We start from the raw sequence: 56,320 nt of genomic DNA, 5'->3' as shown, positions 1-56,320 counted from the left end.
GCCTTTATGCCGCAGGCCACAGAGAGGTGCGTTTTCCGTAACTTCCAGCTTCGCGCGCTTTGACCAGACACGAAGAGCCGCTTCCGCCGAACAACTGATATCACATGCTCCGCCGCGACGAGGCATTCGTTATTTTTAATATTTGATTCCCTCTCGCCCAGAATAATCCGGACCAAACCGATGGCCTGTGGATTGACGCGATAAATGGGTGAGTTACCTTCACGTCCATCTACCTGGGGGGGGGTGATCTCATGAAACGTCGCACGCTGTTGCCGATAGCTGTCCTGGCGATCTCCATGACTGCGCAGGCCTCGATCGTCGTCAACCCCGTACCCGATCCGATCATGCCCGGTATCAAAGTCGGGCTCGGCGCTTTCACGCAGGCGCAGGCGACCGGAGATTCGGCGGTGGACGGTTTTCGGACGCGGATCCAATCGCTGCAACCGGTGAGCGATGGCTCGGGCCGACTGTTCATCGACGATACGCGCGGCACCATCAGCGTGACGACGACCGCGGGCGGAACACCTTCGACATGGTTCGATATTCGCAGCGCCGTTCCGAGCTTTAGCAACGCCTTCGATGGCGCGCAGACGGGGCTGATGAGCTTCGCCTTCCACCCCAATTTCAATGGCGATCCCACGAAACCCGGATACGGCGTGTTTTATACGATCGATACCAGCAAGACGACCGGCACCGAGCCGCTCCAGGGAAAAGGCCCGAGCTTCAACCACGACGACGTGGTCCACGAATTCAAAGTGGCGGATCCTACGGCCGCGACCGCCACGATCATCTCGCAGCGCGAAGTGATGCGCGTCGCGCAGCCGTTGGCCGATCACGGTCCCGGCACGATCGCGTTCAATCCAACCGCCGCACCTGGATCGGCCGATTATGGCAAGCTCTATATCGGTTTGGGTGATGGCGGCGGTGTCGGCGATCCTTTTGCCAACGCCCAGGATCTCTCAAGCCCATTCGGCAAGATCCTGCGGATCGATCCGACACCGGGGTCGGGAGGCCAGCCTTACACGATACCGAGCGATAATCCTTTTGCCGGGCAAAGCGGCAAGCTCGGCGAGGTCTACGCGTCGGGCCTCCGTAATCCACAGCAGTTCAGCTGGGACAAGAGCACGGGAGAATTGCTCGCGGGCGACATCGGCCAGGAGCAACTCGACGAGGTCGACATCATTCGACCCGGTGGCAATTATGGCTGGCCGGTACGCGAAGGAACGTTTGCTCGTGGCGCCTCAAGTGACCCGAACGTTTACGACACTCCCACAAATGATGGCACCTATATCGATCCTGTCGCCCAGTTCGATCATGAGTAAATTTTCCGCAGCGGCCAATATTCGCTCGCCGCGATAGCAGGTGCGTTTGCGTATGACGGCGCCGACGTGCCCGAACTGGACGGGATGGTGATCGTACCCGAGCTCGTTTCCGGTCGCATCTTTTATTACGACCCGAGCATGGTGCTGGGGGGACAGGCAGTGCTCCAGGAGTTGGAGCTCAGCTATAATGGCGCAGACACCACCCTCAGCGCGCTTGAGGGCAACCCGTATGCCGGTGGACGCGTCGATCTTCGCATGGGCCAGGATGCTGATGGTGAGCTTTATCTGCTCAGCAAGACATATGGCGACATTTACCGCCTCCTGTCGCTGTCGCCCGTGCCAGAACCGGCGAGCTGGGCGATGATGGCGCTCGGCCTCGGTCTGGTCGGGTCAGCGATGCGGCGACGCCCTCGTATGTCCGGGTTTCGGCCTTCCGCCGCCGGCTGAAGCGAGCAAGCCGCACCGCCCGATAGCGTTCGTGTCTAAAGAGCCGCCTTTGGACAGCAGGCGTCGGCCGCGAAGAACCGGGCTTCGCGGATAGGCGGAGCCGCACCGGAAATGCGCGCGGCCGCGATTATCGGAAATGGGAATGAACTTCCGCTTAGTCCTCATGATTTCAAGATAACCGACAAAAAATCGCAAATCTACCGGCGCCGAACACGCCACGTACTGGCAGGATATATTGAAGTTCCTCCTATACGGAACTTTTATATCGCAGATTAGCCAAGCACGTCGCAAGCTCGTCCCTTCGGAAAGGCTTGGTCAGCCGTGGAATATCGGCATCGATACCGTCCGCCTCGGCATAACCGGACACGATCAACACCGGCATCTCCGGACAGACGGCGTTGAGTGAGCGCGTCAGTTCGGAGCCGCTCATGCCGGGCATGAGGTGATCCGTCACCAGCAGGTCCGGGCACAGCCCTTCTTCGACCAGACGAATGGCTTCCTCCGCCGAATCAGCCTCGACAACGTCGTAGCCAAGGGTCGCCAGCATGTCGGCGGTCGTCGCTCGGACCAGTTCCTCGTCCTCGACCAGAAGCGCGATGCCGGCGGCCCTGGAATGCGAGGAGACTTCGACCGGCAGTTCGTCCGACGTCACGATGTCGGTGTCGCTGATCGGCAGCCACAGATCGATGCTGGTGCCGAGCCCCGGCGTGCTCTCGATCGTCAGGCCACCGCCGAGCTGTGCCATCAACCCATGCACCATCGACAAGCCCAGCCCGGTCCCCTTGCCGACGCCCTTGGTGGAGAAGAATGGCTCGATCGCCCGTTGCCGGGTCGCTTCGTCCATCCCGATTCCGGTGTCGCCGACACCAAGAACGACATAATCCCCGCATGCCAGACCGGATGTCTCACCGTCGCGCACTGCCGCACGGATCGCCCTGATCGTCAGTTCGCCGCCATTGGGCATCGCATCGCGGGCGTTTACCGCGAGGTTGAGGAGCGCCATCTCCAGTTGGTTCGCATCGGTTCTGACCGGCGGCAGATCGGGCACCACCTCGAGCTTCACCTCGATCGTGGGACCAAGGGTCGAGCCGATCAGCACAACCATGGTCTCGACAAGCTTTTCCAAATCGACGGCGGTCGCCTGGAGCGGCTGCCGGCGTGCGAAGGCGAGCAGGCGCTGGACGAGCGTCTTGGCGCGCTCGGCGGACTGAAGCGCCCCGCCTATCAAGCGTCGCTCGCGCTCGCTCCCGATCTCCCTGCGCACCATCATGTCGAGCGATCCCAGGATGGGCGTCAGGAGGTTGTTGAAGTCGTGCGCCACGCCGCCCGTGAGCGCGCCCATCGCTTCCATCTTCTGGCTCTGGCGCAGCGCCTCCTGCGTCGTCTCCAGATCAGCCTGCGCGGCCAGCCGATCGGATATGTCGTTCGCATGGTGGAAGGCGCCGACGACCTGCCCGTTGCCATCGCGAAGAGGTGTGTAGCTGATCTCCCAGCAGGGCGTGCCAAGTTCGGGCCGCCCAAATACCTCTACGACGGTAAATCTCTCTCCAGCGAGGGCCCGCGACATCAGGCTACGCATGGCGGCCCCCTGCTCCGGAATGAAAAGGTCGGGGAAGATGTCGCCGATCCTGGTGTCGAAGCCGTTGACCCGCCGAAATTCGTCATTGTGAGCCTGGTTGAAAGCGATCAACCTAAACTCGGTGTCGAACGCGCATATTGGTGCGACCGTGGCCTCGACGATATTGTGGTAGCGCCGTAATTCGGTAGTGCGTTCGACCACCTGCTGTTCGAGCGTCTCGTTCAGCTCGCGCAGCTTCACCTCGGCGTGAGCGCGCTCAATCGCCGGCTTGATGCGTTCGCCGACTTCCTGGACGAGCCTCTGCTCCGCCGGGGTCCAGATCCGGGGCGTCGCGCTTTGCACCGCGAGCAACCCGACCCACGCCTCCTCTTCGAACAGGACGACATCGACGAAGGCACCGACATGCCGCGACTGAAGGCCCGTCCGAGCGCCCTCGCTGAGCCGCTCGTCGGTTCCGACATCCTGCACCACCACCGGCTCGCCAGCCCGGTAGGCAGCAAGAAGATCAGGCCCGAAGGATTCGAGCGAGTGTCGGCCAACGATGGATGGCACGCCGCGGGCATGATCGCTCTCGACGGTCATCAGGCTGCCGGCGATCTCGGCATAGAATACGCGGCTTGCTTCGAGACATTCACCCAAGCGGGTCGCGGCCAGCCGCATGATCTCGGCTGGCGTCGTCAAGGGACGCAGGGCATCGGACAGAGCAAGCAGAAAGGCGGTGCGACGTTCGGACGCGACACGCTCCGTGGTGTCCGAGAGAAAGCATATGACGCCCGCCGGCTCGCCGTCTTCGCCAAGGACGGGCGAATAGTCGAGGTCCATCCAGACCTGCTCCGGCCTGCCGTGGCGACGGAGCGTCAGTTCCTGATCCCGATAATGCAGGGTCTCACCCGCAAGCCCGACTTTCATGACGTTGTCGTTGAAGTCGGCGACCTCGGGCCAACCCTCGCGGACGTTGGAACCAAGGAGCTCGGGATGACGGCCGCCCGCGAACTTCGAATAAGCGTCATTGTAGAGCATGACACCGTCATCCCCCCACAGCATGACGATCGGCACGGGAGAGCGGAGCAGAATGGCGGTGGCGGTCATCAGGCTCTGAGGCCAGGCGTCGATCGGCCCCAGCGGCGTCGCCGCCCAATCCTTCGCCAGGATCAGATCGGCGCACTCGCCCCCGCCGATCAGGAACGCTGGTCCTCTAGAGGGATAGCCTGGAGCAAACGATGTGCCAGACATATTTGCATGATAGGCACGGGCACGCCCATGGGGTTGGTCGATGTCCGAAATCCGACTGCTAGCCATGACCACCAACCTACCCGATCGGCACCATCCCTGATACCGTCATTCAACGCCCCTGGGCTGGCGCAGGACGGCGGCGGTCCGCGTCCAGCGGCGCACGACGAGCCATGCCAATGGTCGCATCGGAGCGTTTCACAACGGGATCTATCGGCAATCGCGTGGATCGCAGGTCGCGAAGGATCAGTGGAAGGCGGAACGGTACGGGTCGGGCTCTAACGCCTGGGGCGAACGCGCAGCTCTATCCCGCGGCGGAGACGGCCGATGTTTTCGTTTGGATGGGTGCAGTCTTGGTCAGAAGCGCAGCGAGCCCGGATGCAAGGTCAGCCTGCCTGAACGGCTTTTCAAGGCGCGGAAGTTCGGCGTCTATGCCGATCGCATCCGAGTAGCCGGACACGACGAGCACCGGCATCTGCGGCCAGTCGACTGCAACGGCCTTGGCGAGTTCCACTCCGGTCATCTTCGGCATCAGGTGGTCGGTGATCAGCACGTCCGCTCCGCCACGTTCGCGCAGGCGCTGGAGGGCCTCCGGTCCTGACCCGGCTTCGATCACCTCGAAGCCCATGTCGATCAGCATGTCGGCCGTGCTCGCCCGCACCAGATCCTCGTCGTCGACCAGCAGCGCGACGCCCGCGACGGGCGATTCCTGTAGCGCGAAAGAGATTGCGCGTACCGCCGTGTCGGCGCTGATCGGGAGCCAGAGGCTGATCGTCGAGCCGCTGCCGAGACTACTCTCGATCGTGAGCGCACCGCCAAGCTGCGAGGCCAATCCGTGCGCCATGGAAAGGCCCAGACCTGTGCCTTGGCCAACGCCTTTCGTGGAGTAGAAGGGTTCGACAGCTCGACGGCGTGTTTCGTCGTCCATGCCGGTGCCGGTGTCAGCCACGGAAATGACGACGTAGCTTCCTTCGGCGACATCGGGGTGATCGCGCCCCGGGTTCCGTCGGCGTGCGGATACGACCAGGCAGCCCCCGTCCGGCATCGCGTCGCGCGCGTTCACCGACAGGTTGAGGATCGCCATCTCGATCTGATGAGGATCAGCGATCGCCAGCGGCAGCCCTTCCGCCAGATCCAGCTCCAGCGTGACCAGCGGTCCAAGGGTCGTCTCGACGAGACTGCTCATCCCGGTGACCAGGGCATAAGCGTCGATCGGTTCGGGCTTGAGAGGCTGTCTCCGGGCGAAGGCGAGCAGGCGCTGCACCAAGGTCCGCGCTCGGTCCGCCGATTGAAGCGCGCCATCGATCATGCGTTGTTCCCGCTCTCCACCGACCTTGCGGCGCTGGAGAAGGTCGAGGCTGCCGATGATCGGGGTGAGCAGATTGTTGAAGTCGTGGGCGACGCCACCGGTCAGCTGACCCATCGCCTCAAGCTTCTGGGCCTGGCGCAACGCTTCCTGCGCCGCGATCAGCTCGCGCGTCCGTTCCTCGACCAGATGCTCGAGCGTTGCCGCCGAGCTCTGGAGCGCCTCCTCCATTCTCTTTCGGTCGGTGATGTCGATCGAGAGCCCCGCCAGCGAAACCGGCGCGCCATCGGCGGTGTAGGACGGCTTGGCCCGGATGCCGATCCAGCGCGTCTCGCCATCCGGCGTAATGAGCCGGTATTCGATGTCGTATGCGCAGCCTGTCCGGATGCTGGTTTCGATCGCCGCTTCGACGCGCGCCTTGTCGTCATCGTGTATGGCGGCGCGCAGATCGCCGTAGCTGAACGGAAGCGTGGGATCGCGGCCGAAATTCAACCGGCACTTATCCGAGGTTTCGAGTTCGCCGCTCGCGATGGCGAAGGACCACATTCCCATGCGGCCGGCCTCGACCATGAGCTCTCGCTGACGTCCGTTCTCTTCGGCAAGCCGAAGAAGTCGCCCATTCTCGATGGCGATGGTCGCAAATCGAGCCAGGCTCTCCAGGCGACGGATCGTTTCGAGGTCATGCTCGCGGACGTCGGACCAGTAGGCGCCGAGCGCGGCTACGGCAGTCGGCCGTCCGATCGGTGCCATCAACAGGCTCCGGACGAAGGTGGGGGCATAGGCCTGCTGGGGAACGCGCTCGTCGTTTCGCACGTCGCGGATGGCGACGGTCTCAAGATGCTGCATGGCCCAGCCCGAGATGCAGCTATTCTCGTCGAACCGGCTTCCCGCCCATAACGGGGCGACCGCATCCTCGGCGGCGTAGAAGCACTTACCCTCGTCGCGAATGACCACCGCGATGCCCTCGGCCCCGACGGCGTCCCGCGCGGTGCGACGCAGGACCTCGACGACTTCGTCCATGGATCGGGCGGCGGCGAGACGCTCGCTCGAATCGATCAGGAAGGCCGAGGCGTCCTTGTTTCCGCCGGCCGTCCGGTGGTTGTCGATTCCCAAGGCGATCTCCTATCGGGCCGTGTTACCACGGTTTTTCCCGATGCCGTCATCCAATCGACCGCCACCGCCCCGAGAGGGAGATCCGCCTGGCAGGGGCGGGCCGATGTCGCCGTTTGTCCCCAAGCCCGAGCCACACGAGCGTGTGATCGCTCAACTTCCATCTCCCCATGCGCGACGAACGCCCAGTTCGAATGTTGGTCGTTCGGTCTGCGCGGGTTCGGGTTCGGCACTTTTCGAGCGCTGCGCCGTATTTTTCCGTAGCCAACAGCCTCGCGCTCCAGAGACCTTCGCAGCACGGCCAAGCCGATCAGGAAATCGGCGTGGAAGGTAATGCAACGGCAAATCTGCGAATAGCCGCTCGCCGGCTCTCAGGAGCGCTGCCTGCGCGCCTGATCACCTGCTGCGCACCGCAATCTCGCCGCTCGCGTCGTCGAACTCAAACGTTCGCTCAGGCGACGTCAAAAAGACGCACTTGAGGCAATGAGGATGCCCAGCGATCGCGGGCACCCTCATTCCTGCAAGCGAGCCGCTCAGGCGAGGACGAGCATTGCCTTCTTGCGACGTAGAGCGCCGCCGATCAGGCCGAAGCCACCGACGAACATCGCCCACGCCGCCGGCTCGGGCGCCGGCGATGGGGCTGAAACGATGATGTCGTCAGGAATGCTGAACGACAAAGCTGCACCCGTTTGCTGCCGATCGGCGTAGAACAGCTTGAAGCTGTGGGTGCCGGCACCGAGGCTGACGGTCGAGGAAACCGTGGACGCGCTATGGACGCCGCCGATTTGAAGGGCGGATATGCCATCCACGAAGAGCAGGGCGTCGTCATCCGCACTGAAGGTGAAGGTGAAATCCTGTGCCGTACCGAACGTGAAACTTCCGGTGAAAATGGCGGCCTGGAACCCGGCGCTGTCGCTGCCGCCCGCGCCATTCGACGGGAACATCGCGCCATTCGAATAACTATTGCCGGAGATCGTAACGCTGCTGGTGAAATCGACCAAAGGCGCGGTCGCGCTTGCCGTCGCATTCGGCGTGAACCAGGTCAGTTCGCCGTTCGACGCGTGATCCTGGAGAATATGACCAGAGCTGGTGGTCGAGCCTGGATTGTAGACCGGCAGCCCGTCCGGCCCCAGCGAACTCATCACCTCGTCGCTCGATACGAAACAACAGATCGTCGGGCCGAAGTCCCGTCCGTCGCCTTGAACCGTGTAGAAACTTGCCTGAAAATCGGCCCTCGCAGGAGATCCGGCAAATACAGCAAACGATAAGGCCGCTGACATTACGGCGTTAAGTTTAGGACGCATTACCCTACTCCACGCTGGTGTGATCGAACACGACGTCAAATCGAAAAGGGATATCCGTACCGTTTCTTGCCGCGGCGGCGCATGGCGCTGCCGATCGTGCCAAAGCCGGCCACCATCAATGCCCAGCTTGCCGGTTCGGGAACGGCAGCGGTGTGCACGGCAATGCTCAGATTATCGAAGTCGGAGATGACCGTGATGGCGCTGCCGGCGCTCAGCGGGCTGGCAGCCAAGACCTGGCCGATACCGAAGGTGATGGCGCTGCCGGCGAAATCGGGGTGCGCGGTCCCGACCAGGCCGGTCGTGACGTCGAACTGGCTGAAGTCCGCGGCGGTGAGCGCGGAGAGAGCGATGACCTCGAAGCCGGACGATGCCGTCGTCCCGCCAGCCGGCACGGTGACGGATGTACCGAACTTCACGGCGGTGTAGAAGTTTCCACCCTGCTCGATGACCGGTCGGAACGTGTTGCCATAGCCGAACAATGGCGGTGCCACGGCGGTGAAATTCTTGTCGACCGACGCATCGATCGTCGTGATCGCGCCCTGCGTGAAGGGATCGTAGGTGAAACTGCTGTTGATGATCGCCGCGCCGAGATTGCTGCCGTCCGAATCCGAGATCGTCAGCCGAAGCGCAGTACCGGAGTCGCCGCAGGACGTGCATGCGGCCGCCGTGAGGCTCGCGCCTCCCGTCGAACTCGCAAATGCGACCTGATAGTCTGACGCGACAAAGTTGCTGTCCGAAAATATAACGTCGGCCCGTGCGCTGGCGGTCGCAACCGTCATCCCCACAATGATCAGGCCCATGAAGGCGCGAGGCTTTATCGACATGCTGGCAATCCCGTGCTTACGTGGATCGGATTGCGACGCGAAAAACCCCGTCTTTCACGCCGCCTTCGAACCTTAGCGGGGTGTTAACTGATCAGTAATTGACCAGAGGGCCTAGGCCTATTTCGGTGGACCTAGGACCACGCAATAGTCGGCTGACGGCAGGCAAATCCGACGATACGCTGCGTGCCATGAACATTCTGATCGTCGACGATCATGCTGTGGTGCGCGAGGGATTGGCGGCAATCCTGCGTCATGCGGCCACGAGCTCGACGATCCTGCACGCGGGCGATATCGGTTCAGCGATCTATGCCGCCGAGAGCGCCGACATCGATGTCGTATTCCTCGATCTGGTGATGCCCGGCGCAACCGGCATGGACGCGCTGACGGACTTCGGCTCCCGCTTTCCGAGCGTGCCGATCATCGTCTTCTCCGCCTCGGAATCGGTAGCCGACGTTCATGGCGCCTTGGCGGCGGGTGCGCTTGGCTATCTTCCGAAATCGGCCAGTCCGACAACGATATCCGCTGCGCTGGATCTCGTTCTGGCCGGCGAAATCTATGTGCCGCCGCTGGTCGTTCGGGCTGCAGGCAATCCGGCGCCCGCGGCAGCAGGCGGCGCGCAGGCTCTCACGGTCAGGCAGCGCGCCGTCCTCGATTTGATCGGCGCCGGCCTTTCAAACAAGGAGATAGCCCGGCGATTGGGGCTCTCCGAAAAGACGGTGAAGGCACATAGCAGCGCGATCTTCCGCACGCTCAATGTCAGCGGTCGCGCGATGGCAGCTCGCATCGCACGCGGCGATTAACGGGCATCGGCCCGCAGCAGGTTGCCGATCGCCGCGCGAAGGCGACCATGCTGGACGGGCTTGTGGAGAAGCACCAAGCCGCTTGCCATGGCTTCGGCGATGCGATCGGGGGCGGTGTCTCCCGTAACGAGGAGCGCGGGTATGTCCCGGCCGAGATACGACCGTATTTTCATCACGGCTTCCGCCCCGGTCGCCCCCGCGCGCAGACGGTAATCGCAGACAAGGAGCGCGGGCCGAGCGTGATCTGAAGCGAGCAACGCCAGCATCTCGTCGGCCGAACCGGCGACCAACGTGCGGTAGCCCCAGCTTGCGAGCACGGTCGCCATTGCCTGGCGGATCGCAGCTTCATCGTCGATGATGAGGATGGTCTCTTGGTGGGAATCCGCTTGGGGCGCCGGCGGATCGTCGGGCGGGGCGATGTTCGGACGATTGGTGCGAGGCAGCACCAGTCGGAAAACCGTCCCTCGGTGCGGCTGCGAGCGCATGCTCAGGCGACAGTCGAGCAAGTCCGTCAGTCGCCGCACGATGGCCAAGCCGAGCCCGAGCCCCCTCGAGCGATCGCGCTCCGGATTGTCGATCTGATAGAATTCCTCGAAGATCCGCGCCTGCTGGTCTTCTGCAATCCCGCGACCGGTATCCCATATCTCGACGGTGATCTGATCACCGACCGCGCGACACCCCATCAGCACACCGCCCCGATCGGTGTAGCGCACCGCATTGGAGAGGATGTTGCGGACGATACGCTCGAGCAGGACGGGATCGCTCCGAACCCAGAACCCGCCCGTCCGCAATCGAAGCCCGATCCGCTTCTCCGCCGCCTCGCCGCGATAATCTTGGGCGATGCGTTCGAGCAGTTGGGCCAACGGGACGGCTTGGAAGGCCGGCGTGACGGCGGCAGCATCCAACTTCGAGATGTCGAGGAGCGCCAGAAACAGATCGTCCATGGCGGCGACGGCGCCCTCGATCCGCGCGACGATCCCGCGAGCTTCGGCATCCATCGTGCAGTTCTCGAGCGCCCCGACGAACAGGCCGAGCGCGTGGATCGGCTGGCGAAGATCATGGCTCGCCGCGGCCAGAAAGCTGGATTTGGCGACATTCGCATGCTCGGCATCCGCCTTGGCAATCCTCAAACCTTCGACCAGATCGACATTCTCGAACCGAAGCTGAAGACCCTCGATGAATTGCGCATTGGTATGTCGGGCGATCAACGTCATCGCGACGATATAAGCCACCAGCAAGACCGCCAATACATTCCAATATTCGTATTGATAGATAAGCGAAAATCCGAGATGCGGCATAATCACGGGATAGAAGAAAGCCGAAAACGGCGCGAGATGGGTTCCGAACGTCGGCAACGAGCCAGACGCTATGGCGGAGTATACGAGGAGAACCATCAACTCCTGCAGAAGATCGTTCGGCGACGTCAGCCAGTTTGCGCCAACGAACCAAGTCGCGCCTTCGCAAGCTGCAATCAACGTGAACAGCCGAAGCCAGATCCTCCAGGCGCCATCGGCGGGTCGCGCGCGTCGGTAGGCGACGCACAAAGCAAGGTGGCTGAGCACGCATCCGATCATCAACGCGGCCCAAAGCCAGGCGCGATCCGGACGGACCCGTCCGCTGAGATCAAACGCGATCGCGAGGATGATCGCGCCCGTTCCCGCGCCCATGACCGCGACGGGGCAATTCCTCATCAGGGTGCGGACCTGCTCGGCACCGATCCGGTCGTCGTTTCGCGAGGGCGTACGCACCGGCTCAGGAACCGGGCTCTCTCCATGTAGCGCTGGTGAGAGCATGACACTGATCCATTAGCTCATGCGTCCGTCCGAAGCCAGCACAGCGGCGATACCCTCCTTGAAACCGGTCGCCCGTCCGACAACGAACTGGGCGGCTCGATCAACGGATGGTGCCGAGATCACGGTGTCGCTTGCTCACCGAAAAATGACGGACTACCGGCCCGTATCGGTCGCCCTCATCGACCGCCGAGCTGACTTGAGCCAAGGATCAGCCAGCGCAATGCCGACAGGTGGTGACTGCAGTGAATAAAGGGCTGAACACCCATTATGGCGATCTCGTGCTTGACCAAGAGTGCTTGTTCGCAATTAGAGCCGGAATAAAGGTTCACTTCACCAGAAACGAGCGCGCCATTCTGCGGGCGTTGTCGCGAAAGCCGAACCAGCTCATGCGGCGGAGCCGATTGCTGGACGAGATCGCAGCGGACGAGGACCGGTCGGATCGTTATATCGACTTCCTCGTCAACCGGATCCGATCCAAGCTGGGCGACGATCCCAAGTCGCCGAAGTTCATCCATACCCGCTATGGCGAGGGGTACGTCTGGGCCGCGACGTCGACCGCCGCTGCGCCGGTCGATGCGTTGCTGGTCATCGCGACGAAGTTTGCTCCCGCGGCCCGTCAAATAAGCCAGGGCGCATCCGCCCTCGTCGAAAGACTTCACAGCGCGATCGGTGCAGGCGTCAGCCCTGACAAGACGATTGTCGTGGCCGAGGACTGGCGGCCCGGCGCCGACGACAAGCTGCGCCATCTTCTTCATCTCAATTTTCAGACGAGCGACGATGCTTTTGCCTGCGTGGTCACGCTGCGGGAGATGCCGTCGCGGCGGATCACCGAGTCCTTCGCCTTGGATCTCCATCAGCAAAATTATCCGAATTTCACGGCAGAAGCAGACACGATTTCACGTGCCGTCCTCGCCGCTGTTCAAGGCAGTCTCGGCAATGCTTCGACGGGCCTTGGCCTGGCACCGGGCGACCCGATCGAGACCCGCCGGCATGAGGCCTCGATCGTCCTGCTTGGGGCGAACCCGCGATGGGCGAGCGGGACGCAACTGGCCAAGAAACGCGCACAGGCCCCCGGCAACGCCGATCTCGCGTTTCAATGGTGCCTGCATCTCTTCTCTCGCCTTACCGTGGCGAGCCCGTTCGAATCCGTCGGCTTGGTGGAGCGCCAACGCGTGGAACGTGAGATCGAGGTGACGGCTCTGGAACACCTTCCTGCCGCGGAAGACAATCCGCTGCTCATGTTCGCAGCCGCCAAGTTGCTGTATTTCGTTGATCGTGGACATCTCGAGCTCGCGGAAGATCTGGCCGAGCGTGCGCTCGCTCGAACCGGCGACTCCACTGCCTCCTTCGCCCTCATGGGTCAGCTTCGCTGCGCGCGCGGCCGCTTCGACGAGGCGGTACGGTTCTTCGATCGGGGCGCCGAGCGGGGGGACTTGGGGCCCGACTTCCAACTGCATATCAGGGCGATGAAGTGCATCGCCCTGCTCGCGACGGGGAAGCGCGCCGCGCTCGATGCCACGGTGGCGGCGATCGATACGGCGCCGCCCTGCCCCCCTTATATCGCCTCCATGCTGGACTGGACGTTTTCGCCCCATGAACGACCTCTGTCGGCCGCGTCGGCAAAGGCACTCGCGGCGATCGGGCCGACGGCCGCTTCGAACGCGATCGAATATGCCTATTTCACGTCTGCGCGACAGCTCGTTTCCGAACAGGCCCGTGCGAACTTGATGCGCGGGCTGATTGCCCAGGTCGTGCGCATATATGGCGCCCAGGCCGTCCCGGCCGTCGTCGGCCGGGCGATCGGATCGAACGCCGTCGCATAGGCCGTCCGCGATCATCGTCCGTCGACGATTAATTTCTTACTCAAACATTAAGCAAACAATTCGGAGCTAATCCGTCCGGGCCTGTCCGGGCCTGTCCGGGCTTGGCCTGGTGAGCGCCACGACGCGGGTGCGAGGGGCCAATCGGCCAGCTTTGGCAACACCGATCTGTTTAAGGGGTAGCTTATGAAATTCCGGACGAAACTGGCCATCGGCGCGGCGGCCACTCTGGGCCTGAACGGCGCCGCCGATGCGACGCTGACCTACACGTTCTCGACCTGCTCTTCCTTCACCTGCACCAAGCCTATCGCCACGATCGTCAGCTTCACCACCGATGCGATCATCACGGCGCCGCCCGCTCCTGCCGAGAACATATCGTCATCCCCTTATGTGCCGGTCGCCTACACCTCGGTGCTGGCCGGCTCGTTCACGGGCATCTCCATCTCCACCGGTAGATATGACCCGTCGATCGGGGCCTATTTCAATTTCTCCGGCTTTGTCCCCGCGAACGGCGCGACGAATTATACGGTGAACGGATTTGACGCCCAGTTCGGAGGAGCGGTGCAGGGCACCGATCTTCCGCTCGTGCTCGGCGCCGGTATCTATAATGGCATCGGCGTGTTCGCGTGCCGGGATGCCCCGTGCGACACGACTTCGGGATATCGTTCGCAGGTCCTGCTGACGGTAACCGGATCGCCGAGCAGCCCCGCGCCCGAGCCCGCCACCTGGGCCATGTTCCTCGGAGGCTTCGGTCTGCTCGGCGCCGCCACGCGCCGCCGCCAGCGGGTGAACGTCCGCTTCGCCTGATCCGTCCGCTGATTGGAACGGGGCTGTTCGGTCTAGATCGTACCGCCCCGTTTCGTTCGGCGCCTGACTATCGATGAGACGGCGGTAAAATCGCGTTTCACGACGATTGCGCGAGAATTTGCGACTGCTAATTCCCGCTAACTCCGAACTCGCCCCTCAGATCGAGTTGATCGATTTCCAAGACGGCATCCGAAATTGCCGAGATGTGCACGGTCCGGGCGGCTCACCCTATCTCACTCGTAGCAAAGTTCAGGTAGATGCCGTTTAAATTGGTGAGTGGGACGACGATTGAGGTGTCATGCGCAACGATGGTCGCTCGCACACCAGTGATAGCTGCGGCTCGGCCCTGCCAGCCCGGCGCCAGTGCCGATGCGGCCCAATCCGGCGATCACACTGCCCAACCGCCTGGCTCATGCACTCCCGTCATCATAGCGCCGCCTGAGGCGCCTTCAGAGCGCAACGCACCCGCGACCGAGCACGCACCATCGTCCCGACGAGGCCGAAGCCCGCGAGCATCAGCATCCACGTGCCAGGCTCGGGTACACTGCCGCCCGGACCGCCACTGCCCGGGTCCGTGGGAACGTCGGAAATGCTCCAGCTGCCGAAATCGCTCAAATTCGCGACCGCAGACCCGTTGGTCGCGCTGAGGTCGATGCCGAAACGGAAATCGACCGTATAGTCCTGGCCAGCGGTCAGCATCGCTGTGTGTGTGAAGATATCCCCGCTTTTCGTGGGAACGATGCCAATGCCGTTGACGTCAACAGAGCTGCCGAAAATGCGCGAAACCGGCGCCGATCCGGACTTCGATACCTCTTCCGTCAGGATGAAGGTAAAGAGCGCGTCCGTATTGGCGTGGAATTGGTAGCTCCACACGGAGAGGCCCGGCGCGCCGATGGCGACGACGTAATGGGCATCGCCCGGCACGCCGAACAATGCCTGGTTGACGATCGAGACCATACCGGAAAGCCCCCCGCTTTCCCAACTGGCGCTGCTTGTCTCGCTCGCACCCACGACGCCCCCACCGGGCGGCAGGAAGGTCGTCGACGAGGTTGCGCTCAAGCTGGCCGGTATCGTTGTCCAAGCGGCTTGATCCTGGACAGTTGCGTCGAATCCGAAACCGACATCGTCTTGAGCCCGAGCCGCGCTTTTCACCGACCCCGAAATCGGAGTGACCGTAACTGCGAACACCGGCGATACGCCGACAAACGCCACCGTAGATAGAGTGAAAGCCAAGCCAACTAGCAAGCGACCCATGCCAAGCTCCCCTTGCAGGACGTAATTTGAGCACGGGCACCGCGAGACGCCTGCCCCATATTCGGGTTGACCGCCGCCTGCAGCGGAGGCCGACGCCCGTCGGCATCGCAGTCGCATGTCGCCATCCTTGGGAAACCCGACTGTTGAACCGCGAATAGAATGTCAGGGAAAAAACTGCCCGCGTCGTGTAGCAAATCGTTGCAACTTGTAGTGATCTGCACTCCGGGAGCAGCGAAATGGTGGACAGCCAGCGCCTCGACGGTTGGAAGTCGATCGCGACCTTCCTTGGGCGGGAACGCACGACGGTGATTCGTTGGGCGAACGAGCGCGGCATGCCGGTTCATCGCGTTCCTGGAGGCCGAACCGGCACCGTTTATGCGGTCAGATCGGAACTTGATGATTGGCTTGCAGGCGATTTGGACGACCCTAAGCCGGCGCGCCAGGCAGAGGGAAAAACAAAGGATCAGTCGCTTGTATGGCGCTCGGCGAGGAGGCCTGCGCTTGTCGCTGGCCTATCAGTATTGTTTGCAATCGTCATGGCGCTGACCGTCACACCGGTGGCCTCGTGGTGGTTTCGAGCTATTCCGCCCGCCGGACATAGCATGCTAGTTTACCTGTCCGGATTTCGTCCGTTGTCGACTGATCTGCCGCTGGCCATGCGCGAACGCATCAACGCCGAGATTACCGCGGCATTCAACATCGACGGCGTCATCGGCGTTTCGACCGCGCCAAAGCCCGAAACCGGGACTGCACCTGCCTATTTACTGGACGGAGTGATCTACCGGGTTGGTGACTCCATCCGCGTGATCACCCGACTTAGCAACGAGCGTTCTGGTGTGGTTCTGTGGTCTGACAGTGTCGACTATCCCGGCGATCAGGTATCGAAGGTGCCTCACAAGATCGCCGTCGATGCCAGCACCGTGGTTCGATGCGGCCTATCTGGAGCTGCGACCTATAGAAAATCGCTGCCGGATTCATTTCTGAGTAACTATATGCAATATTGCCAGCAATATTGGTCATACGGAGGAAGCAAGACCCTCCATTTCGCGCGACTGGTTGTCGCTGCGGCTCCCGATTTCTCCTGGGGCTGGTCCGCCGTTGGGAACGGGTTCGTGCAGGTGGCCCTGGTAGAGCATGACAGCCGGCGCGCGGCGATAATACGCGCGGAAGGACGACAGGCCGAGGACAGGGCCCTCGCGCTCGATCACAACAATAGCGAGGCGTTGGCGCATAAGGCATACCTTGTCGATCCTCACGACTGGATCGCTCAGGAAGCACTGTTTAAAAGGGCAATTGCGGCCAAGCCGCTTGATTGCGGCTGCGAGCATTATGGCTATGGCTTGAAGTTGGAAAGCGTCGGACGTCTTAAAGCTGCAATCGAACAATATCGTGCCGCGATCGATATGCTCGCCCTTTGGCCCGACTCTCAGCTGGCGTTGGCTCGCGCGCTTGAGGCAACCGGCCGGGGAGACCAAGCTGGACCGTACTTCGACGCAGCGATCGATCTTAGCAACGACGCAAACCTCGATCGATCGATCGCAATGAGCGAGGGTATGGAGACCGGTGACTATGCGGCTGCGATGACGGCCCTTCGGAACCCGCAGCTTCGAATATCCAAAGAGAGCCGCGACGCCCTGTTCGCTGGATATGGAGCCCTGGCGTCCGCCGACACGCAAGTGAAGACGAAGGCTAGGCAGATGCTGCTTTCCCTGCCCAAGGACCAACAGGGCGACTCGGTCGCAACCCTCTTGGGAGCATTGGGCGCAAACGGAGAAGCTCTGCAGATCGCCGGCCGAAAGCCGTGGCTCTTTTGGCGTCGCAGCATGCATGGGGTCCTGAACGAACCTGCCTTTCCGGCAATTGCGAGAGAGCTTGGGCTTATTTCCTATTGGAAGATATCGCACACGAAGCCCGACGTGTGCCTGAAAGACCACGGTCCGCCCTTCTGTCAGATGATCTGAGTTTTCCAAGCGACGATCACGTTTGTCAGAACGAATAGCCAGGCAGCAGCGCGGTTCGTTACTGAGATTTTGCGGCCCCACTTTTCGGACACCGGCTGCCGCGCAGCTAAATATTTGGGGTGCCAGGCTTTCATGGCGCGGTTGCGATCGCGACACAGCATGTAGCGATTCCACGCGACCGCTGCCCACGCGCCGGTGAAAGACTGCTGTTGCTAGGCGGAGTTCCAGCGCCAAATCCCGGCAGAGATCGAACCTGAACAAGCGTCCGCGCTTGGGAGCGTGGTTAGCGGTGGGAATGACCGGGTTTGAGTCTGGACGTCGATTCTTCGATTCGCTTGGCCGAAAGCGCCATCCCAGATGGCGGCCGCACAATCGTCTTGCGCCGAGCACGACAAACGGTAGGAGCGACGCGTCGGAAAAGGCAGACTTGGTTTGGTAAGCCCAAGTCCTCCCGGTAACGGGAGCTCTGGTCTTTGGCTTCGTGGCCAAGACTCCCGCGACGAACGGAGGACGCTTTCCTGCGTCCCGTGTTCGTCCGTGTGGGTCTCGGGTTCGAGAAACGCTCCGGTCGAACATCGACAGCGGAGCCGAACCATGAACGTGCCAATCCCTGATTATCACGATGTCCTGATTGCCGGCGCTGGGCCGGTTGGGCTTTTCTTGGCTTGCGAGCTGGGCTTGGCCGGTTGCTCGGTACTGGTAATCGAAAAAGAGGTCGACTTGTCCACGCCGCTGAAGCGTGCGCCCTTCGGTCTGCGTGGGCTCTCCATATCGACAATCGAAAGCCTGGACAGGCGAGACCTGTTGGCCCCGCTCAAAGCCCGGATCCCTCGCGATGAGATTGCGGCCGCTGCGCCTTGGATGAAGGAGGAACGCCGGCCCGGCGGCCATTTCGCGGGTATCGATTTCTTTCTCGACCGCATCGACGATGGTCGGTGGCCCTTCCGATTGCCGCGCTCGGCTGAGCCTATGGCCGCCGATCTTGAGAGCATCGAAGCCGTTCTGACGGATCGCGCGGAGAAACTGGGGGTCAAGATCAGACGTGGACTTGCCGTCTCGGAGGTTCATGCGACCGATCGCGATGTGACGGCCCGCGCCGGCGAAGAGGCTTTCCGGGGCGGCTGGCTCGTCGGCTGACGGCGGCCGCAGCATCGTGCGCAAGGCGGCCGGTATCGGGTTCGCAGGAACGGAACCCGAGTTCACCGGCTATTTTGCCCAGGTCAAGCTTGCCGATCAATCCGTGCTCCAGCCGGGCCACCACGATACGCCGACCGGCACCTACATCTTCGATTTGCCCGAAACGATCAGAATGGTCGAGTTTGACGCGGGGCACATCACCGAGGCAGGCCGATCACCCGCGACCACCTCCAGGCTGTATTACGCCGCATCTCCGGCGCCCAAGTAGAGCTGATCGCGCTCGGGCTTGTTACGACCTGGACGGATCGGGCCAACCTCGCCGCAGAGTATCGGCGAGGGCGCGTGCTGCTCGCCGGTGATGCTGCGCACATCCACTCACCCCTGGGGGGCCAAGGCCTCAGTCTTGGTCTCGGCGATGCGATGAACCTTGGTTGGAAGCTGGCCGCGACTGTTCGTGGCGATGCCCCAGCGGGATTGCTGGACAGCTATCAGCGCGAGCGGCTGCCGCTCGCCGAGCATATCCTCGACTGGTCGCGCGCGCAGGTCGCGCTGATGCGACCAGACCGAGGCGCACAGGCACTTCGCGCCATCGTCCGCGACCTGATCGCGACGCGGGATGGCGCAACCTATTTCGCCGAGCGCGTCTGGGGCATGTCGACGCACTATGATCTAGGCAGCCATCATCCCCTTGTGGGACGCAGCGCCCCAAATTTCGAACTGGTCGACGGGACGCGCCTGAACGAGCACCTTCGACACGGGCGGGCGCTCATGCTCGATTTTGGCGGAAGCGACGTTCTACAAACTCTTGCTGACCTCTCTGGTGACCAAATCGCCTATGTGCGATGCGACGCGCGCGACCGGCTAGACCTCCACGCATTGTTCGTTCGCCCCGATGGCTTTGTCGCTTGGGCAAGCGATCGGCCGTCGGATGATGGCGGCGATAGGCCGCAGATCGAATATCATGGTGTTGCCGTCGCGCGGCGTTAGCGTGCGGACATTCAGCACGCGCGGGTCCACGGCCACCGTCCACAACGGTAGCACCGGGGCGCAGGTCTGGCATGGATCGTGAACGAAAGTGCCCCCCACCGCGCCGTAAAGGCGGATCGGCGGCAATTCCCGGCACGGGCGGCGACGGCAATCGGCGATCGGTGTCGCGTACGCTGGAGCGCGACGCAGGATCTCCCAAGCGAGGGCCGAGCGGCTTCGAACCGCAATCGCATCGGAGGCGTCTGGATCGAGGCCTCGGTGCAAGGTCTGCTGGGATAGATGCCGGTCCAGCGCAGCCGCTCGGGCGTGTCGGGACGGATTTGGATCGGGGAGGCGCTGATTGGTGCCGGCCCGTCTCGGATTTGACCGGACCGCTATAGCATAAAAGTCGGGGGATTTCAGCTCTTTCCGGGCCGTCGTCGGACGTCACCGGAAGAGCTGCTGGTGCCCAGAAGAGGACTCGAACCTTCCTCCTCAAAAAACCTAGAAAACTGCCATTCTTTGCGGGTGACTTATTACGGATGGCATAGTCGAATGTAACAGGTCCGGCACTGATGGCAACGTCTCAATTGGCATTAGTATCCCCTCAGTGCGAAACCGGCAGCTGCGCGGTAAAGGTTCCTTCTCGAACCAGTTCTATTTGTTGGGCTTGGCAGCGGGAACGACGCCGTATGCGTTGGCGCCACATGCCGCAAACACGGCGTCGTGCACGCGCGCAAGCTTGACCATGGAATAATCCGCACTTCTTTCAAAATCGGTTTCTTTTGCTATTTCGGCAGCGGCAGCCCTTTGCAGGGCAGGAGACCTTTTTCCATGATCGTCCTTTAATTTGAAAGCCTTAATAGCCTCAATGTCGGCTTTTGATACGCCCGAGTATTCCGCGTAGATCAAGGCACCGCTGAGCAAATCTGATACCTTTAGACTTGCCGTCGTTGGGAGAAACCCGCGACCAGTATTGCTGGCGGTTGCAGCGCTTGCCAACAACGCTTCAGAATCTTTCTCGCTCGGCCCTTTCAACGCATAATATAGAGCGGCACCTCCAGTTCCAAGTGTTACCGCGCCAAGCGCTAAGTTGGCATCGCCGGCAACAACATTCTGACGCCGCGTGATCATGATACATTGGTCCGCTGCATATGCAGCAATCCGTTCAACACAAACTACGGCAGTCGTATTATTCGACGCCCATCCATTGCTAGCCAAGCTCGACTTTGAAATGTCCACGTCAGCATTGGCGCATTCATCCATCACAAATTTGGCGAAACTCGCCTTTGCCTCTAACTCTCCTGAATTTATGCGAGGACGATCATCTGGCTGCAACGTTGCGGGCTTTTCCCACTGTCGGACTGCATAGAGATCACTCGTTTGCACACATCCGCTTAAAGTGTATCCAGCAGCAAAAATAGCGATATAAACTCGTTTTAGCATGATTTCCCCCCCGGGCAAAATGCTAAAGGTACTTACGCTGATCAACCTGTGACTGTCAATAAAACAGATTTTGACGCGGCTGATCATCACGTCGCAAGCCGTAAGCGCTCACGGAGGACACGGCTCACAATTATATGACAGCAACCGCACTAGTAGAGAATGTATTATTTACAGTTTCAATTTTTAATCGACGTAAGCAGTGCGAATTCCCCCGTATAGCCATTACGTAAACTATTCCGGTGTTCGCCTTAATGAGCACATTAAGTAGAGTTTCTTCGACACCATCGCCGAATTCCATCTAAACGCGACTCTCTCTGAGTTAAATACCGCATCCTGTAGCGATCCTAACGCTTGATCCTCATGGATTGCAGCCAACTTTACCCATGAAGCTAAGGCCGCTTGTCATAGGCCAGCAGAGAGCAACAAATTGGACGCTTCAAGACTTAAAGCGTCCGCGATCCTTATGACGTTGAGGATCGTCACATTGCGCTCTCCCCGTTCAACCTTTCCCATGTGCGATCGATCGATGCCACTAGCATCTGCGAGCGCCTCCTGAGACAGCGAAGCGTGCTTCCGCGCTGTCCGTATCGCGGCTCCGAGCGCCATAAGCCGGCCGTCCTTATCATGCTGCCCCGAGATGCGTGCCACAACTCAGAGGTCACCGCATCCGGCTTCTACGGCCACGGCATCTACGACCCATTTTTGTTGACGCCGAAGCAACGCCGGGTCATTGCGGCCCCTATTGTGCGTGGGAGCAGAGCTTGAAAATTAATGTTTTCTGGCTGACGGCAGTTGCAATTCTAGGTGCGCAAGCCGCTCAAGGCTCCGAGAAGTTTGATCTCGCATGCACGCTTGTCGATAGATCCGTAGTGATTGGAAGCGACATGCACGCTGACATGGACAGAGGCGTTACGCACTCCGTTCGCCTAAGTGTAGATGAAATGGCTGGGAAATGGTGCATACATATGCAACAAAAGCCATGCTATTCCTCTATGCCATTATCGGTAACATCAGCAACATTGCTTCTGCTCGGAATGGAACTGCCTGGCTATCAGACGGTCAGTTACGTCGAGCGTGTTACCGGCCGATGGCACCAACCATAAATAAAGGCGAATACACGTTGTTCGTGAACCACGATTGCGTGAAAGTGCCTTTCACAACGTTGCCTTCGACAAAGTTCTGACCTTGAAACACGGGCGGTATTATTGCCGCCATGTAAGGGCGGCAGCGGCCTACCCTTCGGGCCAGAGTGTCCATCCAGCCCAGTCCAAAGCGGCCCTGAGTTCGGGCTCGTGGGTGGTTGCGTTCATGATCTCTTGCATGCTGCGATCGTTGAGATCACGCTCGACCTCCCCATCGGAGTACACAATCTCTAACCTGCCGGTAGGGAAGCGCCTCGCGATCAGTCCGTTGAACTCTCGTTCGATGAATTCGCCGGCCTTCTCGCGACGTTGCCGGTCCAGCAAGTCCAAATGGCTGTCGAGCGAGCGGGTCGTCACGGGCGAAACGCCCACTTTCATGCGCTCGAAATTGTCCTGGCCCCGGGCAAGGTGGCATTTGTAGCAGGACCGATCCCGGGTGCGACGACGAAAACCGCCACACCGCCCGCAGGGGGCCTCCACAGTGATGTAGGAGGGCGCCCCTTCCATGAAAGCTGAGAACCGTTCCTCGCTTCTGACGCGCCTCCTGAGCGCCTCACGGAAGGCGGGGTCGGCGTGGCATAGGTCGCGCTGCCGCGCGTCCAGTTTGTCGGCACGGGGCTGGCGCTGATGGAGGGCGAAGCGCGGGTCGGATTGGCGGCCGACCGGGCGACGGGACGACGAGATGGAAAGCTCCTGTGTACAGATTGCTATAACTTACGTAAGTAAGTTTCTATGCGGGGCTCAGCAGCGCTTTCAACCCGTCTACGTTGAGCATGAACTTGCCTGCGTGAACCCGCCGATGGCCACCGCTGGTTTGGATCGGATGGCGCCTGCCCCCGACGATCACCGCATCCTCGGTAAACACGATTTTGCCATTGAATGACAACTTCTCTGCTTCGCCCGCATACAATGCCCGGAGCGCGAGCTTCACCTTGGAAAGGGTGCGGACTTGAGCATCGACAAGCCGAAAGCCGCGCGGTTCCAAAATCTCCCGAACGGCGCGGCGCGCGCGGGCGCCAAGCGGAGCCGTCAGAAGGCTTGGCGCAGCGTTGTAGCCGGGAACATCGGCGGAAAGTTTCGCTGCAAGCGCGGCATTGCTCAAATCTACGCTGTCTCGCTCCGTCAAGAAGAGGGCCACGGCTCGCCTCTCATATCCCGCGAAATCTTTCGGCCTCCGCTTCACCGCCGCGACACTGGCAAGGACGGTAACGGTGGATGCCCCCGGATGCTGTGATTTGTATTCCTTCACAGCCTGCCGCCCCCCCTTGTGGTAGGCGGCGGCAAGCTCCTTGCGGTAATCGGCGTTCAAAATTCGCCCCATGTGTCATGCTCGCGGGTGACCGGAAGCCCGCCAATGCGCGGGTGCCTGATCCGTGAGCGGGGTGGAAGGTCAAGCGAAGCCACTCGTTTACCCCGCGCAGTAACGCGACACGGTGGCTTTTGAGATGCCAAAATGAGCCATGGTTTGACTGATGCTCGCAGCGTTCGCTTTGCGCCACGCGGCTACCTCCTTGGCATCGGCGACCATCGGGCGACCAAGGCTGGTCTTTCCGCGATGGGTGAGGCCGGTAGAGGTCAAGGACGCTCTGGCGGCCGATCGACCGGCATCGCAGCGCTCCTTGATACGGGCACGCTCCATATCGGCAATCTGGGCCAGAACGGCGACGATCAATTCGCCGACGCCACGGCCGATCGGTCCAAGCCCATGCACATCGAGCGTAACGCCAGCATTGAGCAATTCACGAACAGTGGCCTGCACATCGAGAGCATCCCGCCCCAGCCGGTCCAGCGCAGCCACACAGAGCGTGTCGCCCTCGCGAAGGTACGCAAGGGCCTGAGCAAAGCCGGGACGCTGTGCGGCCATTGTGGCACCACTGACGCCCTCGTCCGTGAACTCCCGATCAAAGCCACCGCCCAGTGATCGGCGCTGCGCCTCGATACTCTGGCTGTCCGTCGATACGCGATAGTAGGCGATGCGGCTCACGCTTGATTCCCCTCACAAGGTATTTGGTCATTATGAGGCATCTCTCGTAAGGCCGTCAAGTATCTTTTGAGGCAGCCAAATGAGGACGATGAGGCCGCCTCACAACGTACAAGTTGTGATGTAACCTACCTACGGTTCCACGCTGGCCTAAGAAGGCAGATGAGCGTTCGCTCGACTGCTGAGATTCGTTGGGCATCATCAATCGCGAGCCAACGGGCCGAAACATTCTGAAGGATGTGGTCGCGACGGTGCGCCCGATCGGGAAACTCAATAAGGAAGGCTCGCTGGAGCGCGTGTCCATCGTCACCAGAGATGTGCTTGCGGAGCAGCCTATCCCGCAGTCCGCCGCTGCCCTTAGCCTCACCAACATACTTCACCTCACCGCCGACGAGAAACTGGTAAACACCATTCCCGCGAGGCGGCTGGGCTTCTCCCAGCAGGGCTACGGGCTGTTCCATGAGACTTCGCACATCCTCTGCGATCAATCGCAGCAGTTCATCCAACCCTGTCACCTTGCTCCATACCCGCTACCGTTAATTGGGAGCGGCGCGATAGCGAGCCACTGGACTGTGTAAAGCTGGGGGGGGGTAAAGGGGGGAAATGAGCTAGTGATCGCTCTGAAGTGTCATCTCGCACGACAACGCGAAAATCAGGTCGACAGGCCGCATGTCAGATTGATCGCTTATGGCCACGCCCCTACGGCGTACAGCAGCATAGAGGGGGCCAATGACCAAACTTTCCCAGCAGGCGCTGGAGCGGCATCTTTGGGGTGCGGCCGACATCCTTAGGGGCACGGTCGATGCCGCTGATTACAAGCAGTATGTCTTCGGCCTGCTATTCTACAAACGGCTCTGCGACGTGTGGGAAGAGGAATATGAGGCGCTGCTTGCCGAGACGGGCGACAGGCTGGAAGCGGCCGACCCCGACGAACATCGCTTTCATATTCCGCCCGAACATCGGTGGGAGGCGGTCCGGCAGCAATCCACGCTGATCGGCCAGCGGCTGAACAATGCGTTGAACGCGATCGAAGATGCCAACCTTCGGCTACGCGGTGTGTTCGGCGATGTGGACTTCGCCAATCAGGATCGGTTCTCCGACGCCCTCCTGGAAAAGCTGCTCGCCCATTTCGAGAAGCACCGGCTACGCAACGCCGACGTGCCCGCCGACATGCTGGGCGACGCCTACCTCTACCTCATCAAGATGTTCGCCGAGGGGGCGGGCAAAAAGGGCGGCGAGTTTTATACGCCCCGCTCGATCGTTCGCCTCATGGTCGAGATCGTCGAGCCGCGCCCCGGCATGTCGATCTACGACCCGACCTGTGGCTCAGGCGGCATGTTGCTGGAGGCGGTCCAGTATCTGAAAGATCGGGGAGAGAACGCACGCAGCCTGTCGCTCTATGGGCAGGAGAAGAACTTCGCGACGTGGGGCATCGCCGAGATCAACCTGTTCCTGCACGACGTGGACGATGCCTTCATCGCCAAGGGCGACACCATCCTGTCACCGAAGCGATATGACCCCAAGGCGCGTGAGTTCACCGAAGGCGTCGGCGCTTATGACCGCTGCTGGCCAACCCGCCCTTCTCGGAGAAGGTGTGGGGCTACGAGGTCTGGCAGAAAGGCGACCCGTTCGGGCGCGACGAATATGGATGCCCGCCCAAGAGCTATGGCGACCTTGCCTTCGTCCAGCACATGCTCGCCAGCCTCAAGGATGGGGGCGTGCTGGCGGTGGTGGTGCCGCATGGTGTGTTGTTCCGTGGCGGGGCCGAGGGGCGCATCAGGGAGGCCATGCTGGCCGCAGACGTGATCGAGGCGGTGGTGGGGCTTGCCCCGAACCTGTTCTACGGAGCGGGCATCCCTGCCGCCCTGCTGATCTGCCACAAGAAGAAGCCCGCCGACCGGCGCGGCAAGGTGCTGATCGTGAACGGCGATGCTACCTACACGCCCGGCAAGGCGCAGAACTTCCTGACAGACGACCATATCCGCGCGCTGGCCGACGCCGTCCACGGCTTTGCCGACATCGACAAGCTGGCCCGCATGGTGCCGGTGGACGAGATCGCCGCCAACGGCCACAATCTCAACATCAGCCGCTATGTCCAGACCGGGGCGGATGCCGAGGCGGTCGATGTCGCGGCGGAAGTCGCCAAGCTGCAAGACCTGATCGCCCAGCGCAATGAGGCCGAAGCCGTGATGTTCGGCCATCTCCGGAGGCTCCGCTATGTCGAGTGAGGTGGCGGAACTGGAACGGGCGGTGACTGGCCCTCCAACCGATTGGCGACAAGTCATGCTCAGTAAGGTTGTCCGCATTATCACCGATGGTATTTCGTCGGCAGACCTTGCTGCACTCCCGGAGATCCATCACTACTCACTGCCCGCGTTCGACGAGCGCGCAGGGCCGGAGGTTGTTCCCGGCGAGGCCATCAAGAGCAACAAGACCGTTGTTCCCGACGATTGCGTGCTGTTCAGTAAGCTCAACCCACGCATCCCGCGCATCTGGCGCGTGCGCGGCGACGCACCGTCGCACTCGTATTGCTCGACCGAGTTTTGGCCGCTGGTGGCGCAGGGCAGTGGCATCGATCTCGACTACCTGACCCAATACCTATCCAGCGCAGCCTTCCTCGGCCATCGCGACATCACACCGTCCTCCAGCACGAACAGTCACCAGCGCGTTGACCGTAAGGCGTTTGAGCGGTTCGAGTTTGCCCTCCCTCCACTCGACGAGCAGCGGCGAATCGCCGAGGTGCTGCGGTCGGTGGATGAGGCGATTGCGGCAACGAACGCGGTCGCAACATCTATGCTGTGTGCCAGTAAGACAATGCGACACGAACTTCTCAACGTTGCGCCCGACGGGACGACCAACGACCTACCACCCGGCTGGACTGTTGCATCTCTTGAGCGTCTAGCAAGGATCGAGCGCGGTAAGTTCTCGATCCGGCCCCGCAACGATCCTCGATACTTCGGCGGTTCAACCCCGTTCATCCAGACCGGGGACATTACCGCTGCTGGCGATTACATCACGCGACATACGCAGACGTTGAATGAACTTGGCGTTGGGGTCAGCCGGGTCTTTGCAGCGGGCACCATCATGACCACCATCGCGGCCAACATCGGCGACTTCGCCATCGCGTCCTATCAGGTAGCCTGCCCGGATAGTGTCGTGGGCATTGAGGCAAACGCCGATGTGGATCCGTTCTGGCTCTATTCTGTGCTAACTTGCTTCAAGGCCGCGCTGGACCGAGCGGCAACGCAGAACGCGCAGAAGAACATCAACCTCCAGACACTGCGTCCTCTGCAAGTCCCTGTGCCACCGCCCGCTTTGATGATCGAATTGGCCGAGACCTTAGCGGCTGCGGCTGGTGGAGCCTTGCACACTAAGGCGTCCGCCACGAACCTGACGGCGATGAAGCAGTCCCTCATGGCCGACCTTCTGTCCGGCCGCGTTCGGATTCCCGCATGAGCGAGTATCGCCTTGCCGAGAAGCCCGCGCTCGATGCGCTGGTGGCGATGGGCTGGCAGGCGCTGTCGCCAGCCGCCACCTTGGCGATGCGGGTGGAAGAGAACCGTGTCATCCTCAAGCCAGTGCTGATCGCGGCGCTGCGCGACCTCAATGGCATTGGCGAGGCCGACGCCGAGGCGATCTACGCCGATCTTGCCACCCTGTCCGACAACGAGGATTGGCAGAGGAAGCTGCGCGGCGGCTATTCGCGCCGCCTCTCCGGCGAGAACCGCGATAGCCCGATCACGCTGATCGACTTCAAGAAGCCCTCTCGCAACCAGTTCCACGTCACCCGCCAGTTCCGCGTCGCCGCCCAGCGCCCGCGCATCCCCGACGCGGTGCTGTTCGTGAACGGCATCCCGCTGGTGGTGATCGAGGCCAAGTCGCCGCTGAAAACCACGGCGCGGGCCGAGGAAGCCTTCGAGCAGATCAAGCAGTATGAACGCGACATCCCGCGCCTGTTCGCGCCCAACGCCTTCAACATCGTCACCGATGGCATGGCGACGCTCTATGGCGCGACCGGCAGCCCGGCACAGTTCTTTGCCCCGTGGCGCGATGCTTGGCCCCGCACTGCCGCCGACTTCCCCTACGATCTGTCAAAAGACCTCTGGTGCCTGTGCGAGCCGTCGCGCCTGCTCGACCTGCTGGCGCACTTCATCGTGTTCGAGGTTGATCCGGAAACTGGGCGCAAGATCAAGAAGGTCTGCCGTTATCAGCAGTTTCGCGCGGTCAACAAGGCCGTGCAAAGGGTTGCAACCGGCGAGCACCGCAAGGGCTTGATCTGGCACACGCAGGGCAGCGGCAAGAGCCTGACGATGGTGTTCCTCGCGTTCAAGCTGAAAACCCACCTGACGCTCGACGCGCCCAGCCTCGCCAACCCCAACATCCTCGTGCTGACCGACCGGATCGACCTCGACGATCAGATCAGCAAGACCTTTGTCGCCTGCGGCCTGCCCAACCCGGCGCAGTGCGGATCGGTGGCGGCGCTGCGCGAGGCGGTGAACCGGGGCGGCAACGGGCAAATCCTGCTCTCGACGATTTTCAAGTTTGCTGGGTCGAAGGAAGCCATCCCCAACTCCTCCAACTGGATCGTGCTGGTGGACGAGTGCCACCGCACGCAAGAAAAGGATTTGGGCGCGTATCTGCAAGCGACGCTGCCCGACGCGCATTTCTACGGCTTCACCGGCACCCCGATCAAATCGACCGACAAGGACACTTACGCCCGGTTCAGCGTCGCCGGGGAAGGCTATCTCGACAAATATGGCATCGACGATGCGGTGCGCGACGGTGCTACCGTCCCGATCCTTTACGAAGGCCGCAAGGCCGATTGGGCGATCAACGAGGCCGAGATCGACATCCTGTTCGATCGCTGGTTTGTCGATCTGCCGGACGAGAAGCGGGAGGCGTTGAAGCGCAAGGGGCTGACCGTCGCCACGCTTGCCAAGCACCCCGAGCGCATCCGCCTGATCGCCTTGGACATCTGGGAGCACTTCAAGCAGGTGTGCCAGCCGGACGGCTTCAAGGCGCAGATCGTGGCGGTCGATCGCGAGGCCGTGATCCTATATCGCGCCGCGCTGTCCGCCGCCATCGCCGCCGATCTGGCGCGGGCTGGTGCGGACACCGATACGGCCACCGCGCAGGCCGACGCGATGATTGCTTGCGTCTATTCCTCCAGTCAAGAGGATAATAAGCCCTCCGAGATTGCCGAGGTGCAGGCGCTGCGCGACGGGCTGGAAGCTCATTATCTGGACGCGGCGAGCGAGAAGGACGCCAAGCGGCGGTTCAAGGTGGCGGGGCAAGACCCGCAGTTCCTGATCGTCTGCGACAAGCTGCTGACCGGGTTCGATGCCCCGATCGAGCACGTCATGTATCTCGACAAGCCGCTCAAGGAGCACAACCTGCTCCAAGCGATTGCGCGGACCAACCGCACCTGTTCGGTCAAGCTGGCAAACGGCGCGGAGATCGAGAAGCCCAATGGCCGCATCGTCGATTATATCGGCGTGACCGGCCATCTCGACGAGGCGTTGAAGTCCTACCGCGCCGATGATGTCGAAAACGCGATGCGCGACATCGCCGTGCTGCGGAACGACCTCAAGGAAGCGCATGCGCGCTATCGCGCCCAGAAGCGGGCCATGGAGCTGGAGGGGATGGGCGAGAAGGCGGCAGCCTATGCCGCTGCCGCAATCGCCGCCGACGGCCGGGAGGACGAATGGTTCGACCTCCAGCGGCTCACCCGCATCTTCATCAAGGTCTATGGCGATCTCTCGCCCGATCCCGCGATCCTAGATTTCACGGCCGAAGTGAAGTGGGCGGCGGCGTTCCTGCGCCTCGCGACGCAGGCCATCGCCAAGGATGAGAGCCTCGACCACCGCAGTTACAGCGGCAAGATCAGGGACATGCTCGAAACGCACGTCCACGTGACCGGGCTGTCCACCACCATCCGCCTGCGCAACATCACCGACCCGAACTTCGCCGACGATTTCGTGACCGAGGAGAAATCGGATGAGGAGTTGCAGGAGGCTTTCGTGCGCAAGTCCGCCGAGCTTCGCCGGGTGACCCGCGAACTAGTGGACAAGAACCCGGCGCAGTACGGTCGCTTTTCCGAGCGGGTGCTAGAGATCATTCGCCGCTTCGAGGCCGGACAGATCGCCGCTGCCGATGGCTTGGCCGACTTCGAGGGCCTGACCGGCGACATTCGGGCGGAGCAAGGCGTGCACGCGGAGCTTGGGATGGGCGAAAACGCCTTTTCGATACTGCGCATCATGGAGGCCGCAGCGCCCGAGAACTCCCACGAAACTCTAAGAATTGCCGCCGTCGCGATCGATGCTGTCTATGCCGACGCCGCCGCCACGCAGCCGGCATTCGCACATATGGAAGCCTATCTGCGATCCCTGCGCCAACTGGTACGGCGCATTCTTGCCGAGCACTGCATCGGCGAAACGAGGCCAATCCGGGAGAAGGTCGAAGAGTTCGCGATCCACAGTTACGGGGGCGGCGCGGTCTGATGCCTATCGTCCGTATTGGAAAGCACAGGATCACCTATGAGCTTCGCCGCAGCGCCTTCGCCACGGAGAGACGTATAACCGTTACGCCCGGTCAGGTCGAAGTCTTAGCCCTGACAGCCGACGATGAAGACGATATAGCTGGTTTCCTTAATCGCAAGCGTCAGTGGCTGTTCAACGCCGTCCGCGACATGGAGCAGGTAGAGGCAAGCCGCCACGCCGTTCCGCGCTTTATGACTGGCTCAAAGATCCTTTATCGCGGCCGGAAGGTTAGACTCGTGGTTCGCCCTACCGATGCCGGGCGAGCCACCGTTTCTTATCGAAATGGATTTATCGTCGACTTGCCAGATTGGAGCGAAAAGGATCCGGATCGCCTCGTTGCTAGCGAACTCAAGTTTTGGCTCAAGGCGCGCGCTCGTCGGGATGTGAAACAACTAGTTGCAGCAATTGGCGGCCGTCTGGAGATGAGGCCCGCGTCAGTGCGAGTTACAGACATGGTTGCGGGCTGGGGATCATGCGGCGCTGCCGGCAACCTTCTAGTGAACTGGCATCTCATCTTCGCACCCAAACGGGTAATGGAATATGTCGTCGCCCACGAACTCGCACACCTTAAAAGGCGGACGCATGACGAGCAATTCTGGGCGATCGTCAGGAAACTGATGCCCAACTTCGAGCCGGCGAGGCATTGGCTGGATGCGCACGGGGCCACCCTCTCGTCGGCTTTTCTCACGCCTACCCTCACGCTGGAAATTTCTTCCGAACTGGCGCATTCTAATCTTGACTGAACCTTGCTGCCAGATGAATGGCACAGTGTTCATACTGAACGCCGGGGGGTATATGTTCAAATCTGTTGTCGCGCTCACTGCGAGCGCGGTCGTTGTCACGTCGTTATACGCTGCCGCGCCTGTTATTCAGCCAGTACAGATAGGCGCAGAGACAGTACGATTTGTCCAAGGCGTGCCCACGCTTGACCTCCAGATGCCGACCGGCGCCGTTCAGATTACGCCGCTAGGTTTCGATCATGGCGGAATAACCTTCGGCATTGCGGTTCTTAACAACAGCGATCATCCAAGCAACATTGGCGTGGAAAACGTGAGCGTCGTGTCCGACAATCAGCCGGTGCTTGTCTTTACCGCCCAGCAGCTTCAACAAAAAGCTAAGAACCGCGCTATGTGGGCGACTATTGCTTTGGCGGCTGCCGGCGGTCTTGCCACAGCCGCATCTGCAAACCAGCGCACGCACTATAATGCAGTGACGACTTCACCATGGGGCACAGTCGCCACGCAGGTTAGCTACCGTTCGACCGCTGACGAACTACAGACTGCTGCTCTGGCTGCGGGAACAGCGGCTTCCATCGTCGCGGTACAGAATAAGCTGGATCATACGATGCAAGCGATTGGCAGCGGTGTGGTACAGACGACCACTGTGGCGCCCGGAGACAGCTATGCGGGTCGGATCGCTCTCGACAAAGTGAAAGGCAAAGTGCCGTTCCGTGTTGTCGTCACCGTGGATTGGAATGGCGCAAAGTATCCGTTTCAGTGGCAGGTGGCCCCTGCCGGAACGCCAGCGCCAGTGTTTGCAGCCCTGACGCCGGCCACGCCCCCACCGGTAGCTCCGGTTGCTGCTTCGACGGTGCAGAACGCACCGGCGGCTCTGCCGGCCAGCGCAGCACCTGCGGTGATTCAGTCTGCGCCTCAAGCGCCAGCACCTGCCGCCAAGGCTATCCCTGCGGCAGCCGTTAAAGTGACCGCTTAATCGGCGTCGAGATCGGCGCGAGTTGCCGGGCTCAACACTTCACCGCTACTCGCGCCGACAGTTTTGACGGGGAACCGAGGTATCCGTCCGATAGCGTCCGCCATCGTCTTGAGCGGCACACTGCCATAGGTCCGTCCAATACTTTTCGCCGAATGCCCTTGGATGGCATCTGCGATCCGCTCTGGCATTTCTGTAGCCATCGCAAGGGTCTTGAAAGTGTGCCGCCACCCATGGTTCGGTTGGAGGCCGGTGTCAGTGATGCCCACATCTTCACGCACCCAAGCGGCCAGACGCTCGCCCACTTTCTTAAAGTGCCGATTGCCCTCGCGCTCGACCCGACGCCGGCCGGGATTATAGAATAGCGGCCCATCGCCCGTTGCCTTGGCTACAGCGGGAAAGCCCTGCTCAATCAAATGCGGATGGAGCGGCACTATACGCGCTGCGTTAGCCTTTACTGTGCCGGCCTCTGGGGTGATGCGTATCGTCCAGATGCCTTCGATCTCCTGCACGTCAGCGCCGCGAAGCTGGCTCATCTCGTTGACGCGCGCGCCTGTGTAGGCGCAGAGCCAGGGTATCCAGCGGCGAGCGAGGACCGTTTCAGCGGTGATGCCGTCCTGCGCCAGCAGCGTCGCGGCCAGAATTGCTTGCGCCTCAGCCGTCGTAAAATTGCGGTCCCGAAGTTTAGCCTGTCGGGGCACGCGCACCACCACGGATGATGCGACATTCTCCTTAAGCTTGCGACGACCTACCGCCCAACCGAGTGTGGCATTGACGGCAGCGAGATAGCTTCCTTTGACGGTCCGTGCATTCCTCTTGGTGCCGCGCTTGGTCGTCTCACTCAAAAGTTGATCGACCCACCGATAAAGGTCATCGGTCGTCATACGAGCGGCATCGTCATGCCCCAAAAACTCGATCAGCCCGACCATGTGGGCACGCCACCCGATCCGGGTAGCCGGCTTGATCTTTTGTTCAGCGGCGTAGGCATCGAAAATTTCCAAAAGGGGAACCTGCTGCTGTTCGTCACCCCTGTCGCTCTGGCGCGTGCGCCTACGCGAAGCGAACCGCCCGGTTTGGGGCGTGGCGTAATCCGGCAACGGCGATCGAGCTTGGAACGCCTCCGCAACCTCCTCCCGTTCTTCCATAATGTCTTTCAGGATGGCGTGAAAGGGCGGCAGATCGGCCGTGGAGAAGCGCCGAGCATGCTCCTCCATCTCCTCGCGCATGCGCTGCCGTGCTTCTCGGCGTGCTTGCCGCCGCACCTCAGCGGCGCGAGCCACCTCCACAAGCTCAGCGTTGATCGCTGAGGCACGTTCCTGCTCTTCACGGATGATTGCCGCATCGGCATCGGTTTGCTTCTGTGAAACCGTTTCCGGGGCTTCCCGAGCGTTGCCGGCTATAACAGCCTGCGCCTCGACTATCTGCCGCTCAATCTCGATCGTGTGAGCCGGAATGAGGCGCTTGGCGACTTCCCGGTCCTTCGTGCCGAGCGAAATTTTCCAGACCTCCCGCACGCCGCCAGTCTTGGTGCGGAAGTGCCCCACCAAATCCTGTGGGACGCCCTTCTTGAAATAGTAGGTCGATCCGACCTTATCGAGATAAGTGCACATAGCCTGAGGCTCCTGTTACATATGTAACAGACACCTGTAAAAATTGGCTGTTTTCCGGTGTTTTCCCAAGCATTTCAACTGCTTAGGAAGACTGGTGCCCAGAAGAGGAAACTTATCGGCCTCTAACGAGCGGATTTCAAAGCGCGATTTCCACCGCACTCTCGCTAAGATACACATTAGCAGACACGAAGGGCCCCGCAACCCTCGGGCCTCCAAGCGAAAAAACGAAAAACCTTCGGAAATGCTTTGTGGAACCGTATCCAAAGGTCGAGCCCGGACGTGAGCTTACGGACAGCCTGTTCCGGCGGTCCCGTCGGACGCAACACTTGCCCCCTCACGAAAGGCGAGACCCGAGCGCCGGGCCTTGCCAAGCCGAAGTCCTGCGGAACAAGGTCTCGTCTCAGACCTCAGAGAAAGCCCATCGCAAAGTCCCCGCAAGGCCGAGCGCAGCTGTCGCAACCGCAGGACGGAGAAGCGTCGGGGTGCGCTTCAGGCCGTGCATCCGGCGGGCCCATTCCGGCAGCAGATCCACGGCTGCCTGCGCCGTCACGGCATACAGCGGGATCGCAAGCGGGTTGTCCGGCCGATGCTCCAGTACGAGCCGTGCAACCTCACACGCTCGTTGGTCGGCGCACAGCGAGGCGCGCATGCCGCCGATCAGCTCAAGCGCGGCCGCCCGTGAGGTGGGCACCGGATCCGCACCAACCGCGATGGCCACGCGGGAGAACTCGGCGAAGTATCGATCCTGCTGCGCAGCCGACAGAGGTCGATCGCCGTAGCGCTGCCAGGCATCGAGGAAGCACGTCGCCTCGCTAACATGCACCCATGCGAGCAGCGCCGGATCATCCGCCCGGTAGGGCGTGCCGTCGGGCAGCACGCCGGCGACATTGCCGTGGACGCTGCGCACCCGCTTGATCGCCGCCTCGGCCAACGGGCGATCGCCATACGTCGTGAGCGCAATGAAGCGCGCCGTCCTGCGCAGGCGCCCGATCATATCGGTCCGGAAGTTGGAGTGATCCCACACACCCGCCAGAACGGCAGGATGCAGCATTTGGAGCAGCAGCGCGGAAACCCCTCCGACCATCATCGACGTCACGTCGCCGTGAACGCGCCAGACAACTGACCTAGGTTCAAAGAGCGCGTCCATGCTTCGCTGGACGGGTTCCTTCCCGCGCTGCTGGTCGTTGAAGAGCGCGCGTACGCGCGCGACGATCGCGCGCTTGGCGATCGCTCCGATGCCTGAGGTCGAATTCAGTTCAGGGCGCGGCAGGTGCCGCGCCGGGCGAGAAGCATCGTTCACGTATTCAGTTCCGCGGCGAGAAGCTCCGGCGCGGGTTCGCGCTCGAGCTGCTCCATTCGGCACTGGTCGGGTCGCTTGTCGGGACGCCAGCGCTGCAGCTTGGTGCCGTGTCGGAAGCGATCGTCGGTGACCTGGTCGTAACCGACCTGCACGACCAGCTCGGGTCTCAATGGCTGCCACTCGGACGATCGCTCCGTCGCCCAACGGCTCGGTCCACCGGGCGCCTTTCCGGTGAACCCTGGAGGCTCGACCAGACTCTCCAACCGAGCGGTCAGCTCGGCCACGTCCTCGCCCGCGAAACCCGAAGTGAAGCCGACGCGGTTCAGCCTGCCCTCTTCGTCGTAAAGACCGAGAAGCAGCGAGCCGACCTCCTTCGAGCCGGATGCGTAGCGGAAACCTCCGACGACGCAGTCCGCCTCGCGAACCCGTTTGACCTTGAGCATCGCCCGCTCGCCCGGACGATACGGCGCGTCGATCTCCTTCGCGATCACGCCGTCGAGCGCATCGGTCTGATCGAACCACGTGCAGGCCAGGTAGCGATCCTGCGTCCGGGGAGACAGTTTCAGGCGAACCTCCCCTTCCGCCTCATAGAACTTCTCGAGGATCGACCGGCGTTCGGCGAGCGGCAGCTCCCGGCGGTCCTTGCCGTCGAAGAGGCAGTCGAACAGGACGAGTTCGGCGGGCGTCTCACCGGAGAGCCGCGCGATGCGGCTGGCCGCCGGATGCAACCGCGCCTGCAGTGCGCCGAACGAGAGGCGCCGATCCACCGGCACGACCATCTCGCCATCGAGCACAAAGCGGTTTCTACCCGATCGGCGGAGCATTTGCGCTACTTCTGGAAAGAAACGCTCCAACGGCTTGCCGGACTTGCTCATGAGGCGGACGTCGTCGCCATCGCGGAAGGCCAGGCAGCGGAAGCCATCCCACTTCGGTTCGAACTGCCAGCCACCGCCGGTGGGAAGCTCGTCCACGCGCTTCGCCTCCATCGGCGCGAGATCGAAAGGGATGGGAAGCAAGGCCGGCAATCCTCATGCATCATTTGCCACCGAGCGATAACGCGGCGGAGCGCAAAAACGACGAAGCGGTGCAATCGTGGACCTGTCGCGCTTCTGAGCGTTCAGCCCCCGTGGCACACTCCAAGCAGAACCTCCCGACCAAGATCTGCGTCGCGTGCGAGCGCCCCTTCACCTGGCGTAAGAAATGGGAGCGCGACTGGGAGAACGTTAAGTATTGCTCCGACCGATGCCGGGGGCGGTCAAAGTCCAGACCCGAATAGAAGACAGGCGGCCAAAGCTCGGATCATCCAGTCACTTGTCGAGCTTCGCTGCGTTCCTGTCGGCCCAGGTCTTGCCCTCGTCTCCGCCCCAAAGCAGCCACGCAATGTAGCCGGCCGACGGATCGGTGCTCGATCCCCACTCATGGGTCTTGCCGTCCTTGTCGACGCCATGCCGTGCGAAGTAGCTGTGCATCGACTTCACGTCCGCCTCGGAGACTTCGTTCCGGTTCGACAGCTGATGGGCGCGCCGGACGCCGACCTCCGTGCCTCCACGTCCGAACTTCTCGCGGAGCTTGAGACCCTTCTTGGCGTTCGCGGCCATCTTCAGGGTCGGCTTGAATGTCGTCGCCATGATCAGCCCTTCTTCAAGGTGCTCGACTTGTGGGCAGCGCGCTTGCCTTCGTCGGTCTCGACGATGAACTCGGGATTTTCCTTCGACGCGGCGACCTTGTGCGTCTTGATCTTGGTTGGGCTGGTCGCCTTCTTCACCACTTTCCCGTGCGCCTCGCCTCCGGAGCTGGACCAGCTCACTTTGTCGCCGACCTTTGGATCCTTCTTCATCGTGCTCTCCTCGGCCGCTCAACGCGGAATCGAAGTGTGGGGTTGCGACACGGCGACACTCGCCGCGACAGCCATCTCACCCCATATGGTTCACATGACGATGCATCGCATCCGGGTGATCGACCTGGAGACTACCGGCTCCCGGCCGCCCGCGCACGACGTCTGCGAGATCGGCTGGCAGGACGTCGTCCTCGGCGGTGATGGCCGCTGGCTCGTGAATGAGGAGCGTGGGGCAATCTTGGTGAATCCGGGCAGGCCCATTCCGCCGGTGACGATGGCGGTGCACCACATCATTGATCAAGACGTGGCGGGCGCTCCGTTCTGGCGCGATGCTGCTCCGCCGGTCCTGAAGCCTGAGGGCGGAACGCTCGGGCTTGCCGCGCATCGAGCCTCGTTCGAGCAGCGCTTCTGCACGCCCCAGCTCTCAGGAGGGGCGCCCTGGATCTGCACGTGGAAGTGCGCGCTTCGGCTGTGGCCCGGTAGCCCCAGCTTCTCCAACCAAGTGCTGCGCTACTGGCGTATGCCGGAGGGCCTGGATCGAAATACCGGACTGCCCGTGCACCGCGCGATGCCCGACGCCTACGTCACGGCGCATCATCTGCGCGACATGCTGAACGCAGCGTCGGTCGAGCAATTGCTCGAATGGAGCGATCTTCCCGGCCTTCTGCCGCGCGTGCCGGCGGGCGCGGACCGTGGCCGCGGGTGGGATGAGCTTGACGACGAGGCGTTGCGGCGCCTTGCAGCGGATCGCGACGAAGACGTCCGCTATTCGGCCGAGACAGAGGTTAGGCGACGGCAAAATCAGGCTGCCCCGGAGGCAGAGCGTCCAAGGCAGGGTGTCTTGATCTGATCCGACGAGTCTTTCCAGACGGCCCTCAACCGCCCGACTCCGGGACGACCGGACCACCCAAAACCGAACGCGTCGTGATCGCGCAGTCGACAGCCATTTCTTTGATGTTGTTCCGAAACCTGCGCCTCGTCTGAGATGTTTAGATAGTCTTGCGCTCGCGAAGGAATACTCGGTATGAAGGAAACGACGCGCCGTCAGGCTTTAGGGGCGGCCACTCTGGGCGCAGCAGCGGCGGCACTAGCGGCTCCCGCTTCAGCTGAAGGCGCCGCTTCGGCCGCGTCGCGCGGCGGCAAGACCGACCCGCGAAACAGATATCCCAAGCCCCCTTTCAAGTCGCAGTCCCAGCCGTGGCCAGGCCTCGCCAGTAAGATGGACCCGCGTCCCGACCATGGCGAGAGCACCTATGTCGGGAGCGGTCGGCTCAACGGCCGCAAGGCGTTGATCACCGGCGGCGACAGCGGAATGGGACGCGCCGCCGCGATCGCGTACGCCCGCGAGGGCGCCGACGTCGCGATCAACTATTTACCCGAGGAAGAGCCCGATGCGCGCGAGGTCATCGATCTCATCCGCCGAGCGGGGCGGAAGGCAGTGGCCATCCCGGGCGACATCCGCACCGCCGCGTTCTGCAAGGAGCTCGTCGCCAAGGCCGTCAGCGGGCTCGGCGGCCTCGACATCCTGGTCTGCAATGCGGCGCGACAGCAGTCGATCCCCTCGATCCTCGACGTCACGGACGAGGAATTCGACCGGACGATGAAGACCAACATCTACGGGCCGTTCTGGATTATCCGCGCCGCAGTCCCGCACCTTGAGCCTGGATCGGCAATTATCGGGACCGCTTCGGAGCAGGCCTATAACCCCGACGGCGACCTCTATGCCTATGCGCAGACCAAGGCGGCGACGATGAACTACGTCAAGAGCCTCGCCAAGCAGCTCGGGCCGAAGGGCATCCGCGTCAACGGTGTCGCGCCGGGACCGATATGGACGCCGCTTCAGATTTCGGGGGGCGCCAGCCAGGGGAAGCTGGTGACCTTCGGCGCTACCGCGCCGCTTGGACGGCCTGGCCAACCTGCCGAGCTTGCCGGCATCTACGTGCGGCTCGCGGAGGACGACGGGAGCTACACGACCGGCAATATATACGGCGCGGGCGGCGGTCAGGGACAGCCATGACCGGTTTGCGATCCAAGGGTCTGGCACTCGCAACGACCGCGGTCGCCGCCTTGACCGCGGCGAATGCCGTAGCGCCGGAGTCCCGCGCAACGCGGGAATATGTGAACGCGGCTGCGCAATCGGACGCATTCGAGCGGCTGGAGGCGACGACGGCTCTGGCGCTCAGCAAGAGCGGAGCTGTTCGCGCCTTCGCGACAAGGATGCTGTCCGAACATGAGGATTCGACTCAGAAGCTGGCTAAGGCGGTGTCGCTAGCTGGCCTGGAGCCGCCCCAGCCCGGCATCAGTGGCGACCAGTCGGCCTTTCTCGCCGCGCTTCAGAGCGCGCGAGGAGACGCGTTCGATCGTCTGTACGCGCGACACCAAGCCCTGGTGCATCGCGCGGCGCTAGCTACGCAGGAGGGCTATGCTGCAGAAGGCGATGTGCCGACGCTGAAGGGGCTCGCGACCGATACGGTGACGATGGTCCGAAATCACATCACCGGCGCCGATCAGTTGGTCGCCAGCGTCGGCAGCGATTGAATCCTTCATCCTAGGAACGGCTCGCCAGGCGCTGACGTTCTTAGATCCAGACTCTTTCATCGGAATTCCGACCATGGCGCAGAACGCGATCACGCTGCTCAAAGCCGACCATCGCAAGGTGGAGGACCTTTTCTCCGACTACGAGAATGCAGAAGGTGCCGCTGCCAAGCGCAAGCTGGCCGAGCGCATATGTCTCGAGCTGACCGTTCACACGCAGATCGAGGAGGAGATTTTCTACCCCGCCTGCAAAGGCAAGGTCGAAGACGATCTGCTGGACGAGAGTTTCGTAGAGCACGACGGCGCAAAGGTGCTGATCGCAGAGATCGAAGGCGGCAAGCCCAGCGACGCCTTCTACGATGCCAAGGTCACGGTGCTCGCCGAGCAGATCAAGCACCACGTCCACGAAGAAGAAGCGTTTCTCAAGGGTCTGTTCTCGCAGGCCAAGCGCAGCGACATCGACCTAGACGCGCTGGGCGACGAACTCGCGGCTCGGAAGAAAGAGCTCACGGCGAGCTATAAGAAGAAGCTGCCGAAGCCGGAGACCTCGACGTTCGGAACGGTGAAGGTTTGAGCGGATCCGCACCGATCGTCGATGGCGTATTGTTCGATATCGACGGGACGCTGATCGACAGCAATGACCTTCACGTGAAAGCTTGGGATCGCGCGTTTCGCGAGCACGGCCACAACGTGTCCGCCGATGCGATCCTCGGCCAGATCGGCAAGGGTGGCGACAAGCTGGTGCCTGCGCTCCTCCCGGATATAGATGAAGCCGAGCAGAAGAAAATTGATGACCGGCACGGCGCCATTTTCAAGGCCGAATACCTCAATGAAGCTCGCCCCTTTCCGCGTGCGAGCGATCTTCTCCGGCGCGTCCATGCCGATGGTCGGAAAGTGGTTTTGGCATCCTCGGCGAAGAAAGCTGAGCTCGACCATTACGTGAAGCTGCTGGGCGTAGCGGACGTCATCGACGCAGCGACCAGCATCGACGACGTCGACCAGTCCAAGCCAGCGCCGGACATCTTCGCGACCGCGCTTGAAAAGGCGAACGTCGCCGCCGATCGAGCGCTGGTGATCGGGGATACGGTCTGGGACATAGAGGCTGCGAAGAAAAACGGCATTCCAACGCTTGGCCTGTTGTCAGGCGGAATCCTGGGCTCCGCACTCCGCCAGGCGGGCGCTATTGTCGTCTATGCCGATGTCGCCTCGGTGTTCGACGACTATGCCAGACTAATGCCCCGCGCTGACTGAACCAGGCGAAGCACTCAGTCTCTGGTTCGCTGACGCCACGACGGCATCTCGCCTGCCAACGTTGAAGGGTTCTCGGCAACGTCGTCCAAAACGTGCGTGAACGCGCTAGCCAAACGCTCCGCCAGTGACCCGACCACATCGTCTCCGCAAGCAGTGCCAAAGCGCCGAAGCGACGCGATTTCATCCGCCAGCAGCGAAAGGGTCGGGATCATGGACTTCCAGATTTCCATTATCGAATGTTCGCCGACGAGGAGGCGTCCATACGGGGCCTCCTCTCGACGTCACATGTGTGCGAGCATCCCGGCATGCATCTCGACGACCGGCACGATCTCTGCCGCCGTTGCCTTCAGATGTGGCGCGCTGCCGTGCATCGAATAGTCCTTCATCAGAGCGAGAGCGTCTTCATGCGCCGCCTTCTGCTGCTTGATGTAAAGATCATCCTTGGTCTTGCCCGCAGGCACCGCCTTCAACGCCGTGATGTCGGTGCGCTGGCCGACCGTCAGGGACGGCGCCTTGACCATCAGGTGATCGGCCTTCGCCGAAGCCTTGACCATCGTCGTGCTCTTGGTGTGCGCGGCGATCATCGCCCGAGCGAACTTGGCGACGGCCGGGTTCTTCGAGGTCGTCATCAGCTTGGCGGAATCGACCTCGAACGTGTCCGAAGCGCCGGCCTTCTCGACGAATTCCGAAGGCTTGGGCGTATCGGCGAAGGCGGCGGTGGCGAGAAGCGCGAAAGCCGCGCCTGCGAATAGCTTACCAGTCATTAGTCTCTCCTGTTGTTTCATTGCCCAACGCTGGCCGAAGGTGATCGTTCAGCTGCCGAAATGGTCGTGGGCGCCATCACCCAATGAACTGGATCAGATCCTGGTTCAGGCGATCCGGCACGGTGGCGTGCAGCCCATGCGGCTCGCCATCATATTCGACGAGCGTGGCGCCCGAGATCCCCTTGGCGGCGGCGCGACCGGCGGCGTCGATCGGCACGACCTTGTCGGACGTGCCGTGGATCACCAGGGTCGGGACCGTGAAGGACGCCAGATCGGGGCGGAAGTCGGTCTTGCCGAAGGCGTCGACACAGTTGAGCGTCGCCTTGGGGCTCGCCATCACGGCGAGGATGAAGGTCCAGTCGAGCAATTCCTTGCTGACCGGGCTCGAGACCAGGCCGACGCCATAAAATTGCTTGGCGAAACTGCCGAGGAAGGCGAAGCGGTCCTTGCGGATCTGCTCCTTCATATCCTCGAAGACGCTCTGATCGACGCCGTCAGGATTGTCGTCGGTCTTGAGCAAATACGGCACGACCGACGAGACGAGCGCGACCTTGGCGATGCGCGCGGCACCATGTCGCGAAAGGTAGCGCGCGATCTCGCCGCCACCCATCGAGAAGCCCACCAGCGTGGCACCCGACACGTCGAGCCCATCGAGGACGGCGGCAAGGTCGTCGGCGAACGTGTCATAGTCGTAGCCCAACAGCGGATGGCCCGACTGACCGAATCCCCGGCGATCGTAGGTGATCACGCGGTAGCCGGACTCCAGAAGCGCCAGCGTCTGATATTCGAACATATCGCCGGTCAGCGGCCAGCCGTGGATGAGAACCACGGGCCGACCAGTTCCCGATTCTTTCACATGCAGCTTCGTCCCGTCTTTTGCGTCGATCGTTGGCACTCTCGTTCTCCTAAATGCTTTTCGGCGGACCCGGGGCTCACTCGTTCGCGGTGCCCGGCTCGGCCATCTTGCGGTGCTGCTCGGCAAGCACGGAACCAGGAGTGACGTTGGCCAGCACGCCCTGGATCTTCGTCTTCCAGCCGGAGAAGATCGACGCCTTGCCGGACATGACCGCATCCCATCCGTCCTTCGCCACATCGGCGGGATCGCTCTTGTTCGGATCGGCGCCGACCGATGTGTCCAGCATGTCGCCGCGATCGAAGAACTCGGTGTCCACCGGTCCCGGCATCAGCGTTGTCAGCGTGACGCCGTCGCTGTCCTTGATCTCGTTGCGCAGCGCCTCGGTGAAGCTGTCCACGAAGGCCTTGGTGCCATTGTAGACAGCCTGGAAGGCACCGGGGATGTAGCCTGCAACCGAGCCCGTCACGAGCATCTTGCCGGCATTACGCGCAACCATCGCCGGGAGCACCTTTTGCACCAGATAGAGCGTGCCGGTGATGTTGGTATCGATGACATGGCGCCAGTCGGCGACCTGTTGATCGAGAAAGGCGTGCCCCAAGCCATGCCCCGCGTTGGCGCAAAGCAGATCGATCTGCCGGCCCCCTGCGGCAGCGAGCAGTTTGTCGACGCCATCGATCGTGGAAAGATCGGCCTCGACCGAGGTTACCTGCGTGCCGAACTGCTTAAAGTCCTCTGCAGCCGCGTTGATCAAAGGCTCGTCCGCGACGACCAGGATGTCATAGCCATCCTTTGCCGCCAGCGTCGCCAGTTCAAAGCCGATGCCGGTCGAGGCGCCGGTGATGATCGCGAATTTATCAGCCATGTCGGAAGTCCTCAGTTGAGACCGGGCTTGAGGACGACCTTGGTCACCTCATTCTGGTTGTCGTGGAACATCTGGTAGCCCTTAGGGGCCTCCTCCAGATCCATGCGGTGCGAGATCAGGAAGGTCGTATCGATCTTGCCTTCGAGGATCGCGGCCAGAAGCGCCGGCATATAATGCTGGACGTGGGTCTGGCCCGTTTTGAGCGTAAGCCCCTTCTCCATGAAGGCGCCGAGCGGGAACTTGTCGATAAAGCCGCCGTAGACGGCCGGCATCGAGACGCGGCCGCCCTTGCGGCAGGCGATAATCGCCTGGCGGATCGAGTGCGGGCGATCCGTGCCCAGCATGAGCGTCTTCTTGACCTGATCGAGCACGTTATCGACGAAGAAGCCGTGCGCTTCGAGGCCGACCGCATCGATCACCGCATCGGGGCCGATCCCGCCGGTCATCAACATCAGTGCCTCATAGGTCGCCGTTTCCTCGAAGTTGATCGTCTCCGCGCCGAACTTCTTCGCCAGTTCCAGCCGATGCGGGAAATGGTCGATTGCGATCACGCGCTCGGCTCCCATTAAAAAGGCGGACTGCACTGCGAACAGGCCGACCGGGCCGCAGCCCCATACCGCGACCGTGTCGCCTGGTTCGATCTGAGCATTCTCCGCCGCCATCCAGCCGGTCGGCAGGATATCGGAGAGAAACAACACCTTCTCGTCCTCGATCCCGTCTGGGATCACGATCGGGCCGACATCGCTGAAAGGCACGCGGACATATTCCGCCTGACCGCCGGCATAGCCGCCGGTCATGTGGCTGTAGCCGAACAGGCCGCTCATCGGCTGGCCGTACAGCTCCTGCGCGATATCCTGATTGTCGGCGGGGAGCGCATTGTCGCAGGCCGAATATTGATGCTTGCCGCAATGGTAGCAGCTGCCGCACGCCATCGTGAACGGCACGACGACGCGCTGGCCCTTCTTGAGATTGGACTTGGGCCCAACTTCGACCACCTCGCCCATGAATTCGTGGCCCAGCACGTCCCCGGCCTTCATGGTCGGAATGTAGCCATCGTAGAGGTGGAGATCGGAGCCGCAGATCGCGGTCGCCGTCACCTTGATGATCGCATCGCGCGGATTGAGGATCTCGGGATCGTCGACCGTGTCGACGCGGACGTCATGCTTGCCGTGCCATGCCAGTGCGCGCATCGATCAGGCCTTCTCTTCTTCGAGTTGTTTCTTGGTCCACGACGACGTCGCGATCTCTCCGGTTTCCATCAGCTGCTTGAAGCGCCGGAGGTCACGGCGCGCCTGGATGGCGGGCTCGCGCTGGAACATCTTGGCGATGATCTTGCCGACCACGCCGGCGGGCGGATCGTACGCTATGGTCGCCGTCACCACCGTGCCGCGGGCGCCGGCGTCCCGGAATTCTATCCGGCCGCTGTTGGCAACGTCAGCACCGTCCTCCGACGCCCAGGCGATCAGTTCGTTCGGCCGGTCCTCGGTGATGCGCGCGTCCCATTCGACGGTCTTGCCGCCCGGCGCCTTGACGACCCAATGCGAACGATCGCCGCTGGGGGTGATCGACACGACATTGTCCATGAAGGACGGCAGGTTCGAGAGATCGCGCCAGTAGGAATAGAGATCGGCAACCGGGCGATTGATCGTCACGGCACGCGCGGTGATCGCGCCGCCCTTTCCATCGATCAAGCTGTCGGTGAGGTCCGTTGCGGCATCATGCCGCTTCGACGCCGCAATAGGCGCGTCGTCGTCCGCTGGCTCCGGCATTTCTGTCTCCTGAAATATGCCCCTCAAAGCGCCCGGAACACTGGGGAGTTCCGCTCGTTTCCTTCCCGAAATCTAGTCGTGACAAGTATTTAGGACGCGCGGTAATTCGGTCCGGGCGGCCGGATAGCTGTGCGATCTGCCAAGGAAATCTAGCATGACCGCATCGCCCATTCGCTACGTCCCTTCCGTTGAACAGCCGTCACCGGACGAGGCGGAAGCCATCCACGGTCTGGAACAGACGTTTCAGAAGATCATGGACACCACGACCCGTGACTATGGGCGGGCCGTCCGTGGCGTCCATGCCGAGGGCCACGGCATCGTGCGCGGATCGCTTACCGTGTCCAACGCACTTCCCGTGGAACTTGCCCAGGGCCTGTTCGCAAATCCTGGAACCTATGAGACGGTGCTTCGCATATCGACGGCGCCCGGCGACATCCTCGATGACGGTGTCAGCGCGCCGCGCGGCATAGCGCTGAAGGTGCTCGGTGTTCCCGGCGAGCGCCTGCCCGGATCGGACGACGGCGACCAGGACTTCCTGATGGTCAACGGTCCCGTGTTCGGCGCCCCGACCCCGGCCGCGTTCCTGAAGAATTTGAAGCTGCTCGCCGCCACGACCGACAAGGGCGAAGGTCTTAAGAAGGCCTGGTCGGCGACACTGCGCGTGCTCGAGGGTGCGCTCGAGGCGGTCGGCGGCAGCTCGGTCCTGCTGTCGCAGCTCGGCGGCGCACCCGAAGTCCATCCGCTTGGCGAGACCTATTTCTCTCAGACCGCCTACCGCTACGGCGAATACATCGCGAAGTTTGCGCTCGTGCCGATTTCGACCGGACTGACCGAAGTGACTGGCGCCAAGGTCAACGTCGGCGATCGGCCGGACGCCCTGCGCGAGGACGTTCGCGAGGTGATTGTCGAGAACGGTGGAACCTGGGAGCTGCGGGTGCAGCTTTGCCGCAACCTAGAAACGATGCCCGTCGAGGATCCGACCAAGCCCTGGGATGATAAGGAAAGCCCCTTCCAGACCGTGGCGACGTTCCGCGTCGAACCGCAGGTGGCGTGGGAGCACGGCCGCAGCGATCGCGAGGAAGACAGCCTCTACTTCAGCCCGTGGCATGGCCTGGCGGCTCATCAACCCCTCGGCTCGGTCAACCGCGCTCGGCGACAGGCCTACGAATTCTCCGGCGGCCTCCGCAGTCGAACCAACGGCTGCCCAATGCACCAGATCAAGCAGCTTGAGGATCTGGACTCCGAATGAGCGTCCGCCTGAGGCCGCTTTCCGAGCAGGTGGTCCTGATCACGGGCGCCAGCTCCGGGATCGGCCTCGCCACTGTCCGCGCGGCCGCCAGGCGGGGCGCCGCGGTCGTGCTCGTCGCCCGCACCGAGGCGGCGCTCTCCTCGATCGTCGACGGCATCTCGGCGAAGGGCGGACGCGCTGTCTACGCGGTCGCCGATGTCGGCGTTCTGGCTGATGTCGAGGCAGCCGCATGCTTGGCCGTCGAACGCTTCGGTCGGATCGACACCTGGGTGAACTGCGCCGGCGTCGCGATCTACGCGAAGCTGGTGGACACGCCGGCTCATGAACACGAGCGGCTTATCCAGACCAACTACTTCGGGGTGGTCCACGGCGCGCTTACGGCGGTCAAACATCTGCGCGCGCGGGGCGGCGCTCTGATCACGGTGGGCTCGATCGCCTCCGACTTTCCGTCGGCGGTGATGGGTGCCTATGCCGCGTCCAAGCATGCTGCCAAGGCATATGTTGAATCCTTGCGGATAGAACTCAACTCCGAGATGGCGCCGATCTCGGTCACTTTGATCAAGCCATCCGGCACGAACACGCCGATCGCGGAGCATGCCGCCAACCATGTGGACGGTGAGGCGCTGATCCCACCGCCGGTCAACGACCCAGACCTTGTCGCGGAGGCCATCCTCGACGCGGCCCAAAATCCACGCCGCGATGTGACCGTGGGCGGCATCGGTCGACTGCAAGTGTTGGCGGCGACGCACTTTCCCGGCCTCTACGCGCGCTTTGGCGGAGCGGTCGCGCCGCTGCTGTCCGATCCCGATCGTCCCAAAACCTCTGGCGACAATCTGGATCAACCCGGACGCGGCGGCGCCGAACGATCGGTCCACGAAACCGGGCGACGCATCAGTCTCTACGCGCCCGTCTCGCGACATCCGGCGGTCATCTCCACTGCCGGGCTCGCCCTGCTTGGGGGCTTGGTCTGGGCCGCATCCCGCTATCGAAACCGAGGAGCATCGACATGACGATCAAGGCGATGGGCTATGCAGCCCAGCACAGCTTCAGCCGCCTGAAGCCGATGAAATTCGAGCGCGAGGAGGCAGGGCCCAGAGAGGTCGAGATCGAGGTGCTCTACTGTGGTGTCTGCCACTCCGACGTCCATCAGTGCGAGAATGACTGGGCGAACACGGTCTATCCTTGCATGCCCGGCCATGAAGTCGTCGGACGCGTGACCCGCGTCGGGTCCGGGGTCAGCCTCCACAAGGGCGGCGACCTGGTCGGCGTCGGTTGCATGATCGACAGCTGCCGGTCCTGCGAACCCTGCCACGCCCACGAAGAGCAATATTGCGAAGGGCCGAACAGCTGGCTCGCAACTTACAACGGCCCAATGGTCCCAGCCTCGCAGGCGCCGGACGGCGGCAACATGTATGGCCGCGACAACACGTTCGGTGGCTATTCCAACGTCGTCGTCGTGAAGGAGGATTTCGTCCTCAAGATCCCTGCCTCGCTACCGATCGAGGCTGCGGCGCCGATCCTCTGCGCGGGCGTCACCACCTATTCGCCGATGAAGCATTGGGGCGTGAAAGCCGGCGACAAAGTGGGGATCGTCGGGTTCGGCGGTCTCGGCGACATGGCGCTCAAGATCGCCAAGGCGCTTGGTGCCGAGGTGACCATGTTCACGACCACCGATGAGAAGATCGGAGAGGCCGAGAAGCGCGGCGCGAAGGGCGTGCTGGAAAGCGACACCGACGCGCTCAAGAAGCTCGAGCGAACCTTCGACTTCATCCTCTCGACGGTGCCCGAGAAGCACAAGTCAGATCCGTTCATTCCAACCCTGAAGCGCAACGGCACCTTCGTCGCGGTCGGAGAACTCGGTCCGATGCCTGGCTATAACAACGAGGAGGTGGTGATGCACCGCCGCAGCCTCGCCGGCTCGCTGATCGGCAGTATCGCGGAGACGCAGGAGATCCTCGACTTCTGTGCTGAGAAGGGCATCGCGCCTGATGTCGAACTGGTCGCGATCCAGGACATCAACAAGGCCTACAAGACCTTGAAGAGCGGCGACGTGAGGTTCCGGTACGTCATCGACATGGCCAGTCTGAAGAGTGAGATGGCTGAGGCCTGATCTCGTCGATCCTTTTAATCTTCATCAGCCGGGGAGGTCGGATGCCGACTGTCGAAACCGAGGATCTCTCGCTCCACTACGAGGAAACAGGGACGCCGACCGGCGACGTGGTCCTTCTCCTGCATGGTTGGCCCGACGACGCCTCGACTTGGGACGGCGTGGCGCCAACATTGGCAATGGCGGGCTTCCGCGTGATCGTGCCGACGCTGCGTGGGTTCGGACAGTCGGTGTTTAGAACCGCCGAGGCGCCGCGCACGGGCAACAGCGCGATCCATGCGATGGACATGATCGAGCTGCTCGACGCGCTCGGCGTCGAGGCAGCCGCTGTGATCGGCCACGACTGGGGATCGAACATTGCCGAAGCGCTTGCCGTCGGCTGGCCTGACCGGATCACGCGTATCACCATGCTCGCCACACCGCCGCGCCTTGGCGGCATGCCGACGCCGCCGTTCCATCAGGCCCAGCGTTACTGGTATCATTGGTTCATGGCGACCGAGCGCGGAGCCGAAGCCGTGCGCGCCGACCCGCACGGCTTCGCGCATATCCATTGGGAGAACTGGGCGCCGACAGGCTGGTTCGACGAAGCGACATTCGCGCGTGTCGCACGATCCTGGGACAATCCCGACTGGGTCGACGTGACGCTTCACAGCTATCGGTCCCGTTGGGACAACGCCGAGCCGGATCCGCGCAGCGTCTGGCTCGAGGACAGGATCAAGGCGACAAAGTCCCTGTCATTGCCGACCCTCTTCACCAACGGCGATGTCGACGGTGTCACCGCGCAGGACAGTTTCGACAAGGTTCCGGCGAAGTTCACCGGCCCGTTTGAAATGATAGGTCTGGCCGGGGTGGGACACTTCCCGCAGCGTGAGAATCCGCAGGCCGTTGCCGAGCTGGCCCTGGCGTTCGTGACCGGCCAGCGTCCATGATCACTACCTGGCTACGTAAACCGCCGACTCACCTTGCGAAGCGTCTGGCCGAGCATGTCCGCCGAATACGGCTTATGAAGCAGCTCGAAGCCGTGATCGCTGTCGGTCGCCAGAACATGACTGTAGCCCGATGTGAGGATCACCGGAAGATTGGGCAGTTTCGTCCGCAACTTCTCGGCCAAGGCGAGACCGCCGATGCCGGGCATGACGACATCCGAGAACACGACATCATAGCCATCTCCGTCGTCGCCTAGGAGATCCAGCGCGTTTTCGGCGTTCGGCACCCATTCCGTTCGATAGCCAAGATCCTCCAGCACCTGCGTGCAGAACTGTCCGACCTCGACGTTGTCCTCGACGATCAGCACTTTCAGTCCCGCGCCGATGGGAGCAGCGGATGGCTTCTCTTCCACTTCGGGCGCCAATTCGGGTTCGAGCACTTCGGGCAGATAGAGGGTGAAGATCGTGCCCTCGCCGACCGTGCTCTGGACGTCGATGTCGCCGCCGGACTGCTTTGCGAAACCGAAGACCTGGCTGAGCCCTAGTCCGGTGCCATTGCCGACCTCCTTGGTCGTGTAGAAGGGTTCGAAGATCCGGCCCAATTGGTCGGGAGGGATGCCGACGCCGGTGTCGCGAACCGAGACAGACGTGAACGGCGCGGACGATCCACCGTGCCCACGGATGGGTGGCAGGGCCACGCCGCATCGTACCCGAATCTCCAGACGCCCAAGTCCGTCCATGGCGTCCCGGGCGTTGACCGACAGGTTTACCAAAGCGGTCTCGAACTGGCTTGCGTCAGCGCGGACGTAGCAGGGATGGTCGGGAAGATCGGTCGCGACCTGAATATGAGTTCCGGTGACGGTATCCAGCATATCGCCGACACCGCCGAGTTTGGTGCGCACGTCGAATATCGCCGGGATCAACGACTGGCGTCGCGCGAACGCCAGCAACTGTCCTGTGAGCCTGGCAGCGCGGTCGACGGTGTCGGAGACGGCATCGATATAGCGTTGGCGTTTGACTTCCGGCAGATCGGGACGTCGCAGGAGATCGACCGAACCACGGATCACGGTCAGCAGGTTGTTGAAGTCGTGGGCCACACCGCCGGTCAGCTGGCCCACCGCCTCCATCTTCTGGCTCTGGCGAAGCTGTTCCTCAGTCTCGGCGAGCACTTCCGCCTGTGCACGTTCGATCGTCGTGTCGCGGCCGACCGCGACGATCAGCCCATCTCCGGGGCCCGCCGTCCAGCTGATGTACCGATAGCCGCCATTCTTCTCACGATACCGGTTTTCGAAGCGCAGCAGCGTCCTGCCTTCACCGATGGCGCTAGCACCTTCGACGGTATGCGCGAGATCGTCGGGATGGATCAGGTCGAACAGGCTTGTCCCGACCAATTCGTCCTCCGTCCAGCCAAGAACGCGCTCCCACGCCGGATTCACGGCGTGAATGCGGGCATCGAGACCAGCGACCAGCATGATGTCGGCGGACATCGACCACAGCCGGTTGCGGTCGGCTGTTCGGGCCTCGACCTCGGATTCCAGTCTTTTGTTAAGCTCGCTGAGTTCCAACTCGGCCCGCCGCCGCTCGCTGGCCTGTCGCAGCCGATCCGCAGCCTCGCGCACGAATTCGATCTCGTCTTCGCGCCATTCGCGCGCATCCTTGTCGTTGACGAAGAGGATCGCGCCGATGCGTCCATTCTCCATCACCGGGTGGTTGATGAGCGAGCCGACCCAGACCTTCGCCAGTGGCTCCGGGTTCGCAGACGTGCGGGGATCCCGTCGTATGTCGTCGATGACGACGGTCGACCCCGCTCTCAGATCGACCGCGTAATCGCCGTAGTCGTCGATCCGATAGGTGCCCGCGAGCGATGGGCACTCTGGCACGGTCCAGTCGGTCGGAACCGTGAAGGTCTCTCCATCCTCCTCCATCGATCCATAGCCGACCCGATCGACGCCGAGCGCCTTTCCGATGACCTCGGAAGCCGCCGCCTGCATCGTATCGACATCGGCTTCGGTGCGGAGCCGGTCGCCGAGATCCGCCAGACCGAATCGCAAGCGGTCGGCGCGTCTGTGCTCGGTCACGTCTCGGGAGACCGCTAGAATTCGGGATGGCCGCCCGTCCGCGTCGAGGATGGGGGTGACCTGAACGTCCCACGACTTCCAATTGCCCTTGAGCGTGGCGGCGTCGCCCCGGAAGCTCGAGGATCGGCCCGCCCGCGCTTCGACCAGAGCAGCCTTCGCGTGCGCGTTTCCTTCCCGCTCCCAGAAATCGGGCCACGGGCATCCTTCGACGGCGTTGAAGTCGCTGACCTCCATGACGCGTTGACCGCCCTCGCTCATGAACGTCAGGCGGCCATCGAGATCGAGAACTTTGATGCAGTCTCCGGAGGACGCCAGGACGCTCCGCAGGAACTCGGCATCGGCCTGATGCGCCGCAGCCGCATCGCGCTGATCGGTGCGATCTCGCAGGATCTTCACGAAACCAGTGTGGTTGCCCTCGTCATCGTGGAGCGGCATCATCTCCCCGTTCGCCCAAAAGCGAGTGCCGTCCTTCTTCAAGTGCCATCGTTCGTCGGCAGCATGTCCTTCGGTGAGGGAAAGCCTCATCTCGATCGCTGGACGATCAGCGACGCGATCCTCCGGTGTGAAGAAACGGTCCAGAGGCTGGCCGCAAATCTCGTCGGCGGACCAGCCAAGTACCTTCTCAGCGCCGCTATTCCACTCGGTGATTTTTCCGCTCGTATCCGTCGCGACGATTGCAAAATCGACCGCGCTCTCGACGATCATGCGATACCGACGTTCACTTTTCTGTCCGAGCACCCACAACCTCAGTCTCCGCCTCGACCGACGGTATATCTATTGCTGCCCGTTAGTTGATCGGACTTCTGGTTACCGAACGCTCAATCAGCGTTAGGGTTCGATGCGGCTAGAGCGGGCTTTCCACCAGATTGGAGCCCCGGTAAATTCCGCTAATGGATTCGATCGCCGATGTGGAAAGGACGCAAGCCGAGCTGGACGCGCTGTATGGCGAACTCTCCGCTCGCGCGGGTGATCCAAACATTCAGGCTTTGATGGATGTACTACGCGCCGCTGACGTCGTCGTCGCTGAAAGCAAAAGACTTGCTACGGCGTTAGAACGATCCAAGCGTTGAATTGTCGATCGTCGGCGCTTCGTTCTGCCCGGCGAGACGCTTAGCTGATGATCGCGGAATGGGTGCCTCGGAGGTAGCCGGGTTCACCTCTAAGTGACTGTTGCCGAACGTGAAGTCTCAGAGCGTTACCGACAAAGACGCAGCAATGACCCGCATTGGGATATTGTGACTCAGCAGCTTTTAAGCTCCGCCCGGGGCAGCAGCCATGTCCATCCACATCGCTTCCCAGACATGGCCGTCGGGATCGGCGAGATTGCGATTATACATAAAGCCGTGATCCTGCTTAGGATTGATGTCCGCAGTGCCGCCATGAGCGGCTGCCGCCTCGTTCATCGCATCTACCTCGTCGCGGCTACTGCACGAAACCGCCAGCAGAACCTCGCTCGAGGTCGAAGGCGGAATGGGACGACTGGTGAATGTCTGCCACTTCGCGTGGGTCATAAGCATGACGTTGATCACTTCGGTCAGCACCATACAGGCGCTCGTGTCGTCGCTGAATCGCGGATTGTTGGTGAAACCAATGGCTTCGTAGAAGATCCGGGCCTTTGCCAGATCCGCCACTGGCAAGTTCACGAAAATCATCCTGCTCATGCTGACCCCTAATCCCTATTGCGGTCCGAACGGCCGCGTTGCACGACGAACGAAGCATCGAAACTATCTTGACGTCAAGACAGTTTCGAGAAGGAGATAGTTATGGTGGATCGCGCTGAGGCTGCGGCGAGGCAATGGCAACGTGAGCGCCCCGAACTGCCGATGCTGGCGGTGGAGATCTTTGGTCGTGTGCTGGACGCCGCCGCGCGCGTGACGCGCGACCATATGGACCCGCTTCTCGCGGAGGCTGGATTGAAAGTCGGAGAGTTCGACGTCCTAACCCCGCTAAGACGCTCGGGTAAACCTTACTCTTTGACGCCGACACAGCTCTACGAAGCGGCTCTGATCTCGTCGGGCGGCATGACCTCACGCCTCGACAAACTGGAACGGGCTGGCCTGATCGAAAGGCGGCCGGACCCCGAAGACGGCCGCGGTCGGCAGGTCGCGTTGACCGGCACCGGCCTCGAGATCATTGACGACATGATCGGCAAAATGGTTGCGATGGAGGAGCGAATGATCTCGATTCTGACCGTCGCGGAGCAGAACAATTTAAACCGACTTCTCAAGAAATTGCTGACTGGGCTTTGACGGAGCCGTTGCCTGCTCCTCGTTCTCGGATCAAGAAACCAACGCCTGAATGATGGCGGCTTTCGGGATGCGGGAGACAGTTCGCGACTGACCCAGTTTGGGTTGAAACTGTCATTCGATGCCCCAGAAGGATCAAAACGCGCATCATAACTTCGGTCATTCGAGCAGGCGGTCTCGACGTCGATCACGACGAAGTCGAGGTCGAACCTGTCCGAGACCTTAGCGACAGCCGCTCGCTCGATTACTTCAAACTCCATTTCCACCGACATAGCTGGTGCCGGGCGCATTTCGCCAGCCAGCGACCCCGAAAATCTCGCTGTCCGGCTGGGCTTCAGCCACGACTGCGACGGCCTAAGAACAGCATCAAGCTCGGGAGGGTCGGCCTCGGTTTACCGCCACCGACGTGGAATTGTGTCTCGCAAACCCCATTTGGGCGGGATGCATCGCAACGACGGACATCCCTCCCCGCTAATTCTGGCCCTCGGCGACAGCCTTACCGCGGGACATGGTCTTGAACGGCACGAGAGCTTCGCGGCTCAGCTCGAGCGGGAGCTGCGGAAGACCATGCCCGATACTGCCGTGATCAACGCGGGTGTCTCCGGAGACACGTCGGCGGGAGCCCTGCGGCGCTTGCCGGATCTGCTTTCTTCGCTGCGCCAGCGGCCTCAGCTCGCGGTGGTGGAACTGGGAGCGAACGACGTGCTCCGGCGCGTGCCGGCCGCGCACCTCAAAGCCAATCTCGAGACGATCATCGAGGAGCTCGGACGGTGCGGGATCCCCTCGCTGCTCGCGACGATCGAACCTCCTGCCTTCCTCGGGCATCTTCTAGGCGATTACGGGTCGGTCTTCCCGGCGGTCGCGGCGCGGTTCGGGCTCAAGACCTGTCGGTTCTTCCCCGAAGGTGTTCTCGGGCATCCGGCGATGGTTCTCGCCGACCGCGTCCACCCGAATGCGAGGGCGATATCGATGTGTGCAGCAGCCGTTGCACCTCACGTCTTGTCTGCCTTGGACACGCCTAACGTACAGGCCGCGTAGCACCGGGCTTCGCCTAGGCGTGTGGTCAGCGCAGTTGGCTGTCCTTGCTCCCACGGCGATTGATGCCGGTTGAAGTCCGCTTCTTGTCGCGTTCGCTCTGGCACGCCACGCACGTTCTGACGCCCGGAAGCGCCTTCCGCCTCGCTGCGGAGATCGTCTCGCCGCAATCGTCGCAATCCTCCGTCCCGTCACCGATCGGCATGCGGGCGCGGGCGGCCGAGACCGCATCCTTTACAGTGTCGTCGATCTGATCCTGCACCGCGCCGTCGGGGGCCCATCCATTCGCCATCGTCATCTCGAAAGGGTTGAGCGTATTCAATGACGAACGGCGCGGCCTGTTCCGATGCTCGTCCTTCCCGTCGGTGGGACGACACACCGGCTGATCACATTGTCTCCTCGCGCGTTCACGCGGGAATGATTGCTTCCTCGCTCAACAACGCAGCGCACGTCGTCCAGCTGGCGCTCACGCCGATCTTCCTCCTGACAGGCCTGGCCTCGCTCCTGAACGTCTTCACGACGAGGCTGGGACGGGTGGCCGACCGCGTGGACAAGCTGACCGAGGATGCCAAGTCTCATCCGCGGCAGCTTCACATCCTCAAGCTGCGGTCGCGGGCCTTGGATGTCGCGGTGGTCCTCGTGACGATCGCCGGCGCGCTGACCTGCTGCGCCGCGCTCACGCTCTTCTTCGGCGCGCTCCGGAACGCCAGCGGCGGGCTGCTCCTCTTCGCGCTGTTCGGTGGCGCGCTGGTCTTCTCGGTGATGGCCCTCGGCGCCTTCGCATTCGAAACCCTGCTGTCCGGACGGTCGGTGCGGGAACTCGCCGAGGGAAGCTCGGGCGAATAGCCATCCAAGGATTGATCAAACCATGCTCGACCGCGAACCCCTGCTTCATCCCATCGCCATCGACGCGCTCCGCCCGACGCAGATGACGGTCGGGCTGCGGGAGGTGGCGCGCAAACGCGGCGAGTGGCGCGCTCGCGCCGAAAAGTCGGGTCTCGAATATCTCGGACAGCACATGATCCCGGTCGTGATCGGCCCCAAGAACCACCGTTGGCTGATCGACAACCACCATCTTGCCCGCGCACTCCACGACGAGGGCGTCGAGCAGGTTCTGGTGCGCGTGGTCGCCGATCTGTCGCATCTCGGCGGGCGTCAGTTCGAGACCTTCATGGATAACCGGAACTGGCTGCACCCCTTCAATGAGAAGGGGCATCGCAAAGGCGTCTCCAAGATACCCAAGCACATCGAGCAATTGAGCGACGATCCCTACCGGTCACTTGCGGGAGAGCTGCGCCGCGCGGGAGGCTACGCCAAGGACGACACGCCCTTTTCGGAATTCCTCTGGGCGGACTTCCTCCGCCGGAAGGTTAATCTTGATCTCGTAGAGCGCGATTTCGACGATGCGGTCGCGAAG

General features: G+C 62.1%; 54 protein-coding genes and 2 pseudogenes (1 of these 56 running past the window's edge). 31 read left to right on the top strand and 25 right to left on the bottom strand.

What is annotated here, in order from left to right; translation table 11 throughout:
* Positions 1-251: 251 nt before the first annotated feature.
* Both K8P63_RS06530 and K8P63_RS21000 read left to right on the top strand, forming a co-directional pair.
* A complete protein-coding gene (locus tag K8P63_RS06530; RefSeq protein ID WP_223799006.1) occupies positions 252-1,322 on the top strand; it encodes a PQQ-dependent sugar dehydrogenase in 1,071 nt (356 codons plus the stop codon).
* Between the two features lie 324 nt (positions 1,323-1,646).
* Positions 1,647-1,769, top strand: a pseudogene (locus K8P63_RS21000) (PEPxxWA-CTERM sorting domain-containing protein); the annotation flags it as partial.
* Positions 1,770-2,016: 247 nt separating this feature from the next.
* Here K8P63_RS21000 and K8P63_RS06520 read toward each other — a convergent pair.
* The 4 genes from K8P63_RS06520 to K8P63_RS06505 all read right to left on the bottom strand — a co-directional run bounded on the left by K8P63_RS06520 (position 2,017) and on the right by K8P63_RS06505 (position 9,122).
* Positions 2,017-4,581 carry a PAS domain-containing protein gene (locus tag K8P63_RS06520; protein WP_449618975.1) on the bottom strand — a complete coding sequence of 855 codons (2,565 nt, stop codon included), beginning with the start codon at positions 4,579-4,581 and terminating at the stop codon, positions 2,017-2,019.
* A 301-nt stretch (positions 4,582-4,882) separates the two neighbouring features.
* The gene (locus K8P63_RS06515) at positions 4,883-6,997 is read right to left on the bottom strand and encodes an ATP-binding protein (RefSeq protein WP_223799003.1); all 2,115 of its coding nucleotides are present in this window, start codon (positions 6,995-6,997) and stop codon (positions 4,883-4,885) included.
* 530 nt (positions 6,998-7,527) lie between these two features.
* On the bottom strand, positions 7,528-8,337 hold the full coding sequence (locus K8P63_RS06510) for a PEPxxWA-CTERM sorting domain-containing protein (protein WP_223799002.1): 810 nt from the start codon (positions 8,335-8,337) through the stop codon (positions 7,528-7,530).
* Complete coding sequence (locus K8P63_RS06505; RefSeq protein ID WP_223799001.1) at positions 8,334-9,122, bottom strand: PEPxxWA-CTERM sorting domain-containing protein; 789 nt, start codon at positions 9,120-9,122, stop codon at positions 8,334-8,336. Before K8P63_RS06505 ends, K8P63_RS06510 begins: the two co-directional genes overlap by 4 nt.
* 218 nt (positions 9,123-9,340) lie before the next feature.
* On the opposite strand from K8P63_RS06505, the gene K8P63_RS06500 reads away from it, so the two are divergent.
* Positions 9,341-9,922, top strand: coding sequence for a LuxR C-terminal-related transcriptional regulator (locus tag K8P63_RS06500; RefSeq protein ID WP_263282702.1), 582 nt, complete (start codon positions 9,341-9,343; stop codon positions 9,920-9,922).
* On the opposite strand, the gene K8P63_RS06495 is transcribed toward K8P63_RS06500, so the two are convergent.
* Positions 9,919-11,715 (bottom strand): ATP-binding response regulator, encoded by a 1,797-nt coding sequence (locus K8P63_RS06495; RefSeq protein ID WP_223798999.1) that lies wholly within the window; start codon positions 11,713-11,715, stop codon positions 9,919-9,921. The genes K8P63_RS06500 and K8P63_RS06495 overlap by 4 nt on opposite strands.
* Before the next feature lie 230 nt (positions 11,716-11,945).
* On the opposite strand from K8P63_RS06495, the gene K8P63_RS06490 reads away from it, so the two are divergent.
* Both K8P63_RS06490 and K8P63_RS06485 read left to right on the top strand, forming a co-directional pair.
* Positions 11,946-13,538 (top strand): helix-turn-helix domain-containing protein, encoded by a 1,593-nt coding sequence (locus K8P63_RS06490; RefSeq protein ID WP_317629356.1) that lies wholly within the window; start codon positions 11,946-11,948, stop codon positions 13,536-13,538.
* A 183-nt stretch (positions 13,539-13,721) separates the two neighbouring features.
* Positions 13,722-14,342: a PEPxxWA-CTERM sorting domain-containing protein gene (locus K8P63_RS06485; protein WP_223798998.1), complete on the top strand. Its 621-nt coding sequence runs from the start codon at positions 13,722-13,724 to the stop codon at positions 14,340-14,342.
* Between the two features lie 426 nt (positions 14,343-14,768).
* Here the strand turns inward: K8P63_RS06485 and K8P63_RS06480 are convergent, their stop codons facing one another.
* Entirely contained in the window at positions 14,769-15,596 is an 828-nt protein-coding gene (locus tag K8P63_RS06480) for a PEPxxWA-CTERM sorting domain-containing protein (RefSeq protein WP_223798997.1), read from the bottom strand.
* Positions 15,597-15,832: 236 nt separating this feature from the next.
* Between K8P63_RS06480 and K8P63_RS06475 the strand changes: the two genes are divergently transcribed.
* The 4 genes from K8P63_RS06475 to K8P63_RS06460 all read left to right on the top strand — a co-directional run bounded on the left by K8P63_RS06475 (position 15,833) and on the right by K8P63_RS06460 (position 19,681).
* The gene (locus K8P63_RS06475) at positions 15,833-17,557 is read left to right on the top strand and encodes a hypothetical protein (RefSeq protein ID WP_223798996.1); all 1,725 of its coding nucleotides are present in this window, start codon (positions 15,833-15,835) and stop codon (positions 17,555-17,557) included.
* 594 nt (positions 17,558-18,151) lie between these two features.
* Complete coding sequence (locus tag K8P63_RS06470; protein WP_223798995.1) at positions 18,152-18,694, top strand: FAD-dependent oxidoreductase; 543 nt, start codon at positions 18,152-18,154, stop codon at positions 18,692-18,694.
* Positions 18,695-18,710: 16 nt separating this feature from the next.
* Positions 18,711-18,962, top strand: a complete 252-nt coding sequence (locus K8P63_RS06465; RefSeq protein ID WP_223798994.1) for a hypothetical protein — start codon at positions 18,711-18,713, stop codon at positions 18,960-18,962.
* On the top strand, positions 18,908-19,681 hold the full coding sequence (locus tag K8P63_RS06460; protein ID WP_223799761.1) for an FAD-dependent monooxygenase: 774 nt from the start codon (positions 18,908-18,910) through the stop codon (positions 19,679-19,681). The genes K8P63_RS06465 and K8P63_RS06460 overlap by 55 nt, the downstream gene beginning before the upstream one ends.
* A 636-nt stretch (positions 19,682-20,317) precedes the next feature.
* Here the strand turns inward: K8P63_RS06460 and K8P63_RS06455 are convergent.
* The 5 genes from K8P63_RS06455 to K8P63_RS06435 form a co-directional block, all read right to left on the bottom strand.
* A complete protein-coding gene (locus K8P63_RS06455; protein WP_223798993.1) occupies positions 20,318-21,193 on the bottom strand; it encodes a hypothetical protein in 876 nt (291 codons plus the stop codon).
* 315 nt (positions 21,194-21,508) lie between these two features.
* Entirely contained in the window at positions 21,509-21,712 is a 204-nt protein-coding gene (locus K8P63_RS06450) for a helix-turn-helix domain-containing protein (RefSeq protein WP_223798992.1), read from the bottom strand.
* Positions 21,713-22,338: 626 nt separating this feature from the next.
* The gene (locus K8P63_RS06445) at positions 22,339-22,605 is read right to left on the bottom strand and encodes a hypothetical protein (protein WP_223798991.1); all 267 of its coding nucleotides are present in this window, start codon (positions 22,603-22,605) and stop codon (positions 22,339-22,341) included.
* A 373-nt stretch (positions 22,606-22,978) separates the two neighbouring features.
* Positions 22,979-23,557: a hypothetical protein gene (locus K8P63_RS06440; RefSeq protein ID WP_223798990.1), complete on the bottom strand. Its 579-nt coding sequence runs from the start codon at positions 23,555-23,557 to the stop codon at positions 22,979-22,981.
* A 99-nt stretch (positions 23,558-23,656) separates the two neighbouring features.
* A complete protein-coding gene (locus tag K8P63_RS06435) occupies positions 23,657-24,232 on the bottom strand; it encodes a recombinase family protein (RefSeq protein ID WP_223798989.1) in 576 nt (191 codons plus the stop codon).
* 188 nt (positions 24,233-24,420) lie between these two features.
* Here K8P63_RS06435 and K8P63_RS06430 point away from each other — a divergent pair, with 188 nt between their 5' ends.
* The 7 genes and pseudogenes from K8P63_RS06430 (at position 24,421) to K8P63_RS06405 (ending at position 32,481) form a co-directional block, all read left to right on the top strand.
* Positions 24,421-24,807, top strand: coding sequence for a hypothetical protein (locus K8P63_RS06430; RefSeq protein ID WP_223798988.1), 387 nt, complete (start codon positions 24,421-24,423; stop codon positions 24,805-24,807).
* Between the two features lie 151 nt (positions 24,808-24,958).
* Positions 24,959-25,684: pseudogene (locus K8P63_RS20770) on the top strand (type I restriction-modification system subunit M); the annotation flags it as partial.
* 137 nt (positions 25,685-25,821) lie between these two features.
* Positions 25,822-26,457, top strand: a complete 636-nt coding sequence (locus tag K8P63_RS20765; protein ID WP_263282701.1) for an SAM-dependent methyltransferase — start codon at positions 25,822-25,824, stop codon at positions 26,455-26,457.
* 55 nt (positions 26,458-26,512) lie between these two features.
* Entirely contained in the window at positions 26,513-27,685 is a 1,173-nt protein-coding gene (locus K8P63_RS06420; RefSeq protein WP_223798987.1) for a restriction endonuclease subunit S, read from the top strand.
* Positions 27,682-30,729 (top strand): type I restriction endonuclease subunit R, encoded by a 3,048-nt coding sequence (locus tag K8P63_RS06415; RefSeq protein ID WP_223798986.1) that lies wholly within the window; start codon positions 27,682-27,684, stop codon positions 30,727-30,729. Before K8P63_RS06420 ends, K8P63_RS06415 begins: the two co-directional genes overlap by 4 nt.
* Positions 30,729-31,511: a M48 family metallopeptidase gene (locus K8P63_RS06410; RefSeq protein ID WP_223798985.1), complete on the top strand. Its 783-nt coding sequence runs from the start codon at positions 30,729-30,731 to the stop codon at positions 31,509-31,511. The genes K8P63_RS06415 and K8P63_RS06410 overlap by 1 nt, the downstream gene beginning before the upstream one ends.
* Before the next feature lie 52 nt (positions 31,512-31,563).
* Positions 31,564-32,481: a hypothetical protein gene (locus K8P63_RS06405; protein ID WP_223798984.1), complete on the top strand. Its 918-nt coding sequence runs from the start codon at positions 31,564-31,566 to the stop codon at positions 32,479-32,481.
* Here K8P63_RS06405 and K8P63_RS06400 read toward each other — a convergent pair.
* From K8P63_RS06400 to K8P63_RS06390, 3 genes are all read right to left on the bottom strand, one after another.
* On the bottom strand, positions 32,478-34,088 hold the full coding sequence (locus K8P63_RS06400; RefSeq protein ID WP_223798983.1) for a site-specific integrase: 1,611 nt from the start codon (positions 34,086-34,088) through the stop codon (positions 32,478-32,480). The two genes, K8P63_RS06405 and K8P63_RS06400, sit on opposite strands and share 4 nt — an antisense overlap.
* Before the next feature lie 400 nt (positions 34,089-34,488).
* Positions 34,489-35,388 (bottom strand): oxygenase MpaB family protein, encoded by a 900-nt coding sequence (locus K8P63_RS06395; protein WP_317629355.1) that lies wholly within the window; start codon positions 35,386-35,388, stop codon positions 34,489-34,491.
* Entirely contained in the window at positions 35,385-36,359 is a 975-nt protein-coding gene (locus K8P63_RS06390; RefSeq protein ID WP_263282700.1) for an ATP-dependent DNA ligase, read from the bottom strand. The genes K8P63_RS06395 and K8P63_RS06390 overlap by 4 nt, the downstream gene beginning before the upstream one ends.
* A 155-nt stretch (positions 36,360-36,514) precedes the next feature.
* Here K8P63_RS06390 and K8P63_RS06385 point away from each other — a divergent pair, with 155 nt between their 5' ends.
* The gene (locus tag K8P63_RS06385; protein WP_223799759.1) at positions 36,515-36,664 is read left to right on the top strand and encodes a DUF2256 domain-containing protein; all 150 of its coding nucleotides are present in this window, start codon (positions 36,515-36,517) and stop codon (positions 36,662-36,664) included.
* Positions 36,665-36,695: 31 nt separating this feature from the next.
* On the opposite strand, the gene K8P63_RS06380 is transcribed toward K8P63_RS06385, so the two are convergent.
* On the bottom strand, positions 36,696-37,016 hold the full coding sequence (locus K8P63_RS06380; protein ID WP_223798981.1) for a hypothetical protein: 321 nt from the start codon (positions 37,014-37,016) through the stop codon (positions 36,696-36,698).
* A 2-nt stretch (positions 37,017-37,018) separates the two neighbouring features.
* Complete coding sequence (locus K8P63_RS06375) at positions 37,019-37,225, bottom strand: hypervirulence associated TUDOR domain-containing protein (protein ID WP_223798980.1); 207 nt, start codon at positions 37,223-37,225, stop codon at positions 37,019-37,021.
* A gap of 94 nt (positions 37,226-37,319) precedes the next feature.
* On the opposite strand from K8P63_RS06375, the gene K8P63_RS06370 reads away from it, so the two are divergent.
* The 5 genes from K8P63_RS06370 (at position 37,320) to K8P63_RS06350 (ending at position 41,011) form a co-directional block, all read left to right on the top strand.
* Entirely contained in the window at positions 37,320-38,075 is a 756-nt protein-coding gene (locus K8P63_RS06370; protein ID WP_223798979.1) for an exonuclease domain-containing protein, read from the top strand.
* A gap of 174 nt (positions 38,076-38,249) precedes the next feature.
* On the top strand, positions 38,250-39,242 hold the full coding sequence (locus tag K8P63_RS06365; RefSeq protein ID WP_317629354.1) for an SDR family oxidoreductase: 993 nt from the start codon (positions 38,250-38,252) through the stop codon (positions 39,240-39,242).
* 101 nt (positions 39,243-39,343) lie between these two features.
* Positions 39,344-39,763 (top strand): DUF4142 domain-containing protein, encoded by a 420-nt coding sequence (locus K8P63_RS06360; protein WP_263282699.1) that lies wholly within the window; start codon positions 39,344-39,346, stop codon positions 39,761-39,763.
* A 73-nt stretch (positions 39,764-39,836) separates the two neighbouring features.
* Positions 39,837-40,334 carry a hemerythrin domain-containing protein gene (locus K8P63_RS06355; protein ID WP_223798977.1) on the top strand — a complete coding sequence of 166 codons (498 nt, stop codon included), beginning with the start codon at positions 39,837-39,839 and terminating at the stop codon, positions 40,332-40,334.
* Positions 40,335-40,363: 29 nt separating this feature from the next.
* Complete coding sequence (locus K8P63_RS06350; protein WP_263282698.1) at positions 40,364-41,011, top strand: HAD family hydrolase; 648 nt, start codon at positions 40,364-40,366, stop codon at positions 41,009-41,011.
* Positions 41,012-41,025: 14 nt separating this feature from the next.
* Here K8P63_RS06350 and K8P63_RS06345 read toward each other — a convergent pair whose 3' ends face one another.
* The 6 genes from K8P63_RS06345 to K8P63_RS06320 form a co-directional block, all read right to left on the bottom strand.
* Positions 41,026-41,241 (bottom strand): hypothetical protein, encoded by a 216-nt coding sequence (locus tag K8P63_RS06345; RefSeq protein ID WP_223798975.1) that lies wholly within the window; start codon positions 41,239-41,241, stop codon positions 41,026-41,028.
* Positions 41,242-41,292: 51 nt separating this feature from the next.
* Positions 41,293-41,775 carry a DUF4142 domain-containing protein gene (locus tag K8P63_RS06340; protein WP_223798974.1) on the bottom strand — a complete coding sequence of 161 codons (483 nt, stop codon included), beginning with the start codon at positions 41,773-41,775 and terminating at the stop codon, positions 41,293-41,295.
* 76 nt (positions 41,776-41,851) lie between these two features.
* Positions 41,852-42,670 (bottom strand): alpha/beta fold hydrolase, encoded by an 819-nt coding sequence (locus K8P63_RS06335; RefSeq protein WP_223798973.1) that lies wholly within the window; start codon positions 42,668-42,670, stop codon positions 41,852-41,854.
* 37 nt (positions 42,671-42,707) lie between these two features.
* Positions 42,708-43,493: an SDR family NAD(P)-dependent oxidoreductase gene (locus K8P63_RS06330; protein WP_223798972.1), complete on the bottom strand. Its 786-nt coding sequence runs from the start codon at positions 43,491-43,493 to the stop codon at positions 42,708-42,710.
* Positions 43,494-43,504: 11 nt separating this feature from the next.
* A complete protein-coding gene (locus tag K8P63_RS06325; RefSeq protein WP_223798971.1) occupies positions 43,505-44,683 on the bottom strand; it encodes a zinc-dependent alcohol dehydrogenase in 1,179 nt (392 codons plus the stop codon).
* Between the two features lie 3 nt (positions 44,684-44,686).
* The gene (locus K8P63_RS06320; RefSeq protein WP_223798970.1) at positions 44,687-45,262 is read right to left on the bottom strand and encodes an SRPBCC family protein; all 576 of its coding nucleotides are present in this window, start codon (positions 45,260-45,262) and stop codon (positions 44,687-44,689) included.
* 154 nt (positions 45,263-45,416) lie between these two features.
* On the opposite strand from K8P63_RS06320, the gene K8P63_RS06315 reads away from it, so the two are divergent.
* Genes K8P63_RS06315 through K8P63_RS06300 form a run of 4 tightly spaced genes read left to right on the top strand, consistent with a single transcriptional unit; the run spans position 45,417 to position 49,547 of the window.
* Positions 45,417-46,511 carry a catalase family protein gene (locus K8P63_RS06315; protein WP_223798969.1) on the top strand — a complete coding sequence of 365 codons (1,095 nt, stop codon included), beginning with the start codon at positions 45,417-45,419 and terminating at the stop codon, positions 46,509-46,511.
* Positions 46,508-47,521 carry an SDR family oxidoreductase gene (locus K8P63_RS06310; protein WP_223798968.1) on the top strand — a complete coding sequence of 338 codons (1,014 nt, stop codon included), beginning with the start codon at positions 46,508-46,510 and terminating at the stop codon, positions 47,519-47,521. The genes K8P63_RS06315 and K8P63_RS06310 overlap by 4 nt, the downstream gene beginning before the upstream one ends.
* Positions 47,518-48,621, top strand: a complete 1,104-nt coding sequence (locus K8P63_RS06305) for an NAD(P)-dependent alcohol dehydrogenase (protein ID WP_223798967.1) — start codon at positions 47,518-47,520, stop codon at positions 48,619-48,621. The genes K8P63_RS06310 and K8P63_RS06305 overlap by 4 nt, the downstream gene beginning before the upstream one ends.
* 41 nt (positions 48,622-48,662) lie before the next feature.
* Positions 48,663-49,547, top strand: a complete 885-nt coding sequence (locus K8P63_RS06300; protein WP_223798966.1) for an alpha/beta fold hydrolase — start codon at positions 48,663-48,665, stop codon at positions 49,545-49,547.
* Between the two features lie 11 nt (positions 49,548-49,558).
* Here K8P63_RS06300 and K8P63_RS06295 read toward each other — a convergent pair whose 3' ends face one another.
* Positions 49,559-52,327 carry a PAS domain S-box protein gene (locus K8P63_RS06295; RefSeq protein ID WP_263282697.1) on the bottom strand — a complete coding sequence of 923 codons (2,769 nt, stop codon included), beginning with the start codon at positions 52,325-52,327 and terminating at the stop codon, positions 49,559-49,561.
* A gap of 185 nt (positions 52,328-52,512) precedes the next feature.
* Between K8P63_RS06295 and K8P63_RS06290 the strand changes: the two genes are divergently transcribed.
* Positions 52,513-52,692: a hypothetical protein gene (locus K8P63_RS06290; RefSeq protein ID WP_223798964.1), complete on the top strand. Its 180-nt coding sequence runs from the start codon at positions 52,513-52,515 to the stop codon at positions 52,690-52,692.
* Between the two features lie 180 nt (positions 52,693-52,872).
* Here K8P63_RS06290 and K8P63_RS06285 read toward each other — a convergent pair whose 3' ends face one another.
* Positions 52,873-53,283, bottom strand: a complete 411-nt coding sequence (locus K8P63_RS06285) for a VOC family protein (RefSeq protein WP_223798963.1) — start codon at positions 53,281-53,283, stop codon at positions 52,873-52,875.
* 102 nt (positions 53,284-53,385) lie between these two features.
* On the opposite strand from K8P63_RS06285, the gene K8P63_RS06280 reads away from it, so the two are divergent.
* Positions 53,386-53,871, top strand: coding sequence for a MarR family winged helix-turn-helix transcriptional regulator (locus K8P63_RS06280; protein ID WP_223798962.1), 486 nt, complete (start codon positions 53,386-53,388; stop codon positions 53,869-53,871).
* Positions 53,872-54,309: 438 nt separating this feature from the next.
* Positions 54,310-54,906, top strand: a complete 597-nt coding sequence (locus K8P63_RS06275; RefSeq protein WP_223798961.1) for an arylesterase — start codon at positions 54,310-54,312, stop codon at positions 54,904-54,906.
* Positions 54,907-54,931: 25 nt separating this feature from the next.
* Here K8P63_RS06275 and K8P63_RS06270 read toward each other — a convergent pair whose 3' ends face one another.
* Positions 54,932-55,195 (bottom strand): DksA/TraR family C4-type zinc finger protein, encoded by a 264-nt coding sequence (locus K8P63_RS06270; protein WP_223798960.1) that lies wholly within the window; start codon positions 55,193-55,195, stop codon positions 54,932-54,934.
* Positions 55,196-55,224: 29 nt separating this feature from the next.
* Between K8P63_RS06270 and K8P63_RS06265 the strand changes: the two genes are divergently transcribed.
* Positions 55,225-55,749 (top strand): DUF2721 domain-containing protein, encoded by a 525-nt coding sequence (locus tag K8P63_RS06265; RefSeq protein ID WP_223798959.1) that lies wholly within the window; start codon positions 55,225-55,227, stop codon positions 55,747-55,749.
* Between the two features lie 22 nt (positions 55,750-55,771).
* On the top strand, positions 55,772-56,320 hold the 5' portion of the coding sequence (locus K8P63_RS06260) for a ParB-like protein (RefSeq protein ID WP_223798958.1). Its footprint extends 66 nt past the window's final position; 549 of the gene's 615 nt are visible here — the first part of the coding sequence; its start codon is at positions 55,772-55,774; its stop codon lies off the right edge, out of view.

The sequence above is a fragment of the Sphingomonas nostoxanthinifaciens genome (genome assembly GCF_019930585.1).
Lineage (GTDB): Bacteria > Pseudomonadota > Alphaproteobacteria > Sphingomonadales > Sphingomonadaceae > Sphingomonas_I > Sphingomonas_I nostoxanthinifaciens.
The sequence above is the reverse complement of the archived record's forward strand: the minus strand, read 5'-3'. Positions and strand labels throughout refer to the sequence as shown.

What these genes read in the sequence shown, in the direction of transcription:
- K8P63_RS06530 (WP_223799006.1), top strand. Translation starts at nt 252, where the DNA reads ATGAAACGTCGCACGCTGTTGCCGATAGCTGTCCTGGCGATCTCCATG.
- K8P63_RS06520 (WP_449618975.1), bottom strand. Translation starts at nt 4,581, where the DNA reads ATGTCTGGCACATCGTTTGCTCCAGGCTATCCCTCTAGAGGACCAGCG.
- K8P63_RS06505 (WP_223799001.1), bottom strand. Translation starts at nt 9,122, where the DNA reads ATGTCGATAAAGCCTCGCGCCTTCATGGGCCTGATCATTGTGGGGATG.
- K8P63_RS06495 (WP_223798999.1), bottom strand. Translation starts at nt 11,715, where the DNA reads ATGCTCTCACCAGCGCTACATGGAGAGAGCCCGGTTCCTGAGCCGGTG.
- K8P63_RS06485 (WP_223798998.1), top strand. Translation starts at nt 13,722, where the DNA reads ATGAAATTCCGGACGAAACTGGCCATCGGCGCGGCGGCCACTCTGGGC.
- K8P63_RS06480 (WP_223798997.1), bottom strand. Translation starts at nt 15,596, where the DNA reads ATGGGTCGCTTGCTAGTTGGCTTGGCTTTCACTCTATCTACGGTGGCG.
- K8P63_RS06475 (WP_223798996.1), top strand. Translation starts at nt 15,833, where the DNA reads ATGGTGGACAGCCAGCGCCTCGACGGTTGGAAGTCGATCGCGACCTTC.
- K8P63_RS06470 (WP_223798995.1), top strand. Translation starts at nt 18,152, where the DNA reads ATGAACGTGCCAATCCCTGATTATCACGATGTCCTGATTGCCGGCGCT.
- K8P63_RS06455 (WP_223798993.1), bottom strand. Translation starts at nt 21,193, where the DNA reads ATGATCAGCCGCGTCAAAATCTGTTTTATTGACAGTCACAGGTTGATC.
- K8P63_RS06450 (WP_223798992.1), bottom strand. Translation starts at nt 21,712, where the DNA reads ATGGCGCTCGGAGCCGCGATACGGACAGCGCGGAAGCACGCTTCGCTG.
- K8P63_RS06420 (WP_223798987.1), top strand. Translation starts at nt 26,513, where the DNA reads ATGCTCAGTAAGGTTGTCCGCATTATCACCGATGGTATTTCGTCGGCA.
- K8P63_RS06415 (WP_223798986.1), top strand. Translation starts at nt 27,682, where the DNA reads ATGAGCGAGTATCGCCTTGCCGAGAAGCCCGCGCTCGATGCGCTGGTG.
- K8P63_RS06410 (WP_223798985.1), top strand. Translation starts at nt 30,729, where the DNA reads ATGCCTATCGTCCGTATTGGAAAGCACAGGATCACCTATGAGCTTCGC.
- K8P63_RS06405 (WP_223798984.1), top strand. Translation starts at nt 31,564, where the DNA reads ATGTTCAAATCTGTTGTCGCGCTCACTGCGAGCGCGGTCGTTGTCACG.
- K8P63_RS06400 (WP_223798983.1), bottom strand. Translation starts at nt 34,088, where the DNA reads ATGTGCACTTATCTCGATAAGGTCGGATCGACCTACTATTTCAAGAAG.
- K8P63_RS06380 (WP_223798981.1), bottom strand. Translation starts at nt 37,016, where the DNA reads ATGGCGACGACATTCAAGCCGACCCTGAAGATGGCCGCGAACGCCAAG.
- K8P63_RS06375 (WP_223798980.1), bottom strand. Translation starts at nt 37,225, where the DNA reads ATGAAGAAGGATCCAAAGGTCGGCGACAAAGTGAGCTGGTCCAGCTCC.
- K8P63_RS06370 (WP_223798979.1), top strand. Translation starts at nt 37,320, where the DNA reads ATGACGATGCATCGCATCCGGGTGATCGACCTGGAGACTACCGGCTCC.
- K8P63_RS06365 (WP_317629354.1), top strand. Translation starts at nt 38,250, where the DNA reads ATGAAGGAAACGACGCGCCGTCAGGCTTTAGGGGCGGCCACTCTGGGC.
- K8P63_RS06355 (WP_223798977.1), top strand. Translation starts at nt 39,837, where the DNA reads ATGGCGCAGAACGCGATCACGCTGCTCAAAGCCGACCATCGCAAGGTG.
- K8P63_RS06345 (WP_223798975.1), bottom strand. Translation starts at nt 41,241, where the DNA reads ATGGAAATCTGGAAGTCCATGATCCCGACCCTTTCGCTGCTGGCGGAT.
- K8P63_RS06340 (WP_223798974.1), bottom strand. Translation starts at nt 41,775, where the DNA reads ATGACTGGTAAGCTATTCGCAGGCGCGGCTTTCGCGCTTCTCGCCACC.
- K8P63_RS06330 (WP_223798972.1), bottom strand. Translation starts at nt 43,493, where the DNA reads ATGGCTGATAAATTCGCGATCATCACCGGCGCCTCGACCGGCATCGGC.
- K8P63_RS06325 (WP_223798971.1), bottom strand. Translation starts at nt 44,683, where the DNA reads ATGCGCGCACTGGCATGGCACGGCAAGCATGACGTCCGCGTCGACACG.
- K8P63_RS06320 (WP_223798970.1), bottom strand. Translation starts at nt 45,262, where the DNA reads ATGCCGGAGCCAGCGGACGACGACGCGCCTATTGCGGCGTCGAAGCGG.
- K8P63_RS06315 (WP_223798969.1), top strand. Translation starts at nt 45,417, where the DNA reads ATGACCGCATCGCCCATTCGCTACGTCCCTTCCGTTGAACAGCCGTCA.
- K8P63_RS06310 (WP_223798968.1), top strand. Translation starts at nt 46,508, where the DNA reads ATGAGCGTCCGCCTGAGGCCGCTTTCCGAGCAGGTGGTCCTGATCACG.
- K8P63_RS06305 (WP_223798967.1), top strand. Translation starts at nt 47,518, where the DNA reads ATGACGATCAAGGCGATGGGCTATGCAGCCCAGCACAGCTTCAGCCGC.
- K8P63_RS06300 (WP_223798966.1), top strand. Translation starts at nt 48,663, where the DNA reads ATGCCGACTGTCGAAACCGAGGATCTCTCGCTCCACTACGAGGAAACA.
- K8P63_RS06295 (WP_263282697.1), bottom strand. Translation starts at nt 52,327, where the DNA reads ATGATCGTCGAGAGCGCGGTCGATTTTGCAATCGTCGCGACGGATACG.
- K8P63_RS06290 (WP_223798964.1), top strand. Translation starts at nt 52,513, where the DNA reads ATGGATTCGATCGCCGATGTGGAAAGGACGCAAGCCGAGCTGGACGCG.
- K8P63_RS06285 (WP_223798963.1), bottom strand. Translation starts at nt 53,283, where the DNA reads ATGAGCAGGATGATTTTCGTGAACTTGCCAGTGGCGGATCTGGCAAAG.
- K8P63_RS06280 (WP_223798962.1), top strand. Translation starts at nt 53,386, where the DNA reads ATGGTGGATCGCGCTGAGGCTGCGGCGAGGCAATGGCAACGTGAGCGC.
- K8P63_RS06275 (WP_223798961.1), top strand. Translation starts at nt 54,310, where the DNA reads ATGCATCGCAACGACGGACATCCCTCCCCGCTAATTCTGGCCCTCGGC.
- K8P63_RS06270 (WP_223798960.1), bottom strand. Translation starts at nt 55,195, where the DNA reads ATGGCGAATGGATGGGCCCCCGACGGCGCGGTGCAGGATCAGATCGAC.
- K8P63_RS06265 (WP_223798959.1), top strand. Translation starts at nt 55,225, where the DNA reads ATGACGAACGGCGCGGCCTGTTCCGATGCTCGTCCTTCCCGTCGGTGG.